52 protein-coding genes (2 of these 52 running past the window's edge) are annotated in these 57,341 nt (G+C 73.4%); 31 read left to right on the top strand and 21 right to left on the bottom strand.

Annotation, left to right across the window (positions count from 1 at the left end; translation table 11 throughout):
• The 3 genes from K4S16_RS39170 to K4S16_RS39160 all read right to left on the bottom strand — a co-directional run.
• Positions 1–1,580, bottom strand: partial view of an endonuclease/exonuclease/phosphatase gene (locus tag K4S16_RS39170; RefSeq protein ID WP_235037374.1) — the 5' portion only. It extends 277 nt beyond the left edge of the window; 1,580 of the gene's 1,857 nt are visible here — the first part of the coding sequence; it begins with the start codon at positions 1,578–1,580; its stop codon lies beyond the left edge, outside the window.
• Positions 1,581–1,818: 238 nt separating this feature from the next.
• On the bottom strand, positions 1,819–2,907 hold the full coding sequence (locus K4S16_RS39165) for a Zn-dependent alcohol dehydrogenase (protein ID WP_149264151.1): 1,089 nt from the start codon (positions 2,905–2,907) through the stop codon (positions 1,819–1,821).
• 74 nt (positions 2,908–2,981) lie between these two features.
• Complete coding sequence (locus K4S16_RS39160; protein WP_149264150.1) at positions 2,982–3,173, bottom strand: ferredoxin; 192 nt, start codon at positions 3,171–3,173, stop codon at positions 2,982–2,984.
• 238 nt (positions 3,174–3,411) lie between these two features.
• Here K4S16_RS39160 and K4S16_RS39155 point away from each other — a divergent pair, with 238 nt between their 5' ends.
• Positions 3,412–4,083 carry a class I SAM-dependent methyltransferase gene (locus K4S16_RS39155; protein ID WP_149264216.1) on the top strand — a complete coding sequence of 224 codons (672 nt, stop codon included), beginning with the start codon at positions 3,412–3,414 and terminating at the stop codon, positions 4,081–4,083.
• A gap of 39 nt (positions 4,084–4,122) precedes the next feature.
• On the opposite strand, the gene K4S16_RS39150 is transcribed toward K4S16_RS39155, so the two are convergent.
• The 7 genes from K4S16_RS39150 to K4S16_RS39120 all read right to left on the bottom strand — a co-directional run bounded on the left by K4S16_RS39150 (position 4,123) and on the right by K4S16_RS39120 (position 12,291).
• Entirely contained in the window at positions 4,123–5,238 is a 1,116-nt protein-coding gene (locus K4S16_RS39150) for a prenyltransferase (RefSeq protein ID WP_149264149.1), read from the bottom strand.
• Positions 5,228–5,989 carry a class I SAM-dependent methyltransferase gene (locus K4S16_RS39145; protein ID WP_200842383.1) on the bottom strand — a complete coding sequence of 254 codons (762 nt, stop codon included), beginning with the start codon at positions 5,987–5,989 and terminating at the stop codon, positions 5,228–5,230. The genes K4S16_RS39150 and K4S16_RS39145 overlap by 11 nt, the downstream gene beginning before the upstream one ends.
• A 43-nt stretch (positions 5,990–6,032) precedes the next feature.
• A complete protein-coding gene (locus tag K4S16_RS39140; protein ID WP_149264147.1) occupies positions 6,033–7,316 on the bottom strand; it encodes a glycosyltransferase family 4 protein in 1,284 nt (427 codons plus the stop codon).
• 28 nt (positions 7,317–7,344) lie between these two features.
• The gene (locus K4S16_RS39135) at positions 7,345–8,580 is read right to left on the bottom strand and encodes a cytochrome P450 (RefSeq protein WP_149264146.1); all 1,236 of its coding nucleotides are present in this window, start codon (positions 8,578–8,580) and stop codon (positions 7,345–7,347) included.
• Between the two features lie 36 nt (positions 8,581–8,616).
• Positions 8,617–9,888 (bottom strand): cytochrome P450, encoded by a 1,272-nt coding sequence (locus tag K4S16_RS39130; RefSeq protein WP_149264145.1) that lies wholly within the window; start codon positions 9,886–9,888, stop codon positions 8,617–8,619.
• Between the two features lie 192 nt (positions 9,889–10,080).
• Positions 10,081–11,070 carry an MBL fold metallo-hydrolase gene (locus K4S16_RS39125; protein ID WP_149264144.1) on the bottom strand — a complete coding sequence of 330 codons (990 nt, stop codon included), beginning with the start codon at positions 11,068–11,070 and terminating at the stop codon, positions 10,081–10,083.
• 60 nt (positions 11,071–11,130) lie between these two features.
• Complete coding sequence (locus K4S16_RS39120; RefSeq protein WP_149264143.1) at positions 11,131–12,291, bottom strand: steroid 3-ketoacyl-CoA thiolase; 1,161 nt, start codon at positions 12,289–12,291, stop codon at positions 11,131–11,133.
• 255 nt (positions 12,292–12,546) lie between these two features.
• Here K4S16_RS39120 and K4S16_RS39115 point away from each other — a divergent pair, with 255 nt between their 5' ends.
• A complete protein-coding gene (locus K4S16_RS39115; protein ID WP_149264142.1) occupies positions 12,547–12,951 on the top strand; it encodes a hypothetical protein in 405 nt (134 codons plus the stop codon).
• Positions 12,952–12,986: 35 nt separating this feature from the next.
• Here K4S16_RS39115 and K4S16_RS39110 read toward each other — a convergent pair whose 3' ends face one another.
• Positions 12,987–14,171, bottom strand: a complete 1,185-nt coding sequence (locus tag K4S16_RS39110; RefSeq protein WP_149264141.1) for a cytochrome P450 — start codon at positions 14,169–14,171, stop codon at positions 12,987–12,989.
• A 250-nt stretch (positions 14,172–14,421) separates the two neighbouring features.
• On the opposite strand from K4S16_RS39110, the gene K4S16_RS39105 reads away from it, so the two are divergent.
• The 7 genes from K4S16_RS39105 to K4S16_RS39075 are packed head-to-tail and all read left to right on the top strand — an operon-like array spanning position 14,422 to position 21,534.
• A complete protein-coding gene (locus K4S16_RS39105) occupies positions 14,422–15,423 on the top strand; it encodes a 3-oxoacyl-ACP synthase III family protein (protein ID WP_149264140.1) in 1,002 nt (333 codons plus the stop codon).
• A 2-nt stretch (positions 15,424–15,425) separates the two neighbouring features.
• A complete protein-coding gene (locus K4S16_RS39100; RefSeq protein ID WP_235037373.1) occupies positions 15,426–16,196 on the top strand; it encodes a glycosyltransferase family A protein in 771 nt (256 codons plus the stop codon).
• A 16-nt stretch (positions 16,197–16,212) separates the two neighbouring features.
• Positions 16,213–17,382, top strand: a complete 1,170-nt coding sequence (locus tag K4S16_RS39095; RefSeq protein ID WP_149264139.1) for a cytochrome P450 — start codon at positions 16,213–16,215, stop codon at positions 17,380–17,382.
• Entirely contained in the window at positions 17,379–18,908 is a 1,530-nt protein-coding gene (locus tag K4S16_RS39090) for a class I adenylate-forming enzyme family protein (protein WP_149264138.1), read from the top strand. Before K4S16_RS39095 ends, K4S16_RS39090 begins: the two co-directional genes overlap by 4 nt.
• 13 nt (positions 18,909–18,921) lie before the next feature.
• Positions 18,922–19,848, top strand: a complete 927-nt coding sequence (locus K4S16_RS39085; protein ID WP_149264137.1) for an NAD(P)-dependent oxidoreductase — start codon at positions 18,922–18,924, stop codon at positions 19,846–19,848.
• 49 nt (positions 19,849–19,897) lie between these two features.
• On the top strand, positions 19,898–20,632 hold the full coding sequence (locus K4S16_RS39080) for a Clp protease N-terminal domain-containing protein (RefSeq protein ID WP_149264136.1): 735 nt from the start codon (positions 19,898–19,900) through the stop codon (positions 20,630–20,632).
• A gap of 38 nt (positions 20,633–20,670) precedes the next feature.
• Positions 20,671–21,534 carry an alpha/beta fold hydrolase gene (locus tag K4S16_RS39075; protein WP_149264135.1) on the top strand — a complete coding sequence of 288 codons (864 nt, stop codon included), beginning with the start codon at positions 20,671–20,673 and terminating at the stop codon, positions 21,532–21,534.
• Positions 21,535–21,559: 25 nt separating this feature from the next.
• Here K4S16_RS39075 and K4S16_RS39070 read toward each other — a convergent pair whose 3' ends face one another.
• From K4S16_RS39070 to K4S16_RS39060, 3 genes are all read right to left on the bottom strand, one after another.
• Entirely contained in the window at positions 21,560–23,080 is a 1,521-nt protein-coding gene (locus K4S16_RS39070; RefSeq protein WP_235037372.1) for a serine/threonine-protein kinase, read from the bottom strand.
• Entirely contained in the window at positions 23,077–25,119 is a 2,043-nt protein-coding gene (locus tag K4S16_RS39065) for a WD40 repeat domain-containing serine/threonine protein kinase (protein ID WP_149264134.1), read from the bottom strand. Before K4S16_RS39065 ends, K4S16_RS39070 begins: the two co-directional genes overlap by 4 nt.
• 114 nt (positions 25,120–25,233) lie before the next feature.
• Positions 25,234–26,688, bottom strand: a complete 1,455-nt coding sequence (locus tag K4S16_RS39060; protein WP_149264133.1) for a PucR family transcriptional regulator — start codon at positions 26,686–26,688, stop codon at positions 25,234–25,236.
• A 95-nt stretch (positions 26,689–26,783) separates the two neighbouring features.
• Here K4S16_RS39060 and uraD point away from each other — a divergent pair, with 95 nt between their 5' ends.
• The 10 genes from uraD (at position 26,784) to K4S16_RS39010 (ending at position 36,734) form a co-directional block, all read left to right on the top strand.
• Positions 26,784–27,257 (top strand): 2-oxo-4-hydroxy-4-carboxy-5-ureidoimidazoline decarboxylase, encoded by a 474-nt coding sequence (gene uraD, locus K4S16_RS39055; protein WP_235037371.1) that lies wholly within the window; start codon positions 26,784–26,786, stop codon positions 27,255–27,257.
• Positions 27,254–27,568, top strand: coding sequence for a hydroxyisourate hydrolase (uraH, locus tag K4S16_RS39050; protein ID WP_149264131.1), 315 nt, complete (start codon positions 27,254–27,256; stop codon positions 27,566–27,568). The genes uraD and uraH overlap by 4 nt, the downstream gene beginning before the upstream one ends.
• A complete protein-coding gene (gene pucL, locus K4S16_RS39045; protein WP_149264130.1) occupies positions 27,568–28,428 on the top strand; it encodes a factor-independent urate hydroxylase in 861 nt (286 codons plus the stop codon). The genes uraH and pucL overlap by 1 nt, the downstream gene beginning before the upstream one ends.
• Before the next feature lie 41 nt (positions 28,429–28,469).
• Positions 28,470–29,348 (top strand): xanthine dehydrogenase family protein subunit M, encoded by an 879-nt coding sequence (locus K4S16_RS39040; protein ID WP_149264129.1) that lies wholly within the window; start codon positions 28,470–28,472, stop codon positions 29,346–29,348.
• On the top strand, positions 29,348–29,833 hold the full coding sequence (locus tag K4S16_RS39035) for a (2Fe-2S)-binding protein (RefSeq protein WP_149264213.1): 486 nt from the start codon (positions 29,348–29,350) through the stop codon (positions 29,831–29,833). The genes K4S16_RS39040 and K4S16_RS39035 overlap by 1 nt, the downstream gene beginning before the upstream one ends.
• A complete protein-coding gene (locus K4S16_RS39030) occupies positions 29,830–31,191 on the top strand; it encodes an 8-oxoguanine deaminase (RefSeq protein WP_149264128.1) in 1,362 nt (453 codons plus the stop codon). Before K4S16_RS39035 ends, K4S16_RS39030 begins: the two co-directional genes overlap by 4 nt.
• Entirely contained in the window at positions 31,192–33,501 is a 2,310-nt protein-coding gene (gene pucD, locus K4S16_RS39025; protein ID WP_200842373.1) for a xanthine dehydrogenase subunit D, read from the top strand. It begins immediately after the preceding gene.
• Positions 33,498–34,796 carry an allantoinase AllB gene (allB, locus tag K4S16_RS39020; protein WP_149264127.1) on the top strand — a complete coding sequence of 433 codons (1,299 nt, stop codon included), beginning with the start codon at positions 33,498–33,500 and terminating at the stop codon, positions 34,794–34,796. The genes pucD and allB overlap by 4 nt, the downstream gene beginning before the upstream one ends.
• Positions 34,793–35,791 (top strand): allantoicase, encoded by a 999-nt coding sequence (gene alc / locus K4S16_RS39015; protein WP_235037370.1) that lies wholly within the window; start codon positions 34,793–34,795, stop codon positions 35,789–35,791. Before allB ends, alc begins: the two co-directional genes overlap by 4 nt.
• A gap of 79 nt (positions 35,792–35,870) precedes the next feature.
• A complete protein-coding gene (locus tag K4S16_RS39010) occupies positions 35,871–36,734 on the top strand; it encodes a hypothetical protein (protein ID WP_149264125.1) in 864 nt (287 codons plus the stop codon).
• Positions 36,735–36,792: 58 nt separating this feature from the next.
• Here the strand turns inward: K4S16_RS39010 and K4S16_RS39005 are convergent, their stop codons facing one another.
• Both K4S16_RS39005 and K4S16_RS39000 read right to left on the bottom strand, forming a co-directional pair.
• Positions 36,793–37,026, bottom strand: a complete 234-nt coding sequence (locus tag K4S16_RS39005) for a DUF397 domain-containing protein (protein WP_149264124.1) — start codon at positions 37,024–37,026, stop codon at positions 36,793–36,795.
• 122 nt (positions 37,027–37,148) lie between these two features.
• Positions 37,149–37,769 (bottom strand): TetR family transcriptional regulator, encoded by a 621-nt coding sequence (locus tag K4S16_RS39000; protein ID WP_149264123.1) that lies wholly within the window; start codon positions 37,767–37,769, stop codon positions 37,149–37,151.
• A gap of 236 nt (positions 37,770–38,005) precedes the next feature.
• On the opposite strand from K4S16_RS39000, the gene K4S16_RS38995 reads away from it, so the two are divergent.
• The 3 genes from K4S16_RS38995 to K4S16_RS38985 are packed head-to-tail and all read left to right on the top strand — an operon-like array spanning position 38,006 to position 41,908.
• A complete protein-coding gene (locus K4S16_RS38995; RefSeq protein ID WP_149264122.1) occupies positions 38,006–39,628 on the top strand; it encodes an AMP-binding protein in 1,623 nt (540 codons plus the stop codon).
• Complete coding sequence (locus K4S16_RS38990) at positions 39,629–40,735, top strand: acyl-CoA dehydrogenase family protein (protein WP_149264121.1); 1,107 nt, start codon at positions 39,629–39,631, stop codon at positions 40,733–40,735.
• Positions 40,736–41,908 carry an acyl-CoA dehydrogenase family protein gene (locus tag K4S16_RS38985; RefSeq protein WP_149264120.1) on the top strand — a complete coding sequence of 391 codons (1,173 nt, stop codon included), beginning with the start codon at positions 40,736–40,738 and terminating at the stop codon, positions 41,906–41,908.
• A gap of 60 nt (positions 41,909–41,968) precedes the next feature.
• Here K4S16_RS38985 and K4S16_RS38980 read toward each other — a convergent pair whose 3' ends face one another.
• The gene (locus tag K4S16_RS38980; protein ID WP_149264119.1) at positions 41,969–43,408 is read right to left on the bottom strand and encodes a glutamate decarboxylase; all 1,440 of its coding nucleotides are present in this window, start codon (positions 43,406–43,408) and stop codon (positions 41,969–41,971) included.
• 257 nt (positions 43,409–43,665) lie between these two features.
• Entirely contained in the window at positions 43,666–44,358 is a 693-nt protein-coding gene (locus tag K4S16_RS38975) for a TetR family transcriptional regulator (RefSeq protein ID WP_149264118.1), read from the bottom strand.
• A 141-nt stretch (positions 44,359–44,499) separates the two neighbouring features.
• Between K4S16_RS38975 and K4S16_RS38970 the strand changes: the two genes are divergently transcribed.
• Complete coding sequence (locus K4S16_RS38970; protein WP_149264211.1) at positions 44,500–46,119, top strand: MFS transporter; 1,620 nt, start codon at positions 44,500–44,502, stop codon at positions 46,117–46,119.
• A gap of 24 nt (positions 46,120–46,143) precedes the next feature.
• Positions 46,144–46,815 carry a rhomboid-like protein gene (locus tag K4S16_RS38965; protein WP_149264117.1) on the top strand — a complete coding sequence of 224 codons (672 nt, stop codon included), beginning with the start codon at positions 46,144–46,146 and terminating at the stop codon, positions 46,813–46,815.
• A gap of 6 nt (positions 46,816–46,821) precedes the next feature.
• On the opposite strand, the gene K4S16_RS38960 is transcribed toward K4S16_RS38965, so the two are convergent.
• Positions 46,822–48,090 carry an RNA polymerase sigma factor gene (locus K4S16_RS38960; protein ID WP_149264116.1) on the bottom strand — a complete coding sequence of 423 codons (1,269 nt, stop codon included), beginning with the start codon at positions 48,088–48,090 and terminating at the stop codon, positions 46,822–46,824.
• A 254-nt stretch (positions 48,091–48,344) separates the two neighbouring features.
• Here K4S16_RS38960 and egtA point away from each other — a divergent pair, with 254 nt between their 5' ends.
• The 4 genes from egtA to egtD are packed head-to-tail and all read left to right on the top strand — an operon-like array spanning position 48,345 to position 52,752.
• Entirely contained in the window at positions 48,345–49,694 is a 1,350-nt protein-coding gene (gene egtA / locus K4S16_RS38955) for an ergothioneine biosynthesis glutamate--cysteine ligase EgtA (protein ID WP_375708366.1), read from the top strand.
• Positions 49,691–51,049: an ergothioneine biosynthesis protein EgtB gene (gene egtB, locus K4S16_RS38950; protein ID WP_149264114.1), complete on the top strand. Its 1,359-nt coding sequence runs from the start codon at positions 49,691–49,693 to the stop codon at positions 51,047–51,049. Before egtA ends, egtB begins: the two co-directional genes overlap by 4 nt.
• Positions 51,050–51,784 carry an ergothioneine biosynthesis protein EgtC gene (gene egtC, locus K4S16_RS38945; RefSeq protein ID WP_149264113.1) on the top strand — a complete coding sequence of 245 codons (735 nt, stop codon included), beginning with the start codon at positions 51,050–51,052 and terminating at the stop codon, positions 51,782–51,784.
• Positions 51,785–51,795: 11 nt separating this feature from the next.
• On the top strand, positions 51,796–52,752 hold the full coding sequence (gene egtD / locus K4S16_RS38940) for an L-histidine N(alpha)-methyltransferase (protein WP_149264112.1): 957 nt from the start codon (positions 51,796–51,798) through the stop codon (positions 52,750–52,752).
• Positions 52,753–52,790: 38 nt separating this feature from the next.
• Here the strand turns inward: egtD and K4S16_RS38935 are convergent, their stop codons facing one another.
• Positions 52,791–53,570 carry an SGNH/GDSL hydrolase family protein gene (locus tag K4S16_RS38935; RefSeq protein ID WP_235037369.1) on the bottom strand — a complete coding sequence of 260 codons (780 nt, stop codon included), beginning with the start codon at positions 53,568–53,570 and terminating at the stop codon, positions 52,791–52,793.
• Positions 53,571–53,755: 185 nt separating this feature from the next.
• Here K4S16_RS38935 and K4S16_RS38930 point away from each other — a divergent pair, with 185 nt between their 5' ends.
• Together K4S16_RS38930 and K4S16_RS38925 are read left to right on the top strand one after the other, a co-directional pair.
• Positions 53,756–54,907 (top strand): acyltransferase, encoded by a 1,152-nt coding sequence (locus tag K4S16_RS38930; protein WP_160161174.1) that lies wholly within the window; start codon positions 53,756–53,758, stop codon positions 54,905–54,907.
• Positions 54,822–56,033: a hypothetical protein gene (locus tag K4S16_RS38925; protein ID WP_149264110.1), complete on the top strand. Its 1,212-nt coding sequence runs from the start codon at positions 54,822–54,824 to the stop codon at positions 56,031–56,033. Before K4S16_RS38930 ends, K4S16_RS38925 begins: the two co-directional genes overlap by 86 nt.
• 121 nt (positions 56,034–56,154) lie before the next feature.
• Here K4S16_RS38925 and K4S16_RS38920 read toward each other — a convergent pair whose 3' ends face one another.
• Entirely contained in the window at positions 56,155–56,694 is a 540-nt protein-coding gene (locus K4S16_RS38920) for a cysteine dioxygenase family protein (protein WP_149264109.1), read from the bottom strand.
• A gap of 182 nt (positions 56,695–56,876) precedes the next feature.
• Here K4S16_RS38920 and K4S16_RS38915 point away from each other — a divergent pair, with 182 nt between their 5' ends.
• Positions 56,877–57,341, top strand: partial view of a LacI family DNA-binding transcriptional regulator gene (locus K4S16_RS38915; RefSeq protein ID WP_149264108.1) — the beginning only. Its footprint extends 549 nt past the window's final position; only the first 465 of its 1,014 coding nucleotides appear in the window; its start codon is at positions 56,877–56,879; its stop codon lies off the right edge, out of view.

Genomic DNA, 57,341 nt, shown 5'->3' with positions numbered 1-57,341 from the left:
ATCACGCTGGCGCGCGCGTCCACCCTCCGGACGGAGTTCACGAAGCCCGCGACCACGCGGGCCTGCGCGTCCCGGCGCCACTGGGTGGGCTGGGCGGGCGGCTGGCGGCGGCCGAACAGCGGCTGGTCGTCGCCGGTGCGGGGGAACCACTGGTTGGCGACGACGATGATGCGGCGGCCCCGCCAGGTCAGCTCCCCGGCGATCGGCTTGCGGGTGCCGGCCCACGCGGCGTCGCCCGGCGCGATCCGCCCGGGGCTCAGCGTGAGCCCGGCCGTGCCGCCGCGCGGGACGGCCCTGACCGGGGTGACGGCCGGGTCGGGCCGCGCGGGCGGGTCGTCCGGGACGGGCTCCGACAGCGACGGCCGGTCGACGAACGCGAGCCCGCGGTCGGTGCGGAACAGGAACCCCACCCGCTCGTTGGCGCCCTTGCGGCCGTCGGCGTTGTCGCGCGGGTCGACCGACCGCCAGTCGTAGGCGGGGCCGCCCGCCGCGCTGATCGCCGTGATCAGCTGCGCGACGCTCTGGTCGTCGGCGACGGTGCCGTCGTCGTCCGCGCCGCTGTTGTCGCCGAGGCCGCTCACCGCGACGAGGTCGGGGGAGCGCAGGCCGTCCACGATGTCGCGCGCCGCGGCGTCGAACCGCGCGGCCGGGGCGTCGGGGCTCAGCCCGTCGAGCCCGACGGTGGCGACCGCGAGCTCGCCGGGGCGCTGCGCCCGGGTCGACTCGCGGGCGAGCCCGCCCGGGGCGCGCTGCGGCGTCGCGGTGAGGAGCAGCTTGTAGTCGCCGTAGGAGTAGTCGAGGACGCCGCGGTTCGCGCCGGGCAGCCGGTCGCCGACGTCCATGCCGGGGAGTGCGGCGAGCGCGTCGTCGAGGATGACCCGCTCGGGGTTGGCGTCGCCGTCGCGCAGGAGGACGCCGCCGCGGGCCGTCCGCGGCCCGGCGCCCGCGCCGCGCGAGGGCAGCACGGGCAGCTCGCCGTAGCGGGACGGACCGGCCGCGACGGCGTCGCGCAGTTCGATCCGCATGCCTTCGAGGGCCTCGTAGAAGTCGAGGGCGTCGCGGCGCGGGTCGAACGCGCCGCCGCGTTCCACGTCCCCGACTCCGCGGTCGATGACGCCCGGCGCCCTGCGTCCGCCCGGGCCGAGCGGGGTGGCGGGCGGCAGCGGCGTCCCGTGCGCGTCGACCTTGGCGGCGGTCGCGTCGATCTCGGTCCGGGTGAGCCCGCCCGAGGAGCCGCCGTCCGGCCGGAACTCGCTGACCCTGCCGTCCACCCGGACCGCGTCGCCGACCGCCGCCTCCGGCCGGGTGCGGGTGAAGACGAAGACGCCCTCGGACGTCGCCGGGCTCCTGTCGGGGCGCGGGTCCTGCATCCAGAAGCCGTTGGTGGTCACCGCCGTCACGACGCCCGGCACCCCGGCGACCGCCGAGCCCTTCAGGGGGGAGAGGTGCGCGGCGCCCTGGATGTCATGGATCCGGACGGCCCGCGGCGCCGCCTGTGCCGCGGCGACCGGGACGAGCGGGCCCAAGAGCCCCATCGCGATCGCCGCCGTGGCCGGGAGCCTCAGCAGACCGTGCACCACCCGCGCTCCATGACGACTCGCCGCCCGACCCGAACAGACAAGGATGATACGCGCCTCGAACAGACCCCCGCCCCGACCCCGCAACAACCTCAACGGCCGCGATCGCGTCCGAAGGCAGATTCGAGCGAAGCGAGAATCTGATCGCGCAGCGAGCCGTAAGGCGAGTCGGAGCGATGCCAGCGATCGCCCGCTTTTGTCGACGATGGAGGGCCGCCAGGCCCGAAGGAGGAGACAAGAGCTAGTCGAACACCACGACCTGGCGGATCACTTCGCCGTTGGTCAGGGCGCGGACGGCGTCGTTCAGGTCCTCGAAGCCGATCCGGCGGCTGATGAGGCCGTCGATGTCGAGTTTCCCGGCGCGCCACAGGTCGACGAACAGCGGGATGTCGCGCTTGAGGTCGCAGCCGCCGTACAGGGACGCCTTCAGGCTCTTGCCGTCGAACAGCAGCGCGAACGCGGTCTGGCTCCAGTTGTCGTCGAAGGCGCCGGCGCCCACCACGATGACGTCGCCGCCGCGCCGGGTCGCGTTCCACGCCGTGGTGATCGCCGCGGACTTGCCGACGACCTCGAAGGTGTAGTCGAAGCCCGCGCCGCCGGTGAGCAGGCCCTTGGCCTCCTCCAGGCCGTCCAGCGTCGCGGTGTGCGTCGCGCCGAACTGCTTGGCGATGGAGTGCTTGGCCTCGTTCGGGTCGATCGCGAGGATGGTGGACGCGCCCGCGATCCTGGCGCCCTGGATGACCGAGAGCCCGACGCCGCCCGCGCCGACCACCGCGACCTTGGAGCCCGGCGCCACCTTCGCCGTGTTGATCACCGCGCCGACGCCGGTGGGGATGCCGCAGCCGAGCAGGGCCGCGTACTCGAACGGGATGTCCTCCGCGATCTTGACCACGCCGCGCCGGGGCAGCACGATCTCCTCCGCCCAGGTGCCGGTGCCCGCCATGCCGAACGCGGGGCTGCCGTCACCGAGCTTGAACCCCGGCTCGGAGAAGGACTGCGCGAGGTAGGTCATGCACAGGTACGGCTCGCCGCGCAGGCACTCGGCGCACTCCCCGCAGTCGGGGGTCCAGTTGACGACGACGTGGTCGCCGGGCTGGACGCCGGTCACCCGGTCGCCCACCTCCGCCACGACCCCGGCGCCCTCGTGTCCGATGACCGTCGGCAGCGCCGAGGGCAGCACGCCCGTCATGGTGGACAGGTCGGAGTGGCAGACCCCGGTCGCCTTGATCCTGACCTTCACCTGGTCGGGGCCCGGATCGATCGTCGAGACGTCGTCGCGCAGGTCGAGTTCCTTGTCGCCGACCGCATGCAGTACCGCGGCGCGTGCCATGGCTGCCTCCACTGTGCCTGAGCTGTTACCGGGGGTCTGGGGTGGGTGAACGGGGGGGGCGGGCAGCCGTCCGGCTACTCCTCCAGCGTCAGCGCGGCCTTCGGGCACGACCGCACCGCGTGCCGCACGCGGTCCTGCTCCTCGGCCGGGACGTCCGGCTGCAGGATCTGCAGCTCGTCGTCGTCGTTGAGGTCGAACACCTCGGGGGCGAGCCCGACGCACACGGCGTTCGCCTCGCACACCAGCGGGTCGACTCGTACTCTCATCGTCTGCTCCGTTCGAGAGGACACACCCGTCAACCTACCGAATATCGTTCGGAAACGGGTGGTTCACCTCGAAAGTAGAACACGTTCCAGCTCGGTCCGGCAAGACTCGGGGTGAGACTCGGGTCTCATCCCGGCGATGTCGGATATGGTGCCCCGACGGAGGAGATCGATGACCCACACCAAGGCGTCCACCGGACCGGGGACGACCAGCGACGACGCACCGCCGGCGGGAACGCCGATGCCCGCCGAGCTGCTGCGCGCCGCGCGCGGCGCCAAGGGCTTCATGCCGGACGGTGAGGGCCTCGCCCTGTACGAGACGGGCCTGGAGTACGGCGCCCGCCTGGCCGCGACCGGGCCGATGCTGGAGGTCGGCACCTACTGCGGCAAGTCCGCCGTGTACCTGGGGACGGCCGCCAGGCTGGCAGGCACCGTCCTGGTCACCGTCGACCACCACCACGGCTCGGAGGAGAACCAGGCGGGCTGGGAGCACCACGACCCGTCCCTGGTCGACCCGAGCACCGGCCGGATGGACACCCTGCCCAAGTTCCGCAAGACGATCCTCGCGGCCGGGCTGGAAAACGAGGTCGTCGCCGTCGTCGGGCAGTCCCGTACCGTCTCGGCGTTCTGGCGGACGCCGCTGGCGCTGCTGTTCATCGACGGCGGCCACGCCGAGGAGCACGCGCGGGGCGACTACGAGGGCTGGGCTCCGCACGTCGCCGTCGGCGGGGCCCTCGTGATCCACGACGTCTTCCCCGACCCCGCGGACGGGGGTCAGGCCCCCTACCGCCTCTACCAGCGGGCGCTGGCGAGCGGCGCCTTCGAGGAGCGCCGTGCGGAAGGCTCGCTGCGCGTCCTGGAACGCGTCAGCGACGCCGACCCGCTCACCCCCGCCCACAACGAACCCGCCTGAGCCCGGACCGCCTGGCCCGTGCCCCGTCCGGGGAGCGGGTCAGGCGCGGTTGGCGGCCGCGACGAGCGCGCAGCCGCACGCCAGCGGGTCGGACGCCTCGGACGGCCCGAGCGGCCGTCCCGCGATCTCCTTGAACAGCCGGGCGCCGGGGGAGGCGTCCGCCAGCGCGTCCGCCGCCAGGACCACCGCCGCCGCCGTGTAGGTGGAGCGGTCCCCGGGGAAGTGGCGCTCGTTCTCGAACTGCCAGCCCGTCCAGTACGAGCCGTCCTCGTGCCGGAGGTGCTGGATGGTGGCGAACAGCTCCAGCGCGCGGTCGCGGTCGCCCGCGGCGTCCAGCGCCAGCACCAGCTCGCAGCTCTCCGCCGCGGTCACCCACGGCTGGTCCGACACGCAGCGGCAGCCGAGGCCCGGCACCACGAACGTGTCCCAGCCCTCGGCGAAGCGGCGCGCCGCGTCCGCGCCCCGGACGGGCCCGCCGAGCACCGGGTAGTACCAGTCCATCGACCAGCGGCTCTTGTCGGCGAACGCCTCCGGATGCGCGGCCACCACGTGCCCGAGCTGGTCGGCGGCCAGTTCCCAGTCCGGCTGGTGCTCGCCGAGCCGCTCGGCCAGCGCGACCGCGCAGCGCAGCGACTGGTAGATGGACGAGCAGCCGGTCAGCAGGGCGTGGTCGGACGGCTCGCCGTCCTCGTGCCGGATCCAGATGATCTCGCCGCGCCCGGTCTGCAGCCCGAGCGTGAAGTCGATCGCCCGCCGGACCGCCGGCCACATGTGCCGCGCGAAGTCCTCGTCCCCGGTGGTCAGCAGCTCGTGCCAGACGCCCACCGCGACGTAGGCGGCGTGGTTGGACTCGCCGCCCGGCTCGGTGACCTCGCCCAGCACCCACTTCGCGGGCCACGACCCGTCCGGGCGCTGGACGCCGCGCAGCCACTCGTAGGCCCGCCGGGCCTCCGCGCCGAGCCCGGCGACCGACAGCGCCATCGCGGCCTCGACGTGGTTCCAGGCGTCCACGTGCCCGGGGACGCCGTGCGTCGGCGAGAACCACGGGATCGCGCCGGACGGCTCCTGCTGGGCCGCGATGCTCCGCGCGGTGGCGACGACGTCGTCCGCCGTCAGGACTCCGGGGACCGAGGGCGGCGCGGTCTCAGACCGCATCCGCCGTCTCCTTGGCCGGGGCCGCCGGCGCGTCCGGCGCCGCGGGCTTGGCGAAGTAGACGACGACGCTCTTGCCGATCAGCGGGTTCATCACGCGCTCGGCCAGCCGGGTCGCGAGCGGCCGCTTCATGATGTCCCAGACGAGGATCTGGTGGTAGGCCTTGGCGAGCGGGTTGCCGTCGTTGTCCACCCCCACCGCGCACTTGATCCACCAGTACGGGGCGTGCAGCCCGTGCGCGTGGTGGTGGCCGCCGACCCGGAAGCCGACCGACTTCAGCTTGGCCTCCAGCTCGGCGCGGGTGTAGATCCGCACGTGCCCGCCGGGGGCGGTGTGGTAGTCCTCCGAGAGGGCCCAGCAGACGCGCTCGGGCAGCCAGCTCGGCACCGTCACCGCCAGCCTGCCGCCCGGCTTGAGGACGCGCAGCAGCTCCCGCATCGCCCGCATGTCGTCGGGGATGTGCTCCAGCACCTCGGACGCGATGATCGCGTCGAAGTGGTCGTCGGGGAACGGCAGGTCCAGCGCGTCGCCCTGCACGGTCTCGGCGGTCGCGTCCTCGGGCACCTGGCCTTCGAGGCGCATCGCCCCGAACATCTTGTCGACGCCGGACAGCTCCCCGGCGTCCTGGTCGAAGGCCACGACGTGCGCACCCCGCCGGTACAGCTCGAAGGCGTGCCGTCCGGCGCCGCATCCCATGTCGAGGACGCGGTCTCCGGGGGAGATGCGGAACCGCTGGAAATCCACGGTCAGCAGGGTCGTGCTCCTTCCGTACAGGGACGCGTCTGCGGACGCTCCCTCACTTGCCCTTGCGCGCGGCTAGACGCCGGTAGTTCTGCTGGGTGATGGCGGCGCGGTAGTGCTCCACGGTGGCCTGCGCCACGGCGGGCCAGGCGAACCGCTCCTGGACGCGCGCGAGGCCGGCGGCTCCCACCCGCGCACGCTCCTCGGCGGAGTCGTGCAGGCGGTGCAGGGTCGCGGCCAGTTCCTCCACGTCGCCCGGGGCGACCAGGACGCCGGCGTCGCCGACGACCTCGGGCAGCGCGCCGGCGCGGCTCGCCACCAGCGGCGTCCCGGACGCCATGTGCTCCACGGCCGGGAGGGAGAACCCCTCGTAGCGCGAGGGCACGACGGCGATCTCCGCGGACGCCAGCAGCTCGCCCAGCTCGTCGTCGCTGATGCCGCTGACGAACCGGACCCGCTCGCCGAGCGCCAGCTCGCGCACGAGCCGCTCGGTCGGGCCGTCCTTCTGCGGCCGGCTGACCACGATCACGTGGACGTCCCGCTCGGTGGCGACCTTGGCGACCGCGCGCAGCAGCACGTCCACGCCCTTGATCGGCGCGTCGGCGCTGGCCATCGCGACGATCCGGCCGGGGACGCGCTCGCCGCGCGGGTGGAAGATCCGGGTGTCGACGCCGAGCGGCAGGATCTCGATGTCGCGCGGGTCGACCTTGAAGTCCTTGACGATGTCGACCTTGGACGACTCCGACACCGTCAGCACGGGCCCGATCCGCCGCGACACCTGCGACTGCATCCCGACGAACCCGTACCAGCGGCGCTTGCCGAGCTTCTGCTTGAGGCCGCGGGCGGCCTCGATGTCGATCCGCCGGTCGACGCTGATCGGGTGGTGGATGCTCGTCACCAGCGGCAGCCCGAGCCGGGCGATGCCGAGGTTGCCGAGGCCGAGCACCTGGTTGTCGTGCACGACGTCGAAGTCGCGGCGGCGCCCGCGCAGCAGCCGCAGGGCGCGCAGGCTGAACGTCAGCGGCTCGGGGAAGCCGCCGGTCTTCATGTGCGCGAACTCCAGGACGTCCAGCCAGTCGCGGAACTCGCCGAGGGCAGGGGTGCGGAAGGGGTCCTCGTCCCGGTACAGGTCAAGGCTCGGCAGCTTGGTGAGGGTGATCTCCTCGCGGTCGAGCTCCGGATACGGCTGGCCGGAGATGACCTCCACCTCGTGCCCGAGATCGACCAGCTCCCTGCTCAGGTGCCGGAGGTAGACGCCCTGCCCGCCGCAGTGCGGCTTGCTGCGGTACGAGAGCAGGGCCACCCGCAACGGACCGCCCGCCTCGCCTGCCTCACCCACGCCATCCCCTGCCCACGCACCACTCCCGTCAGTCGAGGGACGCCGGACGCACCCGTACCGGCATCTCCTTTACCCCATTGATGAAACTAGACCTTAGCCTGCGAACGTTACCGCTGAGTTCAATATTGGGCATGGCGTCCAAGAGTGTTTCGAAGAGCACACTCAGCTCAAGCCGGGCGAGATGGGACCCCAGGCAGAAGTGCGGGCCCCCGCCGCCGAAGCCGATGTGCGGGTTCGGGTCCCGTCCCACGTCGAAGCGGTACGGGTCGGCGAACACGGCCTCGTCACGGTTGGCGGAGGAGTAGAACACCACGACCTTGTCGCCCTCGGCGATCTTCCGGCCGCGGATCTCGGTGTCCCGGGCGGCCGTCCGCCGGAACAGGTTGACCGGGGTGACCCAGCGGACGATCTCGTCCACCGCCGTCCGGACGAGGGACGGGTCGGCCTTCAGCCGCTCCCACTCGAGCGGATGCTCCAGCAGCGCGTGCATGCCGCCGGAGGCCGCGTTCCGGGTCGTCTCGTTCCCGGCGACCGACAGCAGCAGCACGAACAGCTCGAACTCGTCCCCGGTCAGCACCTCCCCGCCGGCGTCCGGCTGGAGCAGCCGGGTGACGATGTCCTCGCGCGGGTTCTCCTTCCGCGCCGCCGCCAGCTCGTTGGCGTAGGCGTACAGCTCGGTCGCCGCCTCCTGGCCCTCCTCCGGCGTCCGCTGGAACTCCGGGTCGTCCCCGCCGATCAGCGTGTTCGACCAGTGGAAGATCTTCTCCCGGTCCTCGGGCGGCGCCCCGAGCAGCTCGCAGATCACGTAGAGCGGCAGCGGCGCCGCCAGGTCGCGGACGAAGTCGGCCTCCTCCCCGCGCTCGGCGGTCTCGGCCACGAGCAGCCGGCAGATGTCGCGGATGTGCTGCTCCAGCGCCCCGATCGCGCGCGGGGTGAAGCCCCGGTTGACGATGCTCCGCTTGCGCGTGTGCTCCGGCGGGTCCTGGTTGAGCATCATCATCCGCTGCAGGACGAGGTGCTCCTCCGGGGGCTCGTCGAACAGCGCGAGCCGCCGCCAGGACGAGAAGAGCTCCGGATGCCGCGACACGTGCACGACGTCCTCGTGCCGGGTGATCGCCCAGAACGGGGGGTAGCCCCGCTCCGGGTCGCCGTGGTGGCGGAACACCGGCTCGTGCTCGCGCAGCCAGGCCAGCTGCCCGTGCGGGACGCCGCTGTGCTCGTACGCGCCGGGGTCGACCAGTTCGATGTCGGGGGTGGTGGTCATCGCCTCGAACCTCCTCGTCCGGAGTGATGGGCGCCGTCAACCTCCCAGGGGGGCCGAGGGCGTGAAGCGCACCGGGATCTCCTTGTAGCCGTTGACGAAGTTGGACCGCAAGCGGCGCGGCTCCCCGGCGAGCTCGATGTCGGGCATGCGCTCCAGGATCGTCTCGAAGATGATCCGCAGGTTCATGCGCGCGAGGTGCGTGCCGAGGCAGTAGTGCGGGCCGCCGCCGCCGAAGCCGATGTGCGGGTTCGGGTCGCGCGCCACGTCGAAGGCGAACGGGTTCTCGAACACGCGCTCGTCGCGGTTCGCCGACCCGTAGAACATCACGACCTTGTCCCCGGCCTTGATCTGCTGCCCGCCGATCTCCGTGTCGACCAGGGCCGTCCGGCGGAACTGGTTGATCGGGCTGACCCAGCGGACGATCTCCTCGACCGCCTTCGGCAGCAGGCTCCGGTCCTCCCGCAGCCGGGCCCACTGGTCCGGCCGCTCGAAGAAGGCGATCATGCCGCCCGCGGTGGCGGTCCGGGTGGTCTCGTTCCCGGCGATCGACAGCATGATCACGAACAGCTGGAACTCCTCCAGCGTGATCCTGCCGCCGTCGGCGTCGGGCGTCAGCAGCTTGGTCACGATGTCGTCGCGCGGCGTGGACTCGCGCGCCGCGGCGAGCTGCCCGCCCCACTCGGCGAACTCGGCGGCGCACAGCGTCGACTCCTCGCGGCCCCCGATGAACTCGGGGTCGTTGAACGCGACGAGCTTGTTCGACCAGTGGAAGATCTTCTCGCGGTCCTCCATCGGGGCGCCGAGGAGCTCGCAGATCGTGTACAGCGGCAGCGGCGCCGCGAACCGCTCGACGAAGTCGCACTCGCCCAGCGGGGCGGCCTCGTCGATCAGCTCGTTGCAGATCTTGCGGATGTGGTCCTCCAGCCGCCCGATCATCCGCGGGGTGAAGCCCTTGTTGACCAGGGCGCGCAGCCGGGTGTGGTCCGGCGGGTCCTGGAACAGCATCATCTGCCCGTACATGGCGATGTCGTCGCTGGAGAACTCCTCGAACATCGACGTCCGCTCGTGCGAGGAGTACGGGTCGGCGCGGCGCGACACCGAGACCACGTCCTCGTGCCGCGTGATCGCCCAGAAGCCCGGCACGCCGTCGTTGGGGTCCGGGTGCCAGTGGACGGGGTCGTTGTCGCGCAGCCACTGGAACTGGCGGTGCGGGATCCCGCCGCGCTCGTAGACGCCCGGATCGATGATGTCGATCTCGGGGGCCCGGAAGGCCCGGGCGAGGGAGTCGGGGGACGTCGCGAGTGCCATGGAAGATCCTTCGTGCCGGGGTGGAGACCACACGAGGCGAGCAGGCCGTTTGAGCGCTTGCTTGGTGCTACGCACCTAGAACAGGTTCTAACATGAGACTCCAGTCTCATCAAGGGTCTCGCCCAGGAGAGTGACCCACGACGCACCCGCCCGGCCCGTGCCGCCCGCGTCCGCGGGCGGCCTCGGGGCGGGTCAGCGGAGTCTGTAGCGGAGGGGGTCGTCGGTGCCCTCGCGGCGGGCGACGCCCCGGGTCTCCAGGGTGCGCAGGTGGGCGGCGGCCTCGGCGGCGGCCATCCGGCGGGCCTGCTGGGCCATGTCCGCCCACGGGTGGCGCCAGGTGAGGCCGGCGGTGAGGTCCCAGAGGGTGACGGGGCTCGACGACAGCAGCGCCGCCACCTCCGCGAGGCGCTCCTCGTGGTGGGCGATGATCTCGCGGGCGCGCTCCCCGAGGCCGCGGAAGCGGTACTGGTGGGCGGGCAGGACCTCGTCCACGCCCATGGCGGACACCTTGTCGAGCGAGCCGAGGAAGTCGCTCAGCGGGTCCACGTCCGGGGTGTCGTACGGGTAGAGGCCGATGTGCGGGGTGATGCGCGGCAGGACGTGGTCGCCGGTGAAGATGCGGTCGCCGTCCTCCAGGTGCAGGCAGATGTGGCCGGGGGAGTGGCCGGGCGTCCAGACGGCCCGCAGCCGGCGGCCGGGCACGTCCACCAGGTCGCCGTCGGACAGCTCGCGGTCCGGGATCGCGGGCGGCGAGACCCGGGCCGGCTGGGCCGGCCCGGTCAGGTCCGACTCGGCCGCGCCGGCGCGGCGGAGCGCGGTCAGTTCGAACGCGCGCCGCCCGCCGTGCCCGACCTCGTTGAAGAGCCGGACGATCGCGGCGTCGGCGTGGTGCATGGCGATCCAGGCGCCCGACGCCTCCCGGACCCGGCCGGCGAGCCCCGAGTGGTCGGGGTGGAAGTGGGTGACGACCACCCCGTGCACGTCGGCGACGTCGATCCCGAACGTGCCGAGCCCGTCGCGCAGGGACGCCCAGGCGTCCTCGTGCTGCCAGCCCGCGTCGATCAGGACGGGCCCCCGGGGGCTCTCCAGCGCGTACACCAGCGTGTACGCGAGGGGGTTGTCCGGGATGGGGACGGGAACGCTCCACAGCCCCCCGCCGAGGTCCTCAGGTTCCGGCTGCACCGAGACCGCCTTTCGAGCCTGTCGTGGTTCGGGCCTGGTCGTGGCTCCGCGGGACGGTGTTCAGACCCTCTCCAGGATCGTGGCGGTGGAGAGGGCGCCGCCCGCGCACATCGTGACGAGGGCCGTGCCCGAGTCGCGGCGCTCCAACTCGTGCAGCGCGGTGGTGATCAGCCGCGCGCCGGTCGCGCCGACGGGGTGCCCGATGGCGATGGCGCCGCCGTTGACGTTGACCTTGTCCATGTCCGGCTTGTGGACCGCCGCCCAGGACAGCACGATCGACGCGAACGCCTCGTTGATCTCGGTGATGTCGATGTCGCCCATCGTCATGCCGGAGCGCTTGAGGACGCGCTCGGTCGACTGCACCGGGCCGTCCAGGTGGTAGTACGGCTCGCCGCCGACGAGGGCCTGCGCCCGGATGCGGGCGCGCGGCCGCAGCCCGAGGGCCCGCGCCTTCTCCTCCGACATGAGCAGGACGGCGGCGGCGCCGTCGGAGATCTGCGAGGAGGTGCCCGCCGTGTGCAGGCCCTCGGGGCCGAGGACGGGCTTCAGCTTGGCGAGCCCGTCCGCGGTCGTCTCGCGCAGGCCCTGGTCGCGGGTGACCTCGCGGGTCTCGCCGGTGACGTTGCCCTCGGCGTCCAGGACGGGCGCGGTGATGGGGGCGATCTCGCGGTCGAAGCGGCCGTCCGCCCAGGCCTTCGCGGCGAGCTGCTGGGAGCGGGCGCCGAACGCGTCGAGGTCGGCGCGGGTGATGCCGCGGCGGGCGGCGATCCGCTCGGCGGCCTCGAACTGGTTCGGCATGTCGAGCGACCAGTCGTCGGGCCGCGGGTTGGCGGGCAGGACGTTGCTGCCGAGCGGGGCGCGGCTCATCACCTCGACGCCGCAGCCGATCGCGACGTCCACGACGCCGGCCGCGATCTGGGACGCCGCGAGGTGCACGCCCTGCTGCGAGGAGCCGCACTGCGCGTCGATCGTGGTCACGCCGGCCTGCCACGGCAGCCCGGCGTACAGCCAGGAGTAGCGGCCGATGTGCGATCCCTGCTCGCCGGCCTGCGTGACGCAGCCCGCGAAGACCTGCTCCACCTCGGCGGCGTCGATGCCGGAGCGTTCGACGACGGCGTTCATGGCGTGCGCGAGGACGGCCATCGGCTTCAGGCCCGCGAGCCAGCCGCCACGCTTGCCGAGCGGCGTGCGCACCGCCTCGACGATCACCGGGGTACCCATGCGGTCTCCTTGTAGAACAGAATTCCTAGAACAGGATTCGCCTTTGACTGTAACGTGTTCTAACTTTCCGGGGGAAGAGCGGTCCCGGTCAGAGGGATCCCGCACCGGACGCCCGGCGCCCCGGGCCTCCCGGCCAGGCCGGACACGCGGCCGGCGCCTCGGGAAGGCGGCCCGCCGGAACGCGGCGTTCGAGGGAGCGTCGGCCGCGTCCATTAGCCTGGGGCGCACGACGAGCCCCCCGCGCCGGAGAGTCCCATGGCCGCAGATTTCGACGAGCCCGTGTTCGACGAGGACTTCGTCAGGAGCGCCGTCTTCACCGAACCGTCCGCGCGCGAGCGCGCCCGCCCGCCGGGGCGGCGCGAGCGGTGGCGGGCGCGCCGGGCCCGGCGGCGCGCCCGAGGCGGCGGTTCCACGCTGCGCCGCCGGGGCCGCGAGCCGAGCCACCGGACGGCGGTGGTCCAGGTCATCGGGGCCGTGCTGGTGCTGTTCGCGGTCTCCTTCGCGCTCTGGTGGTGGAACTCCGCGCCCCGCGACGAGCAGCCGGCGCGGCCGGTGAGCCCGACGATCACGCACTCCCCGGCGCCCGCCCCGACGCCGACGGCCCCGACTCCGACCGCCCCGCAGAAGGACGCCCCGCCCACCGAGATCCCCGAGGTCTAGCAGGGCGAGGCCTTGCGGCCTCGCCGCTGCCGGGGTCAGGCGAGCCGCACCCGCAGTTCGGCGTACGACGGGACGAGGACGCGGCGGGCCGGGCGGCGGGAGACCACCCGGTACGGGCGCCCGGACGACAGCAGGGTCTCCAGCATCCGGGCCACCTGCACGCGCGCCACGGCGGCGCCGAGGCACAGGTGGCGCCCGCCGCCGAACCACAGCTGGCGCGTCTCGGGCACGTACGCGCGGCGGACGTCGAACGGCCCGGCCGCGCCGGTCGCCCGGTAGGTCAGCAGCAGGACCCGGTCGCCCGCGCGGAGCCGCCGCCCGCCGACCGCCGCGTCCCGGGCGACGTGCCGTCCGATGACCGGCGCCGGGGCGGCGACGCGCAGCCCCTCGCGCACCGCGTTGCCGGTGAGGGACGGGTCGTCCAGCAGCGCCCGCTGTCCTCCGGTGTCGTGCAGCAGCGCGGCGGTGCGGACGGTCCCGGACGCCCCGGTCTCCGTCCCGGCGATCACCAGCAGGGTCGCCAGGCCGCGGGCGAGCGGCAGGCCGAGGTCCATCTCGCGGCAGCGGCCGAGCAGGGTGTCCGGCCCGGCCGTCCGGTAGGCGCGCGGGACGCCCGCGGTGATCTCGTCCACGATCGCGCGGGCCCGCGCGACGACCGCCGGGTCGAGGTCGGTGGACGCGGTCGTGCCCAGCGCCAGCCGGGCGAGCCGCTCCCCGGCGGCGAAGAGCCCGCGGTGGGCTGCGTCCGCCCGGTCGGCCGGCAGGCCCAGCAGGTCGGCGACCATGCGCCCGGCCAGCACGCGCGCCGCGTCGGCGACGTCCACGCCCGCCCCGGAGGCGAGGCGCGCGGCGAGCGCGGCGTGGGTCCGGCCTTGGGAACGTTCCACCAGGGCCTGCGCGGCGTCCTCGGTGAACAGGTCGCGGGCGCGGGTGCGGATCTCGGTGTGCGTGGCCCCGCCGAAGAACCGCGCCATCTCGTCCCCGAACAGCTGCGTCCAGAGGTGGCCGACGCCGCCCTCGCCGTTCATGCCGAAGCTGACGTGGTCGTTGAGGACCTCCCGCGCGAGGACGGGGTCGGTCACCACCCACCCGAGCCTCGGCACGCGCGTGATGGGTCCGGTGTGGCGCGCCGCCTCCAGGAGGGCGAAGAGGCCGGGGTTCGCGGCCCACAGCAGCCGCGCCTCGTTCCGCGCGGCGCTCGCGGTCCCTGTGCTTCTCATCCGCGTGCTCCTGGCCCGCGTGCCCGAGATCTTCGCGCTGGTGGTCTTCGTGCTGGTCACCCGCCGATTCTGGCGGTCGGAGCATCCGGGCGGAAGCGTGAAACCCCTCAAATCGGGCTAAGTGGTAGTACTCACGGCGAACCGGGTACAACGCCCGGTCAGGGATGCGTAGGGTTCCTCTCACCGGGAGCGCCCGCGGTCGGCGAGGCTGGCCGGAGACCGAGCACCAGGAACCGGGGGACCCGAGCCCATGAGAGCCCGCATCACCGCCGTCGCCGCGCACCTGCCGGACCGGACGGTCAGCAGCGCCGAGGTCGAGGCCCGCGTCGCGGCCGAGAGCGCCGGGTACCGTCCGCACCCCACGATCGTGGAGCGGATGACCGGCATCCGCGCCCGGCACGTCATGCGCGACGACGAGCAGGCGTCCGACCTCGCCGTCGCCGCGGCCCGCCGCGTGCTCGCCGACCGCGCGGTCGAGCCCGCCGGCGTCGACCTGCTGGTGTTCGGGTCGGCGTCGCAGGACCTCATCGAGCCCGCGACCGCGCACATCGTCGCCGCCAAGCTCGGTGTGACCTGCCCCGTCTTCGACGTGAAGAACGCCTGCAACAGCTTCCTCAACGGGCTCCAGATGGCGGACGCGCTGATCCGCACCGGCCAGCACGAGCGCGTACTGGTCTGCACGGGCGAGAGCCCGTCCCGCGCGATCCGCTGGAAGGTGCGCGACCGCGCCCAGTTCGTGGACGCCTTCGCCGGCTACACCCTCTCCGACGGCGGCGCCGCGATGCTCGTCGAGGCCGCCCCGGACGGCGGGATCTTCTACCGCGACTTCGCCGCCGTCTCCAGCGCCTGGCGGATCGGGACGCTCCCGGCGGGCGGCTCCATGCACCCGCGCGACCCCGAGTACACCTACTTCAGCGGGGACGGCCGCCGGCTGAAGGACGCCTTCCTCGCGACCGGGCCGGAGATCTTCACCACCGCGCTCGCCAAGACCGGGCTGACCTGGGACGACTTCGCGGTCATCGGCGTCCACCAGGTGACGCTGCCGTACCTGGAGACGCTGCGCGCGGTCCTCGGCGTCCCGCCGGACCGGCTCGTCGTCACGCTGCCCGAGCACGGCAACGTCGCGTCCGCGAGCCTGCCGCTGCAGATCGCCACGGCGCTCGCCGAGGGGCGCTGCGGCCCCGGCGACCGGATCGCGCTGATCGGGCTCGCGGGCGGCGTGAGCCTCGGCGTCATGTTCGCGGAGCTGTGATCGTGAACCCGCCGAACCCGATGAACCTCTGGATCGTCGTCCCGGCCTTCAACGAGGAGCGCTCGATCGGCGCGACCCTGCGCCGGCTCGCCGAGCAGACCGACACCGGCTTCACCCTCGTCGTGGTCGACAACGGCAGCACGGACGCCACCGCCACCGTGGTCAAGGAGTTCGCCGCGGACGCCGCGGCGTTCGACGTCCGGATCGTCCACGAGCCGGAGAAGGGGACCGGGGCCGCCGCAGACACCGGCGTCCGGCACGCGATCAGCGCGGGCGCCACGCACGTCGCCCGCACCGACGCCGACTGCCTGCCGCACCCCGGCTGGGTCGCGGCGGTGAAGCGGGCGTTCACCGAGGGCCTGGAGATGGTGTCCGGGCCGCTGCTGCCGCGCACCGACGAGTTCCGCTTGAAATTCTGGGAGCGCCGCCTGCTGCCGGCCGTCATCGACATCGCCGCCCTCTTCGGGCGCTTCCGCCCCGGCAACCAGGACCCGTTCTACCTCGGCCCGTACGTCATGATGCCGGGCTGCAACGTCGCGATCACGGCCGATCTGTACGAGCGGTCGGGCGGCTTCCCACGCACCCGCATCGAGGACGTGCACGAGGACCGCGCGCTGGTCAACCGCGTCCGCTACGTGACCGACGCCTACGGGCTGCGGAAGGACGTCGTCGTGTACGGCTCCGTGCGCAGGCTCCGCGCGTTCGGCCTCGTCAGGACCCTCGGCTGGTACGCCGACCACCGCTACCGCCCCGCGGTCGTGGACATCAGATGAGCGGCGGGGACATCCGATGAACTGGGAGGAGCGGCTCTACCTGACCGCGCACCCGGTCGCCTACCCGTTCCTGCGCGGGGTCGCGCGGCGCGGCCCGATCGTGCGCGTGCCCGGGATCGGCGTGGTCGTCAACGACGCCGTCCTGGCCCGCGAGATCCTCATGGACGGCGAGACGTTCCGCAAGGACGGACCGGGCTCGCCCGGCGAGCTGTGGACGCCCGTCCTGGGGCCGTCGGTCCTGCTCAACATGGAGGGCGACGCGCACCGCGCCCTCCGCCGCCGCCTCACCGACCTGTTCGTCCCGTCCTACACCGAGGACCTGTGCGCCCGCGTGCTCGCCGAGCCCCTGGCCGGGCTGGCGGACCGCCTGCGGCGCGGCGCGACCGTCGACCTGGTGGACGCGGCGCGGGTCATGGCCGGGACCGTGATCGGCGAGGTGATCGGGCTCGAGGGCGGCACCCAGGCCGCCTACCGGGACCTGTTCGAGCAGGGCGAGCGGATCGTCTCGATGGTGTCGCTGCGCACGCGGCGGCTCTCCCCGTCCCAGGTCCGGCGCGCCCGCGCGGTGCTCGACCCGCTCGGCGACATCGCCGCGAAGTCCTACCTGGCGGGGGGCGAGTCCACCGTCATGGGGCGGATGCGGGCCCTCGGCCTGTCGGAGGACGAGGCCCGCGGCGCCGCCGGCGCGTTCTTCCTGACCGGCACCGAGACCGTCGCGACGCTGCTGCCGCGCCTGATCGCCCTGCTCGCCGACCACGGGCAGCTCGACCGAGTCGCCCGGGACGGCGCCCTCCTGGACCGGGCCGTCGAGGAGGCGATGCGGGTCACGACGCCGACACCGGTCATGCTGCGCAGCGTGCACCGCCCGGCCGAGGTCGGCGGGGTCGCGATCCGCCCCGGCGAGCGGGTGCTGATCGCCACCCACAACTGCTGCCGCGCCCACGGCCCGTTCGACCTCGACCGCCCGCACCCGCCCGAGCTGCGCCGCCTGTGGTTCGGGGCCGGGCCGCACTTCTGCATCGGCTACCCGCTGGCCATGGCGCAGATCCGCCTGGTCGCCCGGACGCTGCTGGCCGCCGCGCCGCTCACGGTCACGCGCCGGGCCGCCGCCCGGAACGTCCTGATCCCGACGTACCGCCACCTCGCCGTCCGATCCGGGCGCGGACGCGAAGGAGGGGCGGCATGACGCTCGTCCGGCGGCTCCTCGACCAGGCGGCGCGGACGCCCGGCGCCGTCGCCCTGGTCTCCGGGGACGGGGCGGAGCTGACCTACGGCGAGCTGCGGCGGCAGGTGCTCGCCGTCCGGCACGGGCTGCTGTCGGGCGGGCTCGCCGCGGGCGACGGCGTGCTGTTCTCCGTGCGCCCCTCGCCGGAGTCGCTCGTCCTCGCGCTGGGCGTGGTCGCGGCCGGGGGAGTGGTCGTGTTCGCCGACCCGGGGGCCGGGCCCGAGATGTTCACCGCGCGGCTGCGGCTGGCGCGCCCCCGCTGGTCGGCGGCGGAGTCGGTGCTGTACGCGGGCAGCAGGCTCCGGCCCGTCCGGGCGTACGCGCGGCGGCGGGGGCTGCTCCTGCCGAACCTCGCGGACCTGCGGATCCCGGGCGAGGGCCCGATGCGGCACATCCGCGTCGGCCGCCGGCTGCCCGGCGTGCCCCGGAACGCGCTGTCCTTCGCGCGCCTGGCCCGCGGCGAGGCTCCCGAGCCCGACCGCGAACCCGATCCGGACGCGCCCGCCGCCGTGATCTTCACCTCGGGGACGACGGCGGACCCGCGCGCGGTCGTCCACACGCAGGCGTCCCTGGCGGCGGCGCTCGACCTGTTCCGCTCCCGGCTCCCGCTCGGGCCGGGGGACGTCGTCCACACCGACCAGCTCATGCTCGGCCTGCCGACGCTGATCGCGGGCGCGCGCTGGTCGATGCCGCCCCTGTTCTGCGCGCCCGCCGACTTCGCGCGGCTGATGCGCGAGCGGCACGCCACGCACACGTTCTGCGTTCCCGTCCATCTGGCCGAGATCCTGGACGCGTGCCGCGAGCTGCCGCCGTCCGTCCGGTACGTGCTGCTCGGCGCGGCCCCCGCGCCCGCGGCCATCCTCCGGCGGGCGATCGAGGCCGCCCCCTCGGCGGAGGTCCTGTCGGTGTACGCGATGACGGAGATCCTGCCCGTGGCGATCGCGTCCGCGCAGGAGAAGCTCGCCCATGCCGGGCCCGGCGACCTGCTCGGCGCGCCGCTGCCCGGCGTCGGCGCCCGCCTGGCCGGCGACGGGGAGCTGCTGCTGTCCGGCCCCAACCTCTGCCGCGGGTACCTCGGCGCGGACCCCGTCTCCGAGCTGCCGACCGGCGACCTCGCGCGGCTGGACGGCGGCCGCCTCGTCCTGACGGGCCGCAAGAAGGACATGCTGATCCGCGGCAAGTTCAACCTCTACCCCGGCCTGTACGAGCCGGCGATCGCCGCGCTGCCCGACGTGGCCGAGGCCGCCATCGTGGGCGTGCCGGACCCGCGGACGGGGGACGAGGAGGTCGTCCTCGCGGTGGTCGGCCCCCGCGACCTGCCCGCCCGGCTGCGCCGCGCCCTGCCTGATCGGCTGCGCCGCGCCCTGCCGGACGTCATCGACCACGACGCCCTCCCGGACCGCATCGTCGTCCTGGACGACCTCCCCCGCTCCGGACGCACCCGCAAGCTCGACCGGGACCGGCTCCGAGAACTGGTGGTGCGGTGAGGCCGGTGGTGCGGTGAGGATCGCGGTGACGGGCGCCTCGGGGTTCGTCGGCGGCGCGGTGTGCCGGGCGCTCGCGTCCGAGGGCGCCACCGTGTTCGCGTTCGGTCGCCGCCCGGCGGTGGCCGCGGAGCATGTGGGCGGCGCGGCCTACCGCTCATGGGACCTGACACGAGGCCCTCTGCCGGACGCCCCCGCCGTGGACGCCGTCGTCCACTGCGCGGGGAGCGTCACCGACTGGGGACCCGCGGCCTCCCTCTTCGCCGCCAACCTCACGGGTACCCACAACGCCTTGGCGAGCTTCTCGGGCACCCGGTTCGTGCACGTCAGCACGGCCAGCGTGTACGACCCGTTCCGTCCGAGCGTCATGGCGCGCGAGGACGAGGCCCCGGTGCGCCGCTACATGAACGCCTACGGCGCCTCGAAGGCCGCCGCCGAACGGCTGGCCATGGAGCGCGGCGCGGTCATCCTCCGTCCCCACGCGGTCTACGGTCCCGGCGACACGACGCTCCTGCCCCGCGTCCTGTCGGCGGTGCGCGGGCCGCTGCTGCCCGCCGTGGGCACCGGGCGCCGGCGCATCAGCCTGACGTCGATCGGGAACCTGGTCCAGGCCTGCGTCCTGGCCGCGACGGGCCCGGTGGCCCCCGGCGTCTTCAACGTGGCGGACGCGGAGCCGGTCGCGATCGACGACGCGTTCCGCGCGATCCTGCGCGAGCGCGGGGTCCGGGCGCGCCCCGTGTACGTCCCGGCCCGCGCCGCCCGCCCGCTCGCCGCCGTCGCCGAGGGGGTGTTCCTGCTGGCCCGCCGTCCCGAACCGCCGAGGCTCACCCGCTACGCCATCAGCCATCTCGCCCTGGAGCGCACCCTCGACATCACCGCCGCCAGGGAGTCCCTCGGCTACGACCCCGACCCGACGTCCTTCGCCGGAGCAGCCGACTGGTGATCGTCAACCCAAGGTTGACGATCCAGGATCGTCAACCTATGGTTGACGCATGACCGAACCGCAGCGCCCGCCCGTCCAGGTCCGCCTCGACGACCTGATCAACGGCATCAAGAAGAGCCACACCGACGCCCTCGAACAGCTGACCAGCGCGGTCCTCGCCGCCGAGCACCTCGGCGAGGTCGCCGACCACCTCATCGGCCACTTCGTGGACCAGGCCCGCCGCTCCGGCGCGTCCTGGACGGAGATCGGCAAGAGCATGGGCGTCAGCAAGCAGGCGGCGCAGAAGCGCTTCGTTCCCAAGGGGGAGAAGTCCGACCTCGACCCCTCCCAGGGCTTCTCCCGCTACACCGATCGCGCCCGGAAGGTCGTCGTGGCCTCCATGAGCCAGGCCCGCGCCGCCGGCCACGCCGAGATCACCCCGGCCCACCTCGTCCTCGCCCTGCTCACCGAGCCCGAGGCGCTCGCCGCCAAGGCGATCTTCGCCCAGGACGTCCTGCTGGACACCGTCCGGCAGGCCGCGACCGCCGCGCTGCCCCCGGGCGGCGAGGAGGTCCCCGAGCTCATCCCCTTCGGCCAGGACGCCAAGAAGGCCCTCGAACTGACGTTCCGCGAGGCCCTGCGGCTCGGCCACAACTACATCGGCACCGAGCACATCCTCCTCGCGCTGCTGGAATTCGAGAACGGCACGGGGCTCCTCTCCGGAGCGGGCGTCGACAAGGCGGCCGCCGAGGCGAACATCACCGCGGCGCTGGAGGCGATCGCCGCGAAGACGGACACGCCGTGAAGCGATGAGTTCCGGCTCCGCGCACGGTCCACCCCGTCATGGAGAAGCTCATCAAGGCCAACGGGGTGGAACTGTGCGCGGAGGCGTTCGGTGACCCGTCCGACCCGCCGATCCTGCTGATCGGCAACACGATGCTCACGTGGCCGGACGACCTGTGCGGGCGCCTCGCCGCGCTGCGCAGGTTCGTCGTCCGCTACGACCTGCGCGACACGGGCCGGTCCGAGTCCGCCGACTCCGGCGCCCCCGGATACACGCTGCGCGACCTCGTCGCCGACGCCGCCGGCGTCCTCGACGCCTTCGGACTGCCGGCCGCGCACGTCGCCGGGTTCGGCACCGGCGGCTGGATCGCCCAGCTCCTCGCCCTCGACCACCCGAAGCGCGTCAGCACCCTCACCCTCGTCGCGACCAGGCCCACTGCCCCCGGACCGGCCGACGCCGACCTGCCCGATCACGCCCCGGAGCTGATGGCCCGCTTCATGAAGCCGCCGCAGGTCGACTGGACGGACCGGGAGTCGGTGGTCGGCTTCCTGGTCGAGAACGCCCGCCACGTGTCGGGCCCGTCCTTCGACGAGGCCGAGGCCCGCGCGAACATCGAGCGCGTCTACGACCGCACGGTGCCGTCAGGCGCCGACCCAGGCAAGGCGCACCGGGCGAACCAGATGGGCACGGTCTTCGCCGCCCTGGACTGCGGCGACCGCTGGCGCGAACGCCTCCCCGAGATCACCGCCCCTACCCTCGTCGTCCACGGAGAGGACGACCCCTTCTTCCCGCTGGGCAACGGCCGGGCGCTGGCCGCCGAGATCCCGTCGGCCGAACTCCTCGTCCTCCCCGGCACGGGCAACGAACTCCCGCGCCGGACCTGGGACACGGTCGTCCCGGCCTTGCTCCGCCACACCTCCTGACGGCGAGAGGTGTCGCGGCGCTGTGTCACGGCACCTTCTTGGCCACCGATTCGGCCAGTTCCGCCGCCATCCAGCACATGCCCGAGGCGTCGCTCGACTGGCCGGTGGCGACCGTGCTCACCTGGGTGGACGATCCATCGTTGTCCCACGTGACCTGGCAGGCGCTCTCGTCGTCGCTGCTGTACGCCCGCATGCCGGGGAGTGCGGTCAGCTTGTCGTGCTCGGCGTCGGTCACGTCGGTCCGGAAGAGGCGCACGGGTTTCGGGGAGTACATCAGGGTCAGCCGGAAGTCCTTGTCGGCCCCGTACTGGGCGGTCTGCCATTCGCAGGTGCGGATGTCCTCCGCGGCGTTCTCGTAGCCGCCCCGTACGCCGGTGGAGATGAGCTGGTTGTCCCGGATGATGCCCTGGTCGATCACATCGCAGGGGTCCTGGGACGCGCTGCCCGGCTTCGGCGTCCCCCCGGCGGCCCGGGCGCCCGGCCCGCTGTCGCCGGTCAGGGCGATCGCCCCCCAGGTGAGGGCGGCGGTGAGGACGACGGTGCCCGCGGCGGCGGGAAGGATGACCCGGGGACGCGTCCACGCGGACGTCCGGGGCCCGGCGGGCCGGGTCGCGACACGCGTGTGGCCGGTGACCGGAGGCGGCGGAGCGGGGGTCCACGGTCCGGGCCACCGGTCGCCGGTCGGCGGCACCGCGGCCTTGCGCTCGGTGATCATCGCGCTGACCCGCTCCGGCAGCCAGTGCCCCTCGTCGGCGGACGGCGCGAACCGCGCCAGGACGTCGCCGACCGACGGCCGGGCGGCGGGGTCCTTGGCCAGGCAGGCGGCGACGAACGGGCGGAGCCGGTCGGGCAGCCGGGACAGGTCCGGCTCCTCATGGATGATCCGGTAGACGACGACCGCGGGACGCCCCCTGCCGTAGGGGGTCTCCCCGGTGGCGGCGTACGCGAGGACGCAGCCGAGCGAGAAGACGTCGGACTCCGGCCCGGCCGCGCGCCCCCGCGCCTGCTCCGGGGACATGAACCCGGGCGTCCCGATGACCGCGGTGGACTTCTGTGCGGCGTCCAGCGCGCGGGCGATGCCGAAGTCGATGACGCGGGGGCCGTCGTCGGCGAGCAGGACGTTGCCGGGTTTGAGGTCGCGGTGCACCAGGCCGGCGCGGTGCACCGCCAGCAGCCCCTCGGCGAGACCGGAGCCGAGGACCTCGACCGCCTGGTAGGGCAGCGGCCCGTTCCCGGCCACGGCCTGCTGCAGCGACGGGCCGGGGATGTAGGCGGTGACCAGCCAGGGGCGCTCGGCGTCCGGGTCGGCGTCGACGACCTCCGCGGTGTAGAAGCCGCCGACCTTGCGCGCGGCCTCCACCTCCTCCACGAACCGGCGACGGAAGTCGGCGTCGGACGAGAGTTCGGGCGCCACGACCTTCACCGCGACGAGGCGCCCGCCGGGGGAGCGGCCGAGGAAGACCTCGCCCATGCCGCCGCGGCCGAGCCGGCCGAGCAGCCGGTAGGGGCCGACCTGCGCCGGGTCTCCGGGGCCCAGGGGCTTCACCGCCGGAGCCTCCAGATCTTGATCACGTCCTTCAACCGCGCGTCGTCGGTGGCGGTGGCGAGCGTGCGGCCGTCCCGGGCGAACGCCACGCCGCCCACGCCGCCGCGGCCTATGTCCACCGACAGGAGCCGCTTCTTGGAGGACATGTCCCACAGCGTGACCCCGCCGCCGCCCTCCCGGGCGCCGCGCCCCGCGGCGAGGGTCGTGCCGTCGGGGCTGAGGGCCATCGACTGGAAGCCGGACTCGGCGTCCGCGAGGGCGGGGCCCGCCTTCTTGGCCGCGACGTCCCAGACGCCGACGCCGCCGAAGGTCCCGGTGAGGGTCCCGCCGTCCGGAGTGAAGCCGAGACCGCCGACCCCGAAGGCGTCGGCCTTGGCGAGCGGCAGGGTGCCGGCCGGGGAACGGGACGCGACGTCGAAGAGGGCGACACCGCCGCCGAGGTCGCCGTCTCCGTACCCGGCGGCGAGGGTCTTCCCGTCCGGGCTGAAGGCGACGCTCTGCACCGCGGCGGTCGTGCCCGCCTGGGGCCCGTCGAGCACGAAGGTGTGCAGCAGCTTCCCCGCCTTGACGTCCCAAAGGGGCACCTTGCCGAAGCCTTCTCCCCGGCCCGACCCGGAGCCCGCCAGGTAGCGGCCGTCGGGGCTGAACGCCAGGCCGTCCATGACGAACAGGTCGGTGCGGTCGGAGGACTTGAACGTGACGTCGGCGACCGTGCGGCCTGAGCGCAGGTCCCACACCTTGGCCCCGCCGTGGCCGCTCTCAAGGCCGTGCGACGTCATCTGCATCGGCACCATGTAGCCCATGGCGACCAGGCCGTTCCCGCTGACGGCGACGCTCTTCGGAAGCACGCCCTCACCGGCGCTCAGGGTGGTCACCTTCGCGTGGGTGTTCGCGTCCCACACCGTCAGGTTCTCCTTCCTGAACACCCCCACGAGATAGGCGCCGTCCGGGCTGTAGACGACGTCCCGGAGGCTCTCCGCCGTGCCCGTCTCGATGCTCGCCACCGGGTCGAGCCGGGCGGCGTTCTTCGTTCCGCCCGCCACGGCCGCGGCCGGGCCGTCGCCCGAGCCGGACGAGAGCACCACCGCGGTCGCCGCCGCGACCGCCACCACGACGGCCGCGCCGACGGCGGCCAGCAGGCCCCGGCGGCGCCAGAAGCGCGTCCCGCCGCCCGCGACGAGCGGTCGCTCGCGCTGCTCGGCCATGGCGGCGACGGCGGGCGGGAGCCAGGGGGCCGGCGCGCCCGGCGGGGGCCCCGTCTGGAGGAGGGCGGCCGGCGCCGGCCGGTCGGCGGGGTTCTTGGCCAGGCATGCCCGGATCGTGCCGGCGAGCGGCTCGAGGACGCCGGCGAGGTCGGGTTCGCCGTGCGCCATCCGGTGGACGACCTCGTCGGGCGTCCCCTCCCCGAACGGGTGGCGGCCGGTGGCCGCGTAGGCGAGGACGCAGCCGAGGGAGAACACGTCGGCGGCGGGACCGGGCTCTTCGCCGCGGATCTGCTCCGGCGCGGTGAACCCGGGGTCGCCGATCCGCACGGACGCGAGGGTTCCGGCGTCCTCGACCGCCCGGGCGATGCCGAAGTCGACGATGTGCGGACCGCCGGACGCCAGCAGGACGTTGCCCGGCTTGACGTCGCCGTGCACCAGGCCGGCGCGGTGCACGGCCGACAGCCCCTCGGCGAGCCCGGCGCACAGGGCGGCGACCGTCCCGGCGGGCAGCGGGCCGTGCGCGGACACCGCCTCCTGCAGCGACGGGCCCGGAACATAGGCGGTGGCCAGCCATGGCCTGGCGGCGTCGAGGTCGGCGTCCACCACGGGCGCCGTGTGCAGCCCCTGCACGCGGCGTGCGGCGTCCACCTCCGCGCGGAAGCGGCGGCGGAACGTCTCGTCCCCGGCCGGTCCGGGAAGCACGACCTTGACCGCGACCGGCCGGCCGCCGGGGGAGCGGCCCAGGAAGACCTCCCCCACGGTTCCCCGCCCCAGCCGTCCCATGATCTGGAATGGGCCGACCTGCCGAGGGTCGTCCGCGCCCAAGGGCTCCACGCCGTTCCTCGCCTTCTCGCACCGATCGTCACGGAGGAGTGCGCCTCCGTGCACAGCATTACATGAACACGAGTGTTCCGTGGAGAGTCCGGGGCGGAAGCCGTCGGTTTTCGATCACACGAGGAGGGCGAGGAAGAAGTCGACGCGGTCCTCCATCCGGGACAGGTCTCGGCCGGTCAGCTCCTGGATGCGCTGGATGCGGTAGCGGACCGAGTTGACGTGCAGGTGGAGCTCCTCGGCGCAGCGCGTCCACGAACCGGAGTTGCGCAGGAACGCCTCCAGCGTGCGGACGAGGCCGGCGCCGTGGGCCCGGTCGTAGGAGTGCAGGGGGTCCAGGAGGCGCACCCGGAACATCTGGCGGACGTCGTCGGGGACGCTCGCGAGCAGCAGCACGTGGGTGGCGAGCTCGTCGTGCCGGACGACGCAGACAGGGGAGGGGCGGGTGGCCGCGAGGCGGCGGGCATGGCGCGCCTCCTCGACGGCGCCGCGCAGGTCCGGCGGCGCGGCGGTGCCCCCGTCCCCGACGGCGCCGCTCACCCCTACGGCGATGCGGGTGCCCGCCAGCCCGGGGGCGAGGGGGCCGAGCGCGTCCTGGACGGCGGCGGCGACGTCCTGCCCGGCGCACGGGACGAGCGCGACGGCCTCCCCGTCCAGCAGCCCGACCACCGGGCGCGGCGCGGGCACGACCTCGGACAGGACGGTGCGCAGTTCGCCCGGCCGCAGCGACCCGTGCGCGGACGCGGCAACGGCCACGACCGGTGAGCCGAACCCTTCCGGGAGAGCGCCCCCCGCGACGGCGGCGGACACGATGTCCTGGGACGAGCGGTCGTCGGCGCGCAGCCGGGCCCGTTCGAGGGCGACGATGGCGGCGAGCTCGCCGGCCAGCGTGTGGCGTTCGGGCGGCCAGTCGGCGAAGTCGCCCTCCAGCGCCACGAACCAGTCCGCGACCCGGGGCGTGTCGGCGGGGGACACGGGGAACAGCGACACGTCCTGGGCGGGGACGTGGTGCGGGAACCGGGGCGCGGTGAGGAAGGCGGCGGCCAGGGCCGCGGGGCCGGCCGGCGCCGGACCCGCGACGACGCGCCCGGTCGGGGCGAGGACGTGGCAGTGGCCGACCAGGTCGAGGACGGCGTCGAGCCCCGTCCCCTCGACAAGGCGGCGGTGCCGGTCGAGCAGCGCGGTGAGATCGGCGGCGCGGGCGCTCGACAGGTGCCGCACGACCTCCTCGGTCACCGTCGCGAACGCCACGTCCTCCGGGACCTTGAACAGCGGGAGCCGGTGCCGGCGGCAGGCCTCCACGAGGTCGTCCGGGATGGCGCCGAGCGCGAGATCCCATGCGGCCAGCCCGGAGACCCCCGCCCCGGCGAGGGCGGCGACGAACGCCTCGGAGTCCGCCGGCCCCGTCCGCCAGACGAGACCGGTGAGCACGAGCTCGCGCCCGCGCAGGTAGCGACCCGGATCGAGTAGATCGGTGGTGACGACCCACCGGATCGGCCGGTCCAGCCCGTCCTCCCCGGTGACGACCTCCAACCGCAACCCGGGCATCGCGAGCAGCGAACGCAGCTTCATGTGTAGCAAGCTACAAAAGACCGTCCGCGACCGGCGGCTCAGTTCGGAGGTCCTGTCTCTCGACCGGGGTCGGGGGGACCTTGTCTACTGCAAGCGTGGTGGAACCGAGTGCGGAGGAGCTGGCGGCGTGCTGCGCGTCCCGGCGGTGGGTCGCCGCGGTCGCCGGGCGGTCCTACGCCGATCTCGCCGCGCTGCGCGCGGCGTCGCGGCGGGCGCTTGACGAGCTGGACTGGCCGGACGTCGAGGAGGCGCTCGCGGCCCATCCGCGCATCGGGGACCGGGCGGGCGGCGGCTCGCGGGAGGCCCGCTGGTCGAGAGGCGAGCAGGCGGGGGCCACGGGCGCGGCGGCCGATGTTCAGGACGCCCTCACCGCGGGAAACCGGGCCTACGAGGAGCGCTTCGGCCACGTGTTCCTGATCCGCGCGGCCGGGCGCTCCGCCCTGGAGATGCTCGGTGCGCTGCGGGAGCGGCTCGGCAACGACCCCGAGGCGGAGCGGGACGTCGTCCGCCGCGAGCTGGCGGAGATCGTCGACCTGCGGCTGGCCAAGCTGGTGGAGGAGGACGCGTGAGCCTGTCCACGCACGTACTGGACGCGGCGAAGGGGCTGCCCGCCGCAGGCGTGGCCGTCCGGCTGGACCGGCGCGACCCGGGCGGCGGCTGGACGCCGGTCGCCGAGGCCCGCACCGACGCCGACGGCCGCGTCCGGGAGTGGGGCGCCGAGCCCGGCGAGGGGGTGCACCGGCTGACGTTCGCCACCGAGGGGCTGTCGGACTTCTACCCCGAGGTGACGGTCGCGTTCACGATCGACGACCCGGGACGGCACTACCACGTCCCGCTGCTGATCAGCCCGTTCGCGTACTCGACCTACCGGGGGAGCTAGTGGCGATCGTTCTCGGGCCCAACCGCTACGGCAAGGCGGAGACGCGCGTCGTCCGCGTGACGCGGGACGGCGGCGCCCACCGGATCAAGGACCTGAACGTCAGCGTGGCCCTCTCCGGCGCGATGGACGAGGTGCACCTGACCGGCGACAACGCGGCCGTGCTGCCCACCGACACGCAGAAGAACACCGTGTTCGCGTTCGCCCGCAAGCACGGCATCGGCGCGATCGAGGACTTCGGGCTGCTGCTCGCGCGGCACTTCACCGGCTCGCAGCCGGCGATCACCCATGCCCGGGTGGAGATCCGCGAGTACGGCTGGCGGCGCATCACCGGCGGGCACTCGTTCGTCCGGGACGGCGGCGAGGTGCGCACGGCGCTGGTCCACTGCGGCGACGGGGGCGAGTCGGTCGTCTCCGGCCTCACCGACCTGGTCGTCCTCAACTCCACCGGCAGCGAGTTCCACGGCTTCGCCCGGGACGAGTACACGACGCTCGAACCCACCGACGACCGGATCCTCGCCACGGCGGTGACCGCCCGGTGGCGGCACCGGAGCACGACCGGCGCCTGGGACGACTCCTACGCCGCCGCCCGCGACGGCCTCCTGCACGCGTTCGCCGAGACGCACAGCCTGTCGCTCCAGCAGACGCTCTACCAGATGGGACGCCGCGTCCTGGCCGAGCGCCCGGAGATCTGCGAGGTCAGGCTGGCGCTTCCGAACAAGCACCACTTCCTGGTCGACCTGGAGCCGTTCGGCATGGACAACGACAACGAGGTCTACTTCGCGGCGGACCGCCCGTACGGGCTCATCGAGGGCACGGTGCTCACCGACGACGCGCCGGACGCCCCGGCGGCCTTCGAGTGAGGTCCCGCGAAGGGGTCCCGCCCATGGAGGAATACTGAGATATGGACTTCCTGCGACCGGTGACCTGGGAGGACGCGCTCGCCGCCAAGGCCGTGCGGCCGGGCGCGCTGCCCGTCCAGGGCGGCACCGACGTGATGGTCGAGATCAACTTCGACGCGCGGCGGCCCGAGGCGCTGCTCGACCTGACCCGGATCCGCGACCTCGCCGAATGGGACGAGGCGGACGGCCGGCTCCGCGTCGGCGCCGGCGTGCCCTACGCGCGGCTGATCACCGAGCTGGGCGGGCGGCTGCCCGGCCTCGCCCAGGCGTCCCGGACGGTCGGGTCGCCGCAGATCCGTAACCGCGGCACCGTCGGCGGCAACCTCGGCGCGGCGTCGCCCGCCGGGGACGGCCACCCGCCGCTGCTGGCCGGGGACGCGGTCGTCGAGGCCGAGTCGGCCGAGCGCGGCGTCCGGATGATCCCGGTCGCGGAGTTCTTCACCGGCGTGAAGCGCAACGCGCTCGCGCCGGACGAGCTGATCCGCGCGTTCTGGACGCCGCCCGCGTCCGGCCCGCAGTACTTCTCCAAGATCGGCACCCGGAACGCGATGGTGATCGCGGTCTGCTCGTTCGCGATCGCGCTGCACCCCGCGGAGCGCCGCGCCGGGACGGGCCTCGGCTCGGCCGCCCCGACGCCGCGCCGCGCCGCGGAGGCCGAGGCGTTCATCTCCGCCGAGCTGGACTGGGACGGGCGGGGCCCGCTAGCCGAGTCGGCGGCGCGGCGGTTCGGCGAGCTGGTGCGGGACGCGGCGTCGCCGATCGACGACGTCCGCGGGACCGGCGACTACCGCAGGCACGCCCTGGCGGTGCTGGCGCGCCGGACGCTCGCCTGGGCGTGGGACGACTACCGGACGGGGACCGCGGGAAAGGCGGCATCGTGATGCGCGTGAACCTGACCGTCAACGGCTCGGCCGAGGCCGTGGACGACGTCTGGGAGGGCGAGAGCCTGCTCTACATGCTCCGCGAGCGGATGGGCCTGCCCGGCTCCAAGAACGCCTGCGAGCAGGGCGAATGCGGCTCGTGCACCGTCTACCTGGACGGCGTGCCGGTGTGCGCCTGCCTGGTCGCGGCGGGCCAGGCCGAGGGCCGCGAGGTCGTCACCGTGGAGGGGCTGGCGCAGGGGCCGCCGGGCGAGGAGCGGCTCGACCCCGTCCAGGAGGCGTTCGTCGAGGCGGGCGCCGTCCAGTGCGGGTTCTGCACGCCCGGCCTGATCGTCCAGACGCACGACCTCGTCGAGCGGAACCCGGCGCCGTCGGACGCGGAGATCCGCGAGGCGCTGGCGGGGAACCTGTGCCGCTGCACCGGCTACGAGAAGATCCTCGACGCGGTGCGCCTCGCGGCCGAGCGCAGGGCGGGTGCCCGATGAGACGCGTCGTCATCGAGAACGCGCACGTCGCCACCGTGTCCGGGGAGGAGTACCCGGACGGCCACATCGTCGTCGACGGCGACCGGATCACGGCCGTCGGCCCCGGCCCCGCCCCGGAGGCGGGCGCGGGCGAGACCGAGCGGATCGACGGGACGGGCTGCCTCGCCACCCCCGGCCTGGTCAACTCCCACCACCACCTCTACCAGTGGGCCAGCCAGGGCATGGCCGTCGACGGCACCCTGTTCGAGTGGCTGACGACCCTCTACAAGCCGTGGTCGAAGATGGACGCCGAGGTCGTCGCCGGCGCCGCCACGGCCGGGCTCGCGTGGCTCGCCAAGTCGGGCTGCACGACGTCCACCGACCACCACTACCTGTTCCCCAAGGGGCGCGGCGACCTGTTCGCGGCCGAGATCGAGGCCGCCCGGGAGATCGGCCTGCGGTTCCACCCGGCCCGGGGGTCGATGGACCGGGGCGAGTCGCAGGGCGGGCTGCCCCCGGACGAGGTCGTCGAGGACCTCGACACGATCCTCGCCGAGACCGAGGCCGCGATCGACCGCTACCACGACCCCTCGCCCGGCTCCATGCTGCGCGTCGCCGTCGCGCCCTGCTCGCCGTTCTCCGTCACGCGGGACCTGCTGGTCGAGTCGGCCCGCCTGGCGCGCGGCAAGGGCGTGCGGCTGCACACCCACCTCGCCGAGACGCTCGACGAGGAGGAGCACACCCGGGAGCAGTTCGGCATGACGCCGACCGAGTACATGGACTCGATCGGCTGGCTGGGCCCCGACGTGTGGCTCGCGCACTGCGTCCACCTGCACGACACCGACGTCAAGCGGCTCGCCGAGACCCGCACCGGCACCGCGCACTGCCCGAGCTCCAACGCCCGCCTCGGCGCCGGGATCGCCCGCGTGTCGCACCTGCTGGAGGCGGGCGCGGCGGTCGGGCTCGGCGTGGACGGGGCGGCGTCGGCGGAGCTCGTCCCGCTGGCCGGGGAGCTCCGGCAGGCGATCTACATGCAGCGCGCCCGGTACGGGCCGACCGCGCTGTCCGCCCGGCAGGCCCTGGAGATCGCGACCCTCGGCGGCGCCCGCTGCCTCGGCCGCGAGGACGAGATCGGCTCCCTCGCGCCGGGCATGCTCGCCGACGTCGCGCTGTGGCGGGTCGACGGCTTCCAGGCGGCGGTCGACGACCCCGTCGTCGCGCTGGCGTTCGGGCCGGTGCCGCCGCTGGAGCGCCTGCTCGTCGGCGGGCGCACCGTCGTGGCCGGCGACACGCTCGCCACCGTCCCGCAGGACGAGGCCGGGCGGCGCGGCGCGGACGCCCACCGCCGCCTGATGCGGCTCGCGGAGGAGGTGCTCTGAATGACGTCCCCTACCAAGAGCCCCGCCCCCGCGGCCGCTCCGGGCACCGGCGGGGTCGGGGAGAGCCCGCTGCGCCCCGACGGCACGCTCAAGGTCGCCGGAGAGTTCGCCTACGCGTCCGACCTGTGGATGGAGGGGATGCTGTGGGGCGCGACGCTCCGCAGCCCGCACCCCCGGGCCAGGATCCGGTCGCTCGACATCGGGCCCGCGCTCGCGATGCCCGGCGTCCGCGCCGTCCTCACCCATGAGGACGTGCCCGGCCGCAAGACGTTCGGCATCGACCACACCGACGACCAGCCCGTCCTCGCGATCGACCAGGTCCGGCACCAGGGCGAGCCGGTCGCGCTGGTCGCCGCCGACCACCCCGAGACGGCGCGGCGCGCGATGGACCGGATCGCCGTCGACTACGAGGTGCTGGAGCCGGTCACCGACCCGCGCGCCGTCATCGCCGACCCGGAGGGGCTCAGGGTCCAGGACCGCGGCGGCATCACCCGCCACCAGCCGGTCCGGGTCGGGGACGTGGACGCCGCCAAGGCCGAGGCGGCGGTCGTGGTGTCGGGCGAGTACGAGGTCGGCATCCAGGACCAGGCGTTCCTAGGGCCGGAGTCCGGCCTCGCGATCCCGGCCGAGGACGGCGGCGTCGACCTGCACGTCTCCACCCAGTGGATCCACAACGACCTCAAGCAGATCGCGCCCTGCCTCGCGCTGCGCGAGGACCAGATCCACATGACGCTCGCCGGAGTCGGCGGCGCGTTCGGCGGGCGCGAGGACCTGTCGATGCAGATCCACGCCGCGATGCTGGCGCTGCACACCGGCAGGCCCGTCAAGATGTCCTACAACCGGTACGAGTCGTTCTTCGGGCACGTCCACCGGCATCCCGCGCAGATGCGGTACGAGTTCGGCGCCGCGCGCGACGGCAGGCTCCTCTACGCGGACGTCGAGATCGTCCTGGACGGCGGCGCGTACACCTCGTCCACGATGAACGTCGTCGGGAACGCCGCCTCGCTGGGCGTCGGGCCCTACGAGATCCCCAACATCCGGATCGACGGCTACGGCGTCTACACCAACAACCCGCCGTGCGGCGCGATGCGCGGGTTCGGCGCCGTCCAGGCGTGCTTCGCCTACGAGTCGATGATGGACAGGCTCGCCGCCGCCTGCGGCCTCGACCCGCTGGAGATCCGCCGCCGCAACGCCGTCTCGCAGGGGTCGAGGCTCGCGACCGGGCAGGTCATCGAGTCGCCCGCGCCGCTCGCCGAGATGCTCACCCGGCTGGAGGCCATGCCGATGCCTCCCGGACCCGACCGGCCCGACCTGCGCAACCTGCCGGGCGGGGTGTCCCAGACGACCCACGGCGAGGGCGTCGTGCGGGGCGTCGGCTACGGCGTCGGGCTCAAGAACATCTGCTTCTCCGAGGGCTTCGACGACCTGTCCACGGCCCGCGTCCGGCTGGAGGTCATCGGCGGGGAGGCGACCGCGCTCGTGCACACCGCGGCCGCCGAGGTCGGGCAGGGCCTCGTCACCGTCCAGGAGCAGATCGCGCGGACGGAGCTCGGCGTCCAGCGGGTCACGATCGCCCCGGCGGACAACCGGGTCGGCGACGCCGGGTCCTCCAGCGCGTCCCGCCAGTCGTACATGACGGGCGGGGCGGTCAAGACGGCCTGCGAAGCGGTCCGCGCCGAGCTGCTCGCGCGCGCCGCGCGCCGCTTCGGCCGCACCGACCTGGCCCTGGTCGGCGGGAAGATCATGTCGCGGGCGGACGGGGCGCTCGGCACGATCGAGGACGTCCTCGGGGACGCCGCCATCGAGGAGACCCGCGAGTACCACCACCGGCGCACGACCCCGATGGACCCCGTCACCGGGCAGGGTCGCACCCACACCCAGCTCGCGCTCTGCGTGCACCGGGCCGTCGTCGACGTGGACGTGGACCTCGGCCTGGTCAAGGTCGTCGAGCTGGCCGCCGTCCAGGACGTCGGCAAGATCATCAACCGCACCGGGGTGGAGGGCCAGATCCACGGCGGGACCGCGCAGGGCCTCGGCCTCGCGCTGATGGAGGAGATCGTCGTGACCGGCGGCCTCATCCGCAACCCGTCCTTCACCGACTACCTGATCCCCACCATCCTCGACATGCCGCCGATGCGGCTGGAGATCCTGGAGAACCCCGACCCGGAGGCCCCCTACGGGCTGCGCGGCGCGGGGGAGCCGCCGACGCTGTCGTCCACGCCCGCCGTCGTCGCGGCGATCCGGGACGCGACGGGCCGGGCGCTGACCCGGGTCCCCGTCCGCCCGGAGCACATCGTGGCCGGCCCGTGACACCGGCCGACCTCGTGATCCGTTCCCCCCGGACCGTTCTGCCCGAGGGCGAGCGGCCGGCGGCCGTCTCGGTCCGCGACGGCCGCATCGCCGCGATCCTGCCCTACGAGACCCCCGCCTCGGTGGACCTCGGCGACGTCGCGCTGCTGCCCGGACTCGTCGACACCCACGTCCACGTCAACGAGCCGGGCCGCACCGAATGGGAGGGCTTCGCCACCGCGACCCGCGCCGCCGCGGCGGGCGGCGTGACCACGCTCATCGACATGCCGCTCAACTCGCTGCCCCCGACCGTCGACCCGGCCGCGCTCGCGGCCAAGCGCGCCGCCGCCGAGGGCGCGTGCGCCGTGGACGTCGGCTTCTGGGGCGGCGCGGTCCCCGGCAACGCGTCCGCGCTCCGCCCGCTGCACGACCTCGGCGTCTTCGGGTTCAAGTGCTTCACCTCCGACTCGGGCGTCCCGGAGTTCCCGCCTCTCGCGCCCGACGAGATGAAGACGGCGTTCCGCGAGATCGCCTCGTTCGGCGGCCTGGTCATCGTGCACGCCGAGGACCCGGCATCCCTGGCCCCGCCGTCCGGCGGCGACTACGCCGCGTTCCTGGCCTCCCGCCCGCCGTCCGCCGAGCGCCGCGCCGTCGAGCGGGTCGTCCAGTTGGCGGAGGAGACCGGGGTGCGCGCCCACATCCTGCACCTCTCCGCGGCCGACTGCCTGGACGTCCTCGCGAAGGCCCAGGCCGGCGGCCTGCCGGTGACCGCCGAGACCTGCCCGCACTACCTGACCCTCTGCGACGGCGACGCCGGGACCGCCGCGTTCAAATGCTGCCCGCCCATCCGCGACGCGGCCAACCGCGACCGGCTCTGGCAGGGTCTCGCCTCCGGCGTGATCTCCTGCGTCGTCACCGACCACTCGCCCTGCACCCCCGACCTGAAACGCGGCGACTTCGCCACCGCGTGGGGCGGCATCTCGTCCCTGCAACTCGGACTGCCCGCCGTCTGGACGGCCGCCCGCGCCCGCGGCCACGACCTGGCCTCGGTCGTCCGCTGGATGTCACAGGCCCCCGCCGCGCTCGCCGCCGTCCCCGGCAAGGGCGGCATCGTCCCCGGAAACGACGCCGACCTCGTCGCCTTCGCCCCCGAGGAGACGTTCAGCGTCGACCCCGCGTCCCTCCACCACCGCCACCCCGTCACCCCCTACGAGGGCAGGACGCTGACGGGAGTCGTCCGGGCCACATGGCTGCGGGGCGTACGCATCGCCGACACCCCCACCGGACGCCTGCTCACCCGATCGGAGCCCCGGTGACCGACTTCACCTCCCTGCCGGACCTCGCCGTCCGCACGCTCGGCGGATCGGTCATCGCCGCCAGCGACGAGTCCTTCGCCGAGAAGGAGAACCTGCTCAACCCGTGGAAGCCCGCCTTCCGGCCGGAGACCTTCGGCCCGAAGGGCCAGCTCTACGACGGCTGGGAGACCGCCCGACGCCGAACCCTCGGCCACGACTGGGCCCTGATCCGCCTGGGCCTCCCGGGCCAGATCCAGGGCGTCGTCATCGACACGGCGTGGTTCAAGGGCAACTACCCCCCGCACGCCTCGGTAGAGGCCTGCTTCGCGTCCGGCTACCCCAGCCCGTCGGAACTCGAAGCCGCCGACTGGGTGGAGATCGTCCCGAGAACCCACCTCAAAGGCGACACCGCGCACGCTATCCCGACCACCGAGCCGGACCGCGTCTTCACCCACGTCCGCCTCAACATGTTCCCGGACGGCGGCATCGCGCGGCTCCGCGTCCACGGCAGGGTCGTCCCCAACCCGGCCTTCCTGAGCGGCCTGACGGTGGACCTGGCCGCCCTGGAGAACGGCGCGCGCGTCCTCGACTGCTCCGACCGCTTCTACTCGTCCCCCGACAACATGCTGTTCCCCGGCCTGGCCCGCACCCAGGCCGAAGGCTGGGAGACGTCCCGCCGCCGCGACGACGGCAACGACTGGGCCGAGATAGCCCTCGCCGCCCCCGGCACGATCGCCCTAGCCGAAATCGACACTACAAACCTCAAATTCAACGCACCCGCCGAGGCCCAACTAACGGCCACCACAAACACCGGCGAACGAACCACCATCCTCCCGCGCACCCGCCTACAACCCGACACCCGCCACCGCTTCCGCCTGAAAACGGAAGAGGTATCAAGGGTCCGCCTGGACATCTACCCCGACGGCGGCATAGCCCGCCTCCGCCTCTGGGGCGCCCTAACCCCCAAAGCGGAACAGGCCCTGATAACCGCCTGGAGCACCCAAACTCGCCAATAATGCACTGTGATGCACGCCACACTTATAGTTATTGGATAGTCACGGTATCTAACCGTATCGGTCAAGTAACTTTCCGCACATGGTCACCACCAAACACGAAGGGCCCATCCAGATCATCCGGGACAACCCGGAAGTCGTGGCCCAATTACTCAAAATCGCCTTCGGAATCGAGGTTTCGGACGCGTCCACCATCCGGTCGACGAGCGAGGCCTGTACCCAGCTGACCCCCGCCGCCTACGTCGCCGACAACGTCGTGGAGATATGCGAAGGCGGGTCGACCAAGCCCACCATCGGCGTCGTCGCCGAGACCCAGCTCGCCAAAGATCCCGACAAGCAGGGCAGTTGGCCGCTCTACCTGACCTCCCTGCATGCCAAGCTCATGTGTCCGTGCTATCTCCTCGTCATCTGCCCCAGCCGATCGGTGGCGGAATGGGCGCGGGAGTCGATCCAGATCGGCCACCCGGGCTTTGACCTCACCCCGTACGTGATCGGCCCCGGCCTGGGGCCTCTCGTCACCACCCCCGACCAGGCCGCGCAAATGCCTGAGATGACCATCTTGGCCGCACTGGCCAACATCATCCCGTCCGACAGGGGGTCCCTGGAGATCACACACGCAGCCCTCGCCACCATCTCGAACGAGGATGAGGAAAAGGGGCGTCTGTACACTGACCTGGTAACAGACGTGCTCTCGAAAGCCGCCCAGAAGATCTTGGAGGAGTACGTGAACACCGGAGTCGCCGGATACAAGTACAAGAGCGAGCCGTTCCGGCGTGCGTACGCCGAAGGCGAGGCCAAGTCGGTGCTGATGGTCCTCGACGCGCGGGGGCTGTCGGTGTCGGACGAGGTTCGGGAGCAGATCCTGGCCTGTACTGACCAGGAGCAGTTGGACCAGTGGCTGGTTCGCGCCGCCACGGCTGAGAGCGTCGACGACCTGCTCGGCTGAGGCGGCTTCGCGATCGACGAGAACGCCCCCCGGTGGTCGCCGGGGGGCGTTTTCTTGTTCAGGAGGCTTCGGTGGGGTCTTCCAGGAGGTCGTCGAACTCGCCGTCCTTGACGCCGGCGATGAAGGCGTCCCACTCGGCCTCGGTGAAGTAGAGGATCGGGCCCTCGGGGTTCTTGGCGTCGCGCATGACGACGGCCCGCTCACCGAAGTCCTTGTGCTGGACGGGGACGTCCTTGCCATCGATGAACTCGATGATGACCCCGTCGCTGAGGATCGGTTCCTGCTCGGTCACTGGCACCCCTTGCTCGTCCTGGGTCCTGTCGGATCCAAGGCTAATGGGGAAGGCATGGGCGCCACGTGGGAATGCGTTGGGGAGGTGACTCTCCGTTCGCGTCCGGCTCGGGGCGGGCGCGGTCAGTCGATGAGGAGGCGGGAGGCGGTGATCTCCAGGCGGGCCTGGATCTCCTCGGCGGTGGCGTTGCCGCGCAGCATCTCGATCATCTCCATGGTCCAGATGCCGGACAGGGCGCGGGCCGCGAGGCGGCGGGGGTCCTCGGCGGGGATGTCCTCCGGCGGGCCGGACGCGGCGCGCAGCAGCAGCTCGCTCATGCGGTCGCCGAAGTCGGTCTTGACGTCGGACAGCAGGAGGGAGCGGATCAGCGCCTCGGCCAGCTCCGGCTCGCGCATCAGGCCGCGGGTGGCGCGCATCAGCACCTCGACGGCGCGGTCCGGGGCGGCGCCCGCGCGGGGCGGGCGGCGCTCGATGCTGCCTTCGAGGAGGTCGATCTCCTCGCTGACGACGGCGACGACCAGGTCCATCTTGGACGGGAAGTAGCGGTAGAGGGTGCCGAGGGCGACGCCGGCGCGCTCGGAGACGGTGCGCATCTGCATCGCCTCGATGCCGCCGCGCGAGGCGAGCGCCGCGGCCGCCTGGACGATACGCTTGCGCCGCTGGTGCTGGCTGCGGGAGCGCACGCCCTGGCCGCCCGGCTGACCCCGGGTCTGGTCCCCGGCCACTGTCGGCTCTGCGGTCACGGTCGCCTTCCCTTCTGTGCGGGCTCGGCCGCCCGACGGTCCCCCCAAGCGTACCGCTCTTGCGAGAACCTGTTATCTGATCAGCCCATCGCGATCTCGTCTCGGCCGCCCATACCCGGCCGGTCGCCCATGACACCCAGGGGAACCGGGTTGCGGACGAGGGAGATCGGCCCTCTGGACACTTAGTAGAATCTGTTCTACTTTTTCGCCGTGGGACGGACCAGGGAGGTGGGCCGGTGAGCGTCGCGGCGCTGCTGGAGGCGCGGGCGGACGACGACCGCCCCGGGCTGCGCTCCGCCGACGACGGCCGTACCTGGACGTGGCGGGAGGTCGTCGAGGAGTGCGCGTCCCGCGCCGCCTGGCTGAGCGGCCAGGCGCGTCCCGAACGTCCGGTCCATGTCGGGGTGCTCCTCGACAACCATCCCGAGGTGGTGTTCCTCCTCGGCGGCGCGGCGCTGTCCGGCGCGGTGGTGGTGGCGCTGAACCCGACGCGGAGCGCCGCCGAACTCGAGGGCGACGCCGAGCGCGCCGACTGCGACCTCGTCGTCAGCCAGCCCCGGTACGCCGAGAAGGCCGCCGCGCTCGGGCTCCCCGTCGTGGACGTGGACGCTCTCGCCGAACTGGTCGCGCCGTTCGAGGGCTCCCCGCCGCCCGACGCGTCGGAGATCGGGCCCGGCACACTGCTCATGCTGATCTTCACCTCCGGGACGTCGGGGCGCCCGCGCGCCGTCCGCGTCACCCACCGGAAGGTGGTCGTTCCGGGCGAGATGCTCGCCGAGCGCATGCTGTCCCCGGAGTCGGTCGTCTACTGCCCGATGCCGCTGTTCCACTCGGGCGCGGTCATGGCGGCGTACGCGCCCGCGCTGGCCGCAGGCGCCGAACTGGTGCTGCGCGCCCGGTTCTCGGCGTCGGCCGTCCTGCCGGACGTGCGCGCCCGCGGCTGCACCTACCTGCACTACGTCGGCAAGGCCCTCTCGTACGTGCTGGCCACGCCCGCCAAGGACGACGACGCCGACAATCCGGTGCAATTCGCCTTCGGGAACGAGGCGGCGGCGGTGGAGCAGAAGGCCTTCGGTGAGCGATTCGGGTGTTTCGTCATCGACGGCTACGGCTCGACGGAGACCGCGATCGCGCTTTCGCCCGACCCGCTCGGCCCGCAGGGCGCGCTCGGGAAGCTGGCCGAAGGCGTCGCGATCCTCGACCCGGCGACCGGGCGGCCGTGCCCGGCAGGGGTGTTCGACGAGGCCGGACGCCTGCTGAACGGCGACGAGGCCGTGGGGGAGCTGGTCAACACCGGCGACCTCGGCCTGTTCGACGGGTACTACAAGGAGGACGCCCCCGACCGGCTCCGCGACGGCATGTTCTGGAGCGGCGACCTCGCCTACGCCGACGCGGACGGCTACGTCTTCTTCGCCGGGCGCACCGGCGACCGGCTCCGCGTGGACGGCGAGAACTTCGGCGCCGTCCAGGTGGAGCGCGTCCTGGCGGAGCTGCCCGGCGTCCGGCAGCTGGCGGTGTACGGGGTACCGGACGCGGCGTCCGGCGACCAGGTGATGCTCGCCGTCGCCGCCGACGCCTTCGACCCCGGCGCGTTCGCGGACTACGTGCGCGGGCGCGCCGACCTGAGCCCGAAATGGATCCCGCGCTACGTCCGGGTGGCGCGGGAGCTGCCCGCGACCGCGTCCAACAAGATCCTCAAGCGCCGGCTGGCCCGGGACGCCTGGCGCACCGACGACCCGGTGTGGTGGCGGCCCGGCCGCGACCTCGACTACCGCCCGCTGACCGCGCCGGACGCGGCGGCGCTGCGGGCCGAGTTCGAGCGCCGCGGCCGGCTGCACCTGCTGGAAGGGAGCGGATGAGTGGACTTCAACCTCGACGAGACCCAGCAAGAGATCAAGGGCCTCGCGGCGGACGTGCTCGCGCGGGAGGCCGCGCAGGAGCGGCTGGAGGCGTTCGAGAAGAGCGGCGCGCCCTATGACGACGTGACGTGGAAGGCGCTCGCGCAGGCGGGGCTGCTCGGCATCGTCCTGCCCGAGGACGCCGGCGGCGCCGGGCTGGGGCAGGTCGAGCTGGCGGTCGTCCTGCGGGAGGTCGGCGCTCGCGTCGCGCCCGTCCCGGCGTACGCCTCGCTCGCACTGGCGGCCGTCCCGATCGGGGCGCACGGCACGGCGGAGCAGCGCGCCCTGCTCGCCCCGCTCACCGAGGGCGCGGCGGTGCTGACGGGCGCGTACCGCGAGGTCGGCCCGGTCGGGGAGGTCGCCACGACGGCCCGCGAGGACGGCGGCGGCTACGTGCTCGACGGAGTGAAGACGTTCGTCCCGTACGCGCGGGAGGCGTCCCTCATCCTGGTCCCGGCCCGCGTCGAGGGCGGCGGCATCGGGGTGTTCCTCGTGGAGCCCGCCGCCGTGTCGATCACCGAGCAGCCGTCGGCCACGAGCGAGCCGCTGTCGCGGATCGCCCTGGACGGGGTCCGGGTCGGCGCGGACGCCCTGCTCGGCGGGACGGCGGACGGCGCCGCCTGGGACACCCTGCGCCGCTCGGCCGTCGCGGGCGCGGTCGCCGTCGCGTCCGGCGTCATCGACGGCGCGCTGGAGCTGACCAAGGAGTACACCAAGACGCGCGAGCAGTTCGGCCGGGCGCTCGCGCAGTTCCAGGCGGTCACGATGCAGATCGCGGACGTCTACATCGCCAAGCGCGCGCTGGACGTGGCCGTCTGGGCGGGCGTGTGGCGCCTCGCGCAGGGCGCGGACGACGCCGAGGAGGTCCTCACCATCGCGGCCTACAACGCGTGCGACCCCGTGGTGAAGGCGCTCTACACCTGCCAGCACCTGCACGGCGGCATCGGCCTGGACATCACCTATCCGCTGCACCGGTACTTCGCCTGGGGCAAGCACTGCGGGCATCTGCTCGGCGGCGGCGAGGACCGGCTCGACGCGCTCGGCGCCCTCATCGCTCAGGAGGCCTGAATGTTCATCGACCTGACCGACGAGCAGAAGCGGCTGCGCGCCGAGCTGCGGGAGTACTTCGAGAACTGCCTGACGCCGGAGCAGCGCGCCGCCGTCCGCGCCGACCCGTTCGGCCCGCCCTACCTGGAGCACTGCCGGCGCCTCGGCCGCGACGGCATGCTCGGCGTCGCGCTCCCGAAGGAGTACGGCGGCCGGGGCTACGGGCCGGTCGAGCAGACGATCTTCGCCACCGAGATCGCCCGTGCCGAGGTCACCTACCCGCTGATCACGCTGAACTCGGTGGCGCCGACGATCCTGCAGTACGGGTCGGACGCGCACAAGGAGTACTTCATCCCGCGCATCCTCGCGGGCGAGTGCCACTTCGCGATCGGCTACAGCGAGCCGGGCGCCGGCACCGACCTCGCCGCGCTGCGCACCACCGCCGTCCGGGACGGCGACCACTACGTCGTCAACGGCCAGAAGATCTTCACCTCCGGCGCCCACCACGCCGACTACGTGTGGCTCGCGGCCCGCACCGACCCGGAGGCCAAGAAGCACAAGGGCATCTCGATGCTCATCGTGGACTGCGAGGACCCCGGCTTCTCCTGGACGCCGATCATCACGATGGACGGCGCGCACCACACGAACTCGACGTACTTCCAGGACGTCCGCGTCCCGGCCGACATGCTGATCGGCGAGGAGAACAAGGGCTGGGACCTCATCGTCAACCAGCTCAACCACGAGCGGGTCACGCTCGGTCCGGCCGGGAACATCGGGCACGTCCACGTCCGGTTCGCGCGCTGGGCCCGCACGACCCCCGGACGCGACGGCCGCCCGCTGATCGAGGAGCCCGCCGTGCGGCGCGCGGTCGCGCAGGTCTACGCGTACCTGCGCGCCAACGAGCTCCTCAACTGGCAGGTCGCGGCGAACCAGGACCTCGGCTGGCTCGGCGCGGGCGACGCGTCCGCCACCAAGATCTACTCCTCGGAGCGGATGATGGAGGTCGGCCGGATCGTCGGGGACGTCCTCGCCCGCTACGGAGACCCGGGCGACCCGGAGACGGCGGACTTCACGGCGTCCGTCGACCGGCTCGCGAAGGGCGCGCTCGTGCTGACCTTCGGCGGCGGCGTCAACGAGATCCAGCGCGAGCTGATCGCGATGATCGGTCTCGGCCTGCCCCGGGCGCCCCGCTGATGCCGCGCCAGGGAGTCAGCTGGGTCTGACGGCGGTTCGGCCGCCTGCCCCGGCCGCCCGTCAGACCTTCCTGGCCCGGACCTTCTTGGGCTCGGCGCCGTGCGCGAAGCCGCCGGCCTGCTGCGGGTCGCGGTGCGGCTGCTTCTGGGAGCGGAGCCGGAGCGTGGTGCGGCGGAGGTCCTCGAGGAACAGGTCGGCGAGGTCGTGCCCGAACCCGTTGCGCACCACGACGCGCAGGACGTCGAGGTCGGTGCGGTTCTCGGGGAAGCTGTAGGCGGGCACGAGCCAGCCGGACTCCCGCAGCGCGGCGGAGACGTCGTAGACGGTGAAGCCGTCGAAGTCGTCCCTCACCCGGAACGCGAAGACCGGCAGGTCGCCGCCGCCGGTGAGCGTGTAGTACGGGTAGGTTCCGTCGATCTCGGTGGCCAGCCGGGTGGCGACGTCCCGGCACGTCTGCTGGACGCGGCGGTACCCGTCGAAGCCGAGCCGCAGGAAGTTGTAGTACTGGGCGACGACCTGCGCGCCGGGGCGCGAGAAGTTCAGCGCGAACGTCGGCATGTCGCCGCCGAGGTAGTTGACGTGGAAGACGAGGTCGTCCGGCAGGGCCTCCTCGTCCCGCCACAGCGCCCAGCCCACGCCGGGCATGACCAGCCCGTACTTGTGGCCGGAGGTGTTGATGGAGGCGACCCGGGGCAGCCGGAAGTCCCAGAGCAGGTCCGGGTCGAGGAACGGCGCGATCATCGCGCCGGACGCGCCGTCCACGTGGATCGGGACGTCCGGCCCGCCGCGCGCCTGCAGGTCGTCGAGCGCCGACGCGATGTCGGCGACGGGCTCGTAGCTCCCGTCGAACGTGGACCCGAGGACGGCGACGACGCCGATCGTGTTCTCGTCGCACAGCTCCACGGCCTCGGACGCGCCGAGGTGGTAGCGGTCGCCCTCCATCGGCACGTACCGGGGCTCGACCTCGAAGTAGTTCGCGAACTTCTCCCAGCAGATCTGCACGTTGACGCCCATGACGAGGTTGGGCCGGTCGGCCGGCTCGCCCGCGGCCCGCCGCCGCCGCTGCCAGCGGCGCTTGAGCGCGAGCCCGCCGAGCATCGCGGCCTCGCTCGACCCGGTGGTGGAGCAGCCCACCGCCTTGTGCGGGTGCTCGGCGCGCCAGAGCTGGGCGAGCATCCGCACGCACCGCATCTCCAGTTCCGCGGTGCGCGGGTACTCGTCCTTGTCGATCATGTTCTTCTCGGCGCACTCGGCCATCAGCACCCGCGCCTCCGGCTCGGCCCACGTGGACACGAACGTCGCCAGGTTCAGGCGGGCGTTGCCGTCCAGCATCAGCTCGTCGTGGACCACCTGGTAGGCGGTGGACGGCTCCATCTCCCGCGCGGGCAGCCGGTACCGCGGGATCGTCATCGGCTCCCGGCTGAAGATGGGGTTGACCTCCAGGTCGCGGCCGCCGCGCCCGGGGCGGAGCGGGTCCTTCGGAGCCCTGTCGCCCTCCATGTCGCCCTCCTCCTCCGTGCGGGGACGGGCCGTCCCCCGGTTCGCACGGAAGTACCCCCGGCACCGCCCCGCACACCCGGCGCGACCGCGTCCTCGCAGGTCGGCAAGGGGATCCCACGGCGCAGGAGGGACCGGACGCCATCCCCGAAGGCCGGCCGCCGGGTGGGAGGATCAGATGCCGTCGGGCACGCGGCAGTGCCGCCCGGCCCGGACGGGCAGACGCCGTCCGGGGCGGTTCCGTCGCCGGGGCGAGCGGGTCAGTCGCCGTCCGGACCGGTTCGGTCGGCGGGCGGGACGGGGTCGTTCAGGCCGCCTTCGAGGATGGCGAAGGCCTGGTCGACGGTCTCCGACAGCGTGGTGAACGTCCCGCCGAGGCGGCTGACGGCGTCGGCGGAGGCCTGGAAGGCGCAGGTGGTGGCGGCGGCGACGACGTGCGGGCGCAGATCCGTGGCGGGATCGAGGCCCATCCGCTCGGCGATGACCTCGGTGAGCAGCGCCTGCTTGCGCTGTGCGTGCTCCAGGCTGCCGGCCATGAGCGTCGGGCTGTCGCTCATCATCGTCAGCATGCACTCGAAGCGGCCCGGCTCGAACCCGAGCTCGCCGGCCTCGCAGGCGCGCGCGATCTCCACCACGGTGTGCCGCAGCGCGGTCATGATCGGCTCGTCCGGCGGGCGTTCGCCGAGCGCGGCCAGGACGGCGCGGGTCTGCTCCTCCTGGAAGGTGAGGGCGACGTCCTCCTTCGAGGCGAAGTAGCGGAAGAACGTGCGGGACGAGACGTCGACGGCGTCGGCGATCTCCTCGACGGTGGTGGCGTCGAACCCCTTCTCGGCGAAGAGGGTGAACGCCGCGTCGACGAGCGCCTCTCGGGTGCGCTGCTTCTTGCGTTCGCGCCTGCCCGGGGGCTGGGAACCGGGGCCGGGTGTGCCGGTCTCGGGGGCGGTCGCGGTCATGCGCGCATTGTAATCGCCCGGCGATCCCCCGTCGACCGTTGCCTGTCGTGATGTGAAACATGTCGTGTCGAGACCAAGGGCAGTTGACGACAAGTGTCATGCCATGACAATTTTGGAACCCTGCCAAGCCGGAGGTCGATGATGACTCAATCCCAGGGCGCCGAGATCCTCGAACCGGGCGCCGTCCCCATAACGCCGCGCGACCAGGCGCGCGGCCGTCCCGCGAGAGCGGGCCACGGCCATCCCTGGCTCACCCTCGTCGCGGTCGCGCTGGGCGTGATGATGGTCGGGCTGGACGCGACCGTCGTGTCCATCGCCAACCCCGCGATCGCCAAGGACCTCGGCGCGAGCCTGTCCGGCCTGCAGTGGGTCACCAACGCCTACCTGCTGGCGCTCGCCGTCACGCTGATCCCCGCCGGGAAGATCGCCGACCGGTTCGGCCGCAAGCGCACGTTCCTGGCGGGCGTCATCGGGTTCGCCGTGTCGTCGCTGCTGATCGGGCTCTCGGGCGGGCTCGGCATGGTGATCTTCTGGCGGGTCGTGCAGGGCTTCGCCGGAGCGCTCCTGCAGCCCGCGAGCCTCGCCATCCTGCGCAACACGTTCCCGGCCGAACGGCTCAACGCCGCGATCGGCATCTGGGGGTCCACGGTCGGCATCTCCATCGCGGGCGGCCCGATCGTCGCGGGCCTGCTGGTGGAGAACGTCAACTGGGAGTCGGTGTTCTTCCTGAACGCCCCGCTCGGGCTGGTCGCGCTGCTCGTCGGCCTGTGGGTGATCCGCGAGTCGCGGGACGAGGAGGCCGCCGGCTCGTTCGACCTGCCGGGTGTCGCGATGCTCAGCGGCGCCCTGTTCGCCCTGGTCTGGGGGCTCATCAAGGCCGGCGAGAACGGGTTCGGCGACGCGGTGCCGCTCGTGTCGTTCGCCGCGTCCGTCGTGCTGTTCGCCGCGTTCGTCTGGAACGAGCTGAGGGTCGAGCGCCCGCTGCTGCCCCTCGGGCTGTTCCGGTCGGTGTCGCTGTCGGCGGCGACCGGCCTCATCGTCCTCGGCTTCTTCGGGATGTTCGGGACGATCTTCTTCATCACCCTGTACCTGCAGCAGGTGCACGGCATGAGCCCGGTGGACGCGGGCGTGCGGATGCTGCCGATGACCGGCGTGTTCATCGTCGCGTCCCCGGTGGCGGGCGCGCTGACCAGCCGGTTCGGGCCGCGGGTGCCCCTCGTCCTCGGGATGGCGTTCACCGCGGCCGCGATGTTCGGCCTGTCGCGCATCGGGGTGGACGCCCCGTACGTGCAGCTGTGGCCGTGGTTCGTGCTGGTCGGCCTGGCGTTCGGGATGGTCATCGTGGCCGGGACCGAGGCCATCGTCGGCAACGCGCCCGCCCACCTCGCGGGCGTCGCGGGCGGACTCCAGCAGACCGCCGCGCAGGTCGGCGGCGTCCTCGGCACGTCGGTGCTGGGTGTGCTGCTCTCGACCAGGGTGGGGGACGTGCTGTTCGGGCGGCTCACCGACGCGGGCCTGCCCGGAGCGGCGGCGCGCCAGCTGGAAGGGCAGGGCGGGCTCGTGTCCCAGGGCGTGGCGCCCGTGCCGCCCGGCACGTCGAAGGAGGCGGCGGACGCCATCACGACCGGGAGCCACCTCGCGTTCATGGACGGCTTCCAGACGTCCCTGACCGTGGCGGGCGCCGTCGCGCTCGCCGCGATCGTCGCCGCGCTCCTGGTGCGGCGCGGCGCCTCTCCGGTCGAAGGCGCCGTGGCGGCGTAGGTCCCGGATTAGGCTGCCGGTGTGATGGGTTTCGCGAGGCTCGGCCGGATCCTCAGGTCCTATCCGATGCCTGTGACGTTCCTCGGGCTGTTCGCGGCCGTGTGGATGGTGCAGGCCCTGGTCCTGCCGCCGGGCGCGCGGCAGGCGGTGATCGCCTGGGCGAGCACCAACCTGGCCAACCTCGCGGTCAACCCGGTCGGGACGCTGGTCGCCTCGGCGTTCGTCGCCGAGGGGGCGCAGGGCGTGCTGCTCGTCGCGGTGGCGATCGGGCTGTTCCCCATCACCCGGCGGTTCGGGAACCTGCGGGCCGTCGCCCTCATCGCCGCCTCGCACGTGCTCGGCACGCTCATCAGCCAGGGCATCGCGCTGGTGCGGCTGGAGGCGGGCCTGCTCTCGGACTCCGTCCGCACGATCCCCGACGTCGGACCGTCCTACGTGCTGTGCGCGGCGCTCGTCGCGGCCTTCCTGTACGGGCACGGGCGCGTCCGCCGGCTGCTCGCGCTGGCCGGCTGGTGCGCGCTCGCGCCCGTGCTGCTGGACGGCCTGCTCACGCTGGAGGTCGCCGCCGTCGGCCACGTCGTGGCCATGCTCACCGGCGCACTCGTCGGTTGGCTGCTCCTCGTCCTGGAACGCCGCCACGAGCCCGCCGCGGCTCCGGCGCCCGCTTCCCCGGTCGCCGACGCCGCGCAGGCCTGACGCCCGTCAGTCTTTGCTCGGCTGCGGAGCCGGGTTGGAGGTGGGGTTCGGGCTCGGGGTGCCCGGGTCCGACGGCGGGTCCGACGGGGGGTCGGTCGGGGGCGTCGTCGGGTCGGTGGAGCCGTCGTCCGGCGGGGTCGTCGGGTCGGACGGCGAGTCCGGGGGAGTGGTCGGCGTCGAGTCGTCCGGAGGCGTGGACGGCTTCTCCGGCTTCGAGGGGGCGCCGGACACCGGCGGCCTCTCGCGCGCGGGCTCCTTCGACGGAGAGGTCGCGGGCGGGGCCGGCGCCGCGCCGCCGCCCGGCGCGCCGCCCTGGGTGCCGCCCGCCTGCTGCGGCGGCGAGCCGTACGCGCTCGTCACCGGGTTCCCCGAGCCGCCGTCCGCGCGCTTCGTGCCGGACAGGCCGGGCGCCGGGTCCTGCGGGACGCCGCCGCTCGTCGTGGACGCCGGGTGGGTCTGCCCGCTGCTGGACGTCGGGACGAGCGAGGCGGCGCTGCCGCCCTTGGCCGTGGGCCAGGACACCAGCAGCCCGATGACGGCGGCGGCCGAGGCCGCGACGCCCGCGACCGCGCCGAGGCCCCGGGAGACGCGGCCCTTGGGGGTCGCGCCGGGCGACCCGTGCTTCGGGCGGTCCGCCCGCTCCGGACCGATGACGACGAGCGGGCTGGGCGCGATGACGCTGGGCAGCGGCCGGGTGGCCTCCTCCTCGCAGGCGGCGAGGACCTGCTCGCGCAGCCAGCCCGGCGCGTGCGCGGGGGCCCGCCGGGCGAGCAGCCGAGGCAGACGCCCCTTCTCGAACGCGGAGATGAGGTCCAACTGCGGCGCGGCGGTGCCGCGCATCAGGATGTCGAGGACGGCGCGCTCCAGCCGCGTCCGCGCCGCGTTGAGCAGCTGCATCACGGTGTCCGGCGCGATGCCGAGGACGCGGGCGATGTCGTGCGGTTCGAGCCACTCGCCCGCCCACAGCAGCAGCACCTCGCGGTGGTCGGAGCGCAGGCCCGCGGCGGCGCGCAGCAGCGGGTCGGGGTCGGCGAACAGCGGACCGCGGCCGCCGGCGGCGCCCACCTCGCCGGTGAAGGCGCCGCGCTCGGCGCACGCCGTGCGGGAGAGCGAGTAGAGCCAGAGGACGCTGTCGCCGCGCGGCGGCTGGTGCACGGCCGCGCTGAACGTGTCGCCCACGGCCGCCGCCGCGAGCTGGTCGCCCACGAGCGACCAGCAGTAGGCGTACAGGCGGTCGGCGTGCGCGTCATAGAGCGAGCCCAGGTCTCCGCCCATGTGAGCCCCCGTCTCCGTCCGGTTTCACTTCCGACAAAACGTGCATATCGCTGGCCAGGGGGACTCTAGCGCTTCCGGTCAACCCATGAGAAGCCGGAGATCGGACGTTACGTCGAATAGCACGGAAGGTAGCAGTGAGGGCTGCGGACAGTGACGTTCACGGAGATTTAAGAAAGTTCCTGAAAAAGCGCTGATTCCTGATCCGGTTCAGCAGGGAAGGATTCGAACTCGTTATCGAACTACGTGAGGAGTCAATGGTGACCCGGCTCACAGTGGACGACGTCTACCAGCACATTCGCGGCGTCTGCTTCAAGACGGGCCCGCCCGGGACGGTCGGCGCGGAGACCGAGTGGATCGTCGTCGACGCCGCCGACCCGGCCGCGCACGTGCCCGCCGAGCGGGTGCGCGCGCTCGTGGACGGGGCCGGGCCGCCGGCCGGCGGGAGCAAGGTCACCTACGAGCCGGGCGGGCAGCTCGAACTCAGCTCCGCCCCGTTCCAGGCCCTGGACGACCTGACCGCCGCGCTCGGTCGCGACATCGCGCACGTGCAGGATGCGATCGCGCCGGACGGGCTCGCGCTCGTCGGGCACGGCGTCGACCCGGTCCGCAGGCCCCGCTTCCAGGCCGACCATCCGCGCTACGCGTGCATGCGGGACTACTTCCGGGCGGGCGGCTTCCGCGACGCGGGCATGGCGATGATGTGCTCGACCGCGTCCGTCCAGGTGAACCTGGACATCGGCGCCGACGACCCGGACGCGTCCCGCCGCTGGCGGCTCGTGCACGCGCTCGGACCGGTGCTGGTCGCGGCGTTCGCCAACTCGCCGCTGCGGGCCGGCCGCCCTACCGGGATGCGCTCGTCCCGCCAGGCCATCTGGACCGAGCTCGACCCGTGCCGCACGCTGCCCGTGCTGCGGGACGGGGCGGACGGCGACCCGGCCGAGGCGTGGACGCGGTACGCGCTCGACGCCCAGGTCATGCTCGTCCACACACCGGACGGACGATGGGTGTCGGCGCCCGGGATGTCCTTCCGGGAGTGGCTGGACAAGGGGGAGCCGGGCGAAGAGGACCTCGCCTACCACCTGTCCACGCTGTTCCCGCCGGTGCGGCCGCGCGGCTGGCTGGAGCTGCGCATGATCGACGCGCTGCCCGGCCCGTACTGGCCGGTGCCCGTCGCCGTCGCCACCGCCCTGCTGGACGACCCGGCCGCCTCGCGCGCCGCCGAGGCCGCGGCCGAGCCGGTGGCGGACCGGTGGGCGTCGGCGGCCTGCCACGGCCTGGCGGACCCGGCCCTGGCCAGGGCCGCGCTGGCGTGCTTCGCGGCGGCGCTGGACGCGCTCCCGCGGCTCGGCGCGTCCGGGCTCGTGCCGCTGGTCGAGGAGTACGCCGACCGGTACGTCCTGCAAGGCCGCTGCCCCGCCGACGACGGTCCCGCCGACGGTCCCGCCGCCGGACGGCCTGCCGCCGACCGGCCCGACCACGACAGTCCTACCGCCGAACGCCTCACCGACGACCGGCGTGCCGACGACCGGCCTGTCGCCGCCAGTCCCGCCGTCGAGCATCCTGCCGCCGGCTCCCAGACACGTCCGATGGAGGATCCGACATGAGCGTCCCTGGCCCGTCCGCCGACGAGGCCGCCCTGAAGGAACTGATCGCAGACGAGCTCGGCGCGGTGCGCGACCGCAGCTTCGGGCTCACCACCGGAGTCCTCGCCGAGGACGAGCTCACCGCGCAGGTGTCGCCGCTGATGTCGCCGCTCGTGTGGGACCTCGCGCACGTCGGCAACTACGAGGAGCTGTGGCTGCTGCGCGCGGCCGCCGGGCAGGAGGCGATGCGCCCCGAGATCGACGACCTGTACGACGCGTTCGAGCATCCGCGGGCGGAGCGGCCGACGCTGCCGCTCCTGAGGCCGGAGGAGGCGCGGTCCTACATCGGCACGGTCCGCTCCAAGGTGCTGGACTCGCTGTCGTCGGTGCGCTTCGACACCCCGGACCCGCTGACATCGGGCGGGTTCGTGTACGGGATGGTCGTCCAGCACGAGCACATGCACGACGAGACCATGCTGGCCACTCACCAACTGCGCCGCGGTGCACCTGCCCTGCTCGACCCCAAGGCGGAGCCACTCCAGGTCCCCGCCGCCGGAGGGGCGCCGAGCGCAGACGAGGTGCTCATCGAGGCGGGCCCGTTCCAGATGGGCACGTCGGACGAACCATGGGCGTACGACAACGAGCGCCCCGCCCACCTCGTCGACCTGCCCGCGTACTACATCGACGTGGAGCCGGTCACCAACGCGGCCTACATCGCCTTCATCGAGGCCGGCGGATACGACGACCCGCGCTGGTGGGACCCGGCGGGATGGGAGTGGCGCAACAGCAGCGGCAAGCGCGCTCCCGCCTTCTGGGAGCGGGAGGGCGGGCAGTGGATGCGGCGCCGGTTCGGGAGGACCGAACCCGTCCCGCCCGGCGAACCCGTCCAGCACGTGTGCTGGTACGAGGCCGACGCCTACGCGCGGTGGGCCGGGAAGCGGCTGCCGACCGAGGCCGAGTGGGAGAAGGCCGCCCGCTGGGACCCCGCCGCAGGACGGTCCCGCCGCTACCCGTGGGGCGACGTCTACGAGGAGGGACGCGCCAACCTCGGGCAGCGCGCGCTCCGCCCGTCCGAGACCGGCTCCTACGCGGCCGGCGCTTCGGCGTACGGGGTGAGGCGCCTCCTAGGGGACGTGTGGGAGTGGACGTCGTCGGACTTCCACGGCTACCCCGGCTTCCGCTCGTTCCCCTACAAGGAGTACTCGGAGGTCTTCTTCGGACCCGACTACAAGGTGCTGAGGGGCGGCTCCTGGGCGACGCACCCGCTCGCCATACGCGGTTCGTTCCGCAACTGGGACTACCCCATCCGGCGGCAGATCTTCTCCGGGTTCCGGTGCGCCCGCTCGGCCGCCCCGTCGGCAGGGGAGGCGCGCTGAATGTGCCGCCATCTCGGCTACCTGGGCCCCGAGCGCACGCTGCACTCCCTCATCTACGAGGGGGAGCACTCCCTTGAGGTCCAGTCGTACGCGCCGCGCATGACGAACGGCGCCATCCTCAACGCCGACGGGTACGGCGTCGGCTGGTACCAGGACGGCGGGGCCGTCCGGTTCCGCCGCGCCCAGCCCATCTGGACCGACCAGTCGTTCCGCGAGGTCGCCGGGGCCGTCCGCGCGTCGTGCGCGGTCGCGGCGCTGCGGTCGGCGACCGTCGGGTTCCCGGTGGACGAGTCGTGCGCCCAGCCGTTCCGCGCCGGGCCGTGGCTGTTCAGCCACAACGGGAAGATCGAGGGCTACGGCGGCGTCGAGTCCAAGCTCCGGGAGCTGGCCGGGGACATCGCCGAGGTCCCCGACGCCCGCGCCCCGGTCGACTCGGCACCGCTGTTCGCCCTCGCCGTCCGGAACTGGCGGGAGGGCGCCCCGCTCGGCGAGGGCCTCGCCGCGGTCGTCACCGCGATCACGGCGCTGGCCCCCGGCCGCTACAACCTGCTCGCCTCGGACGGGACGTCCCTGGCCGCCACGACCTGGGGCGACTCGCTGTTCGTCCGCGAGGGCGGGGACGCGGTCCAGATCGCCTCCGAGCCGCTCGACGGCGACGCCGCGTGGCGCCGCGTCCCCGACCGCTCGCTCGTCACCGCCGATCTCGACACCGGCGTCCGCATCACCCGACTCTGAAGGAGAACCACGTGGACCGGTTCCTGACCGCCGACGATCTCGCCAAGACGCTCCGCCAGGACGTCCGGGCCGGGCTCTCCGGCACGCCCAAGACCCTTCCGCCCAAGTGGTTCTACGACGAGCGCGGCAGCGCGCTCTTCGAGGAGATCACGAAGCTGGAGGAGTACTACCCGACCCGGCGGGAGCGGGAGATCCTCGCCGCCCGGGCGTCCGACGTCGCCGCCGCCACCGGCGCCGGGACGCTGCTGGAACTCGGCGCCGGCTCGGGGGAGAAGACCCGGCTGCTGCTGAACGCCCTGGCCGGCACGCTGCGCACCTACGTGCCGGTGGACGTGAGCGGCGACTTCCTGGAGCAGGCCGCGGCCGGGATCGCCGCCGACCATCCCGGCCTCGCCGTCCGGGCCGTCGTCGCCGACTACGAGCAGCACCTTCACCTGCTGCCCGGCGGCGGGCGGCGCCTCGTCGCCTTCCTCGGCGGGACGATCGGCAACATGCCGCCCGCCGAGCGCATCGGGTTCCTCGGCGGCCTGCGCGCCACCATGGACGAGGACGACTTCCTGCTGCTCGGCGCCGACCTCGTCAAGGACGAGGAGCGGCTCGTGCGCGCCTACGACGACGCGGCGGGCGTCACCGCCGAGTTCAACCGCAACGTCCTGTCGGTCATCAACCGGGAACTGGACGCCGACTTCGACCCGGAGGCGTTCGAGCACGTCGCGGTCTGGAACCGGGCCGAGGAGTGGATCGAGATGCGGCTGCGGTCGCTGCGCGCCCAGGACGTCCGCGTCGGCGGCCTCGACCTGGAGGTCTCGTTCGAGGACGGGGAGGAGATGCGCACCGAGATCTCCGCCAAGTTCCGGCGCGAGCGGCTGGAGGCGGAGCTGGGCGCCGCCGGGATGGAGCTCGCCGAGTTCTGGACGGACGAGGCGGGCGACTTCTCCCTCACCCTCGCGCGCCCCGCGTCCCGCTGACGCCCTCCCGTCCGGGCCCCGGCCCGGACGGGCCGGGCTCAGCCCTTGCGGACGGGGTGATCGAGGCCCAGCCGCTTCAGGTCCGCCGCCAGGCGGGTCGCCACGTAGAGGTGGCCCGCCGGCGTCGGATGGGTGCGGTCCCTCTTGATGAGGCGGGGCGCGTTGCCCTGGCCGGTCAGCAGGTCCCCGGTGATCCACTGCTCGCCGATCGGGTCGACGAACGGGATGCCGAGCTGCCCGGCGAGGTTCTTCAGCGCGTCCCGGACGGCGACCGCGCCGGGCAGCGGCGTCCCCGTCCCCCAGAGCGGGCCCAGGATCACCAGGCGGGTGCCGGGCCAGCGCTGCCGGGCGCGCTGGAGCAGGACGTGCGCCGCCGCCGCGACCTGCGGTGCGGGGGTCCGCCAGTCGTTGTGGCCGCCGGACACCACCAGCATGTCGGGCGCGGGGCGCCAGCCGAGCTGGCTCTCGAACAGGCCGAGGAAGGCGCGCGGGCCGCGGCCCGTCGCGACGTACCCGGTGCCGGACCGCCCGCCGACGACGACCTGCCAGCCGAGCAGCCGCGCGGTCGCGGAGGCGTACGTCGACTCCGGCTCGACGCCGCGGTCGCCGACCGTGTAGCTGTCGCCGAGGAACATCACCACGGGCGGGGTCTTGCGCGCCCGGTCGTCCGGGCCGTCCGCCGCGGCCGGCTTGTGCACCGAACCCGCGAGCAGGGAGCAGCCCGCGACCATCGAGCAGCCGGCGAGCGACAGGACCGCCGCCAGGCCGAGGCACAGCATCCGGGTCGCCGCGCCGCGTCGGGCGCGGCGAGATGTCATGGAGTACCACCAATGAATCAGGGGGACGCCTCCGCATCTTACTGACCCCGCGCCTCTGCCGCGGGCACTCCGCGACCATGGCGTCACCATGCCGTCACCGCCCCGCGGCCGATCGTGTCCTTCCTTCCATCCGCCGTTCACCCCGCGGATCGGACCGGGCAACCTGGCGACGGGAGGGTTCCGCGGTGACTCGACGGGAACGGCTGCGCGAACTCGACCTGCTGCGCTTCACGGCCGCGATGGCGGTGGTGCTCTACCACTTCACGGGATTCGGGGGCGCGGGGGCGTGGCCCTCGCCGTCGCAGGAGGTCTTCCCCGAGATCGCCCCGGTCACCCGGTTCGGGTACCTCGGCGTCGACCTGTTCTTCGTCATCAGCGGGTTCGTGATCCTCATGAGCGCGTGGGGACGCGGCCCGGGGGAGTTCGGCATCTCCCGGCTCGTCCGGCTGATGCCCGCGTACTGGGTGAGCGTGCTGCTGGGCGCCGCCGTCTACGCGGTCTTCCGGATGGGGCACGGCGTCCCCGGCCTGGTCGTCCCGAACCTGACGATGCTGCAAGGCGGGCTCGGACTGCGGAACGTGGACGCCGTCTACTGGACGCTCTGGGTCGAGCTGCACTTCTACGTGCTCGCCGCCGTCCTCGCGGGGGTCGGGATCACCTACCGGTCCTGCCTGATCTTCATGGCGGCCTGGCTGCTCGGCGGGGTCTTCGCCGACGAGGCCGACAACAAGCTGCTCCAGGTGATGCTGGTCCCGACCTGGAGCTGCTACTTCATCGCGGGCATGGCGCTGTACATGATCCACCGGTTCGGGCCGACGCTGCTGCTCTGGGGCTACGTGGCCGCGTCCTACCTGGTGGCGCTGCGCTGGGGCTCCTGGCGCGCGGAGCACGTCTTCAGGGGCGCGGACGAGACCGTGGTCAGCGCCGTCATCACGGGCATCTTCGCGGTGATGATCCTCGTCGCGACCGGGCGGCTGAGCCGGCTGCGGTGGCGGGGCCTGACCGTCCTCGGGGCGCTCACGTACCCGCTCTACCTCGTCCACTCCCAGCTCGCGCTTCCCCTGCTGGACGCGGTGTATCCGGGCCTCAACCGGTGGACGGCGCTGGCGGTGGTGGTCGGGACCTCGCTGCTGGCCGCCTACGCGGTGCACCGGCTTGTGGAACGTCCGGGCGCGAAGTGGATGCGGGCCCGGCTCACGGCGTCGTTGGCACCCATGCGGCCTTCCGAGGAAACCTCTACGTTTGTCGCTCGTGGCGATTGGCGTGGACGGGGCGGTTCTGGTCTCGGCGGCGGTGAGCCTCGCGACCGCGCCCCGGTGGATGCGGCACGCACCTGACCCTCTGCCCGGCGGCTCCACACGACGCTGGGCTCGTCCAGAGGCGTTCCTCTGCCTCGTCATCGGGCTCGTCTACCTGAACCAAGTGCTCTTCACCGTGTACATGCTGCGCGTCCACGGCGGGGACGCGTCCTTCATCGCGAAGTACCTCCCCGAGGGGTATTTCGCGCTTGAGGACGGCGCGGCCATGCGCGGTCTCGCGGAACACTTCCCGATGCCGGAACTGCTGGCGCCGTCCCTCCTGCGTGTCCAGGCGTTCCTGGAACTGCCCTTCGCGCTGCTGGCGTACATGACGGTGCTGCGGTGGCTGGATCGCGGCCTCTACCGGCGCCTGGCGCGCTCGTGGCCGGTGTGGGCCGCGTCGCTGTCCTACACGTTCGTCTTCTGCCTGGTCGAGTGGGATCTGCGCAACCCCTACACGATGGACGACATCGTGATTCGGGCCTGCTCGGCTGTGGTGACGCCGTTGCTGCTCCGCTGGCTGGCCGGGCAAGAGGAAGCCGCCCCAGAGGAGCGGTCATTCGCGCAGATGCTTCTCTTCGCCGCGTCTGCCTGGGCGTTGGGGCAAATCGTGTTGGCCGTCTATGACACCGCCCTGCTGTACAACCTCGGTCATCTGGGCGGACGCCTGCCCGGGATGGCCGTCGCCGTGTGCGTCCTGGCGGGTGCGCGCTGGGCGTCGTCCCGTCTGAGACCGGGCGAGGTGGGGGACGCCCTGGCGTCGGTCATCAACGGGTTGCGCTGGGGACTGCTTCTCTTCTTCGTCCCGGCGCTCGCCGTCCGCTACGGGGTGAACTTCGGCACCCCGCTCCTGGCAGGGGCGGCCGGCCTGCTGGTCTGCGCTGTGGCCGCCGTGTACGCACTGCGGAGCACGCTCACCGGCGCAGGGGCGACCCGCATCGCTCTCTGGGCCGTCCAGGCGGCGGTGGCGCTTCTCGCCGGAGCCGCGGCCGGGTACGCCGCCGTCCGCCTGGTCGCCGACACCTACTACGAGGCGGGGCTGCTCAGGGGCGCCGTCTCCTGCTTCGCCGTCGTCGTCACCGTCTGCGCGCTGACCGATCGCGTGCTGACTGACCGATTTTTTCGCCGAAGGTGTGACACATCCGGAACGACGTGCGCTGAGTGAGTATGAGCGTCCGGTTGTTGGGAGCGGGCTACGCCGGACGCGCCGCCTCTGGCGGGCCCGTCGCCCCCGGTCGGGCCCGCCAGAGCACCTCAGGTGGATAGCACCTCAGGCAGAGAACACTTCAGGCCGGCTCGTCCGGTGACCCGGGCCCCGGTTCCTGCAGTTCCTCGGTGTAGCTGACCGACAGGCGACGCATCAGCCCCGTCTCGTCGATGGAGTACTGGCCGAGCCGCCACAGCGGCGGCGAGTAGGCGTGGATCGAGACGCTGGCGTTCTCCACCCCCGTGAGCCGGTGGATGTGCTCGGGACCGAAGCAGAAGGACGCGCCCTCCCGCACGACGGTCCGCAGGGGTTCGCCGCCGATGCGCGGGTTGTTCTCCTCGATGGCTCCGGCGACGACGCGGACGGCCCCCGAGGAGACGTCGTGGTCGTGCCAGCCGGTGTCGTTCTCGGGCGTCCAGCACAGCAGCCAGACGTCGACGTGCTCGTCCCGGTGGAGGGAGACGTAGTGGCGGCGCCCCTCCGGGAACGCGACGTGCTGCCGCCACAGGCCGGGCCGCTCGGCCAGGTCGTCGACCAGCTCCCGCAGCTCCCGCTTGTCGAGGGGACGGCCGGGCAGGCGCTCCAGGCCGCCGGGACGGGGCAGGACCTCGGAAGACACGGGGTTCGCTCCTCTCTGAAACCGTCGCCGGGCACGGTCCGCTAAGCCCGTAACCCGGCGTGAATCGCCAGGCCAGGGCTTCTGAACCGCATCAGTTAACCGTTTCAGTGAACCGCTTCAGTGATGACGCCGTCAAGCCCGGATGCGGCGCGCTGTCGGTGGCGGCCTCTAGGGTTGGAGGGATGTCGGAGAAGCGCAAGCGCGCGACCATCCGCGAAGTGGCGCAGGCGACGGGGCTGTCGCCCGCGGCCGTGTCGTACGCGCTGCGCGGCATCCAGACCTCGGAGGAGACGCAGGAGCGGGTCCGCGCCGCGGCGCGGGAGCTGGGCTACGAGGCGCACCCGATCGCGCGCGCGCTGGCCAGCGGCCGCACCGACCAGGTCGGCCTGCTGTGCGGCTCGCTGGAGGACTACTGGCAGCAGTCCCTCGCCGTGGGCATCGGCCGGGCGCTGCTCGCCCGCGGCCGCTACGCCCTGATCGTGGACGCCGGCGGCGACCCCGAGCGCGAACTGGCCCTCGCGCGGCGGCTGCGCGACCAGCGGGTGGACGGCCTGATCGTCCAGCCGCTCGACCCGTCCGCCGCGCTGTGGTCGGAGCTCGCGGCCTCGGTCCCCGTCGTGTCCATCGGCGACGCCCTGCACGGCGGG

The sequence above is a fragment of the Actinomadura sp. K4S16 genome (assembly GCF_008327685.1).
Lineage (GTDB): Bacteria > Actinomycetota > Actinomycetes > Streptosporangiales > Streptosporangiaceae > Spirillospora.
Note: the sequence above shows the minus strand (reverse complement) of the source record. Positions and strands in the feature narration are given on the sequence as shown.

Bases quoted from the DNA above. Each gene is read 5' to 3' on its own strand.
- egtB (WP_149264114.1), top strand. From the start codon at position 49,691: ATGAGCGTCCCTGGCCCGTCCGCCGACGAGGCCGCCCTGAAGGAACTG.
- K4S16_RS39040 (WP_149264129.1), top strand. From the start codon at position 28,470: ATGGACTTCCTGCGACCGGTGACCTGGGAGGACGCGCTCGCCGCCAAG.
- K4S16_RS39110 (WP_149264141.1), bottom strand. From the start codon at position 14,171: ATGAGAAGCACAGGGACCGCGAGCGCCGCGCGGAACGAGGCGCGGCTG.
- egtC (WP_149264113.1), top strand. From the start codon at position 51,050: ATGTGCCGCCATCTCGGCTACCTGGGCCCCGAGCGCACGCTGCACTCC.
- K4S16_RS39165 (WP_149264151.1), bottom strand. From the start codon at position 2,907: ATGGCACGCGCCGCGGTACTGCATGCGGTCGGCGACAAGGAACTCGAC.
- egtA (WP_375708366.1), top strand. From the start codon at position 48,345: ATGGTGACCCGGCTCACAGTGGACGACGTCTACCAGCACATTCGCGGC.
- K4S16_RS39030 (WP_149264128.1), top strand. From the start codon at position 29,830: ATGAGACGCGTCGTCATCGAGAACGCGCACGTCGCCACCGTGTCCGGG.
- K4S16_RS38965 (WP_149264117.1), top strand. From the start codon at position 46,144: ATGGGTTTCGCGAGGCTCGGCCGGATCCTCAGGTCCTATCCGATGCCT.
- K4S16_RS39095 (WP_149264139.1), top strand. From the start codon at position 16,213: ATGAACTGGGAGGAGCGGCTCTACCTGACCGCGCACCCGGTCGCCTAC.
- K4S16_RS39130 (WP_149264145.1), bottom strand. From the start codon at position 9,888: ATGGCACTCGCGACGTCCCCCGACTCCCTCGCCCGGGCCTTCCGGGCC.
- K4S16_RS38935 (WP_235037369.1), bottom strand. From the start codon at position 53,570: ATGACATCTCGCCGCGCCCGACGCGGCGCGGCGACCCGGATGCTGTGC.
- K4S16_RS39060 (WP_149264133.1), bottom strand. From the start codon at position 26,688: ATGAAGCTGCGTTCGCTGCTCGCGATGCCCGGGTTGCGGTTGGAGGTC.
- K4S16_RS39150 (WP_149264149.1), bottom strand. From the start codon at position 5,238: ATGCGGTCTGAGACCGCGCCGCCCTCGGTCCCCGGAGTCCTGACGGCG.
- K4S16_RS39075 (WP_149264135.1), top strand. From the start codon at position 20,671: ATGGAGAAGCTCATCAAGGCCAACGGGGTGGAACTGTGCGCGGAGGCG.
- K4S16_RS38975 (WP_149264118.1), bottom strand. From the start codon at position 44,358: ATGACCGCGACCGCCCCCGAGACCGGCACACCCGGCCCCGGTTCCCAG.
- K4S16_RS39120 (WP_149264143.1), bottom strand. From the start codon at position 12,291: ATGGGTACCCCGGTGATCGTCGAGGCGGTGCGCACGCCGCTCGGCAAG.
- K4S16_RS39010 (WP_149264125.1), top strand. From the start codon at position 35,871: ATGGTCACCACCAAACACGAAGGGCCCATCCAGATCATCCGGGACAAC.
- K4S16_RS38970 (WP_149264211.1), top strand. From the start codon at position 44,500: ATGACTCAATCCCAGGGCGCCGAGATCCTCGAACCGGGCGCCGTCCCC.
- K4S16_RS39035 (WP_149264213.1), top strand. From the start codon at position 29,348: ATGCGCGTGAACCTGACCGTCAACGGCTCGGCCGAGGCCGTGGACGAC.
- K4S16_RS38980 (WP_149264119.1), bottom strand. From the start codon at position 43,408: ATGGAGGGCGACAGGGCTCCGAAGGACCCGCTCCGCCCCGGGCGCGGC.
- K4S16_RS39090 (WP_149264138.1), top strand. From the start codon at position 17,379: ATGACGCTCGTCCGGCGGCTCCTCGACCAGGCGGCGCGGACGCCCGGC.
- K4S16_RS39155 (WP_149264216.1), top strand. From the start codon at position 3,412: ATGCCCGCCGAGCTGCTGCGCGCCGCGCGCGGCGCCAAGGGCTTCATG.
- K4S16_RS39080 (WP_149264136.1), top strand. From the start codon at position 19,898: ATGACCGAACCGCAGCGCCCGCCCGTCCAGGTCCGCCTCGACGACCTG.
- pucD (WP_200842373.1), top strand. From the start codon at position 31,192: ATGACGTCCCCTACCAAGAGCCCCGCCCCCGCGGCCGCTCCGGGCACC.
- K4S16_RS39115 (WP_149264142.1), top strand. From the start codon at position 12,547: ATGGCCGCAGATTTCGACGAGCCCGTGTTCGACGAGGACTTCGTCAGG.
- K4S16_RS39105 (WP_149264140.1), top strand. From the start codon at position 14,422: ATGAGAGCCCGCATCACCGCCGTCGCCGCGCACCTGCCGGACCGGACG.
- K4S16_RS38985 (WP_149264120.1), top strand. From the start codon at position 40,736: ATGTTCATCGACCTGACCGACGAGCAGAAGCGGCTGCGCGCCGAGCTG.
- K4S16_RS39160 (WP_149264150.1), bottom strand. From the start codon at position 3,173: ATGAGAGTACGAGTCGACCCGCTGGTGTGCGAGGCGAACGCCGTGTGC.
- K4S16_RS38960 (WP_149264116.1), bottom strand. From the start codon at position 48,090: ATGGGCGGAGACCTGGGCTCGCTCTATGACGCGCACGCCGACCGCCTG.
- K4S16_RS39135 (WP_149264146.1), bottom strand. From the start codon at position 8,580: ATGACCACCACCCCCGACATCGAACTGGTCGACCCCGGCGCGTACGAG.